Here is a 57435-nt window from a genome sequence, read left to right on the forward strand (position 1 = left end):
GACGCGCGACAGGATCGGGCGCGGATTGGCGGTCAGCATGGCCAGTTCGGGGATCGCGTAGGGCTTGCGCCGTCTCGCCGGCGCCGGCTCCGGGTCGCCCACGACCATGGGCGCGGCGGCCGGCTTGCGCAGGGCGGCGCGCACGAAGCTCTCGCTCTTGATCACATCGACGGTGACCTTGGCGCAGTACTTGGCCAGCTCGGCGATATCGGCCGGGCTTTCGATCAGGAATCCTTCCAGCATGTACGGCGTGCCCAGCCAGTCCCGGTCGAGCCGGCTGACGTACATCCCCGGGCGCAGCTCGCCCACCTGCAGCTCGCGTTCCTCGATCCACATCCGTTGATGCCCGCCCCTCGCAGTACTTGCAGCCGTCGCAGCCATCGCAGTCCCTGCCGTTCTCGCAGTCGCATCAGCGAACATGCTCCCCATCCCTTGCACGCATCATCCCTAGACCCCAGCCGGCTTTCAAGGAAAGACGGACTGAGCAGCGTAACGGCAGGACGGCGGCTTTCTTTAGCGACTAGCGCGTGTCCCCGACGAGCGGGTCGGCGGCCACGAATCCCCCCGTCTGCCGCTGCCACAAACGCGCATAGAGCCCCCCCTCGGCCAGCAGCTCGGCGTGGGTCCCCGTCTCCACGATCCGTCCCGCATCCATCACCACCAGCCGGTCCATCCGGGCGATCGTAGACAGCCGATGCGCAATGGCGATGACGGTCTTGCCGCGCATCAGCACGTCCAGGCTGTCCTGGATGGCCGCCTCGACCTCCGAATCCAGCGCCGAGGTGGCCTCGTCCAGCAGCAGGATCGGCGCATCCTTCAGCAGCACCCGGGCGATGGCGATGCGCTGGCGCTGTCCGCCGGAAAGCTTGACCCCGCGTTCGCCCACGTGGGCATCGAGTCCAGTGCGCCCCTCACCATCCACCAGCGTATTGATGAAGCCATCGGCACGCGCTTGGGCGATGGCCGCCGCGACCTGCTCGGGCGTCGCCTCGGGCCGGCCGTAACGCAGGTTATCGAGGATCGAGCGATGCAACAGCGAGGTGTCCTGGGTGACCACGCCGATCTGCCCGCGCAGGCTGGCCTGGGTGACGCCGGCGATGTCCTGGCCATCGATCAGGATGCGCCCGGCCTCCAGGTCGTAGAGCCGCAGCAGCACGTTGACCAGGGTCGACTTGCCGGCGCCGGACGGACCGACCAGGCCGATCCGCTCGCCGGCGGCGACGGTCAGGTTCAACCCGGCGATCACCCCGCCGCGCTGGCCGTAGTGGAAGTGGATGTCCTCGAAGCGCACCTGCCCGGCCGTGACCCGCAGCGGCGGCGCGCCGGGACGATCGGTGACGGTATGCGGCCGGGCGATGGTCTCCATGCCGTCCTGGACCGTGCCGATGTCCTCGAACAGGCCGTTGACCACCCACATGATCCAGCCGGACATGTTCTCGATGCGGATCACCAGCCCCGTGGACAGGGCGATGGCGCCGACGGTGATCGCCCCGCGCTGCCACAGCCACAGGCCCAGGCCGGCGGTGCCCACGATCATCAGGCCGTTGAGCACGGCGATGACCACGTCCATCGCGGTGGTCATGCGGGTCATGCGCTGCACGCTGCCCAGGTTCTCGCGCACCGCCTCGGCGACATAGTCGTCCTCGCGCCGCGGATGCGGGAACAGCTTGAGCGTGGCGATGTTGGTGTAACCATCCACCACCCGCCCCATCAGCCTGGACTTGGATTCCGACGCGCGCCAGGAGCGCTCCTTCACCCGCGGCACGAAATACGCCAGCGCCGCCACGTAGGCCAGCAGCCAGGCGATCAGCGGCAGCATCAGCCGCCAGTCCGACTGGGCGAACAGCACCAGCGCGCTGCCGGTGTACACCGCCACGTACCACAGCGCATCGATCAGCTGGGTGGCCGACTCGCGCAGCGAGGCGCCGGTCTGCATGATCCGGTTGGCGATGCGTCCGGCGTAGTCGTTCTGGAAGAAGGCCAGGCTCTGCCGCACCACGTGCCGATGCTGCTGCCAGCGCGTGCGCGCGGTCAGCGCCGGGGTCACCGACTGGTGCATCAGCAGGTCGCCCAGGGCCATCAGCAGCGGCCGCAGCACCAGCGCCACGCCCGCCATGCCCAGCAGCTGCGGGCCGTGGCGGTCGAAGAAGCCGGCCGCCGTCTCGTCCTTGGCCAGGTCCACCAGCTTGCCGAGGAAGTCGAACAGCGCCACTTCCACCAGCGCCACCGCGAAACCGACCACGAACATCGCCGCCAGCACCCAGCCGCCCGGCCGCAGATAGTGCAGATAGAAGCGCACCAGCCCGCGCGGCGGCGTCGCCTCGTCGGGACGGCCGAACACGTCGATCAGCGATTCGAACCAGCGGAAGATCATGGGAGCAGGCGAAGTCTAGAGGAGTCCGGCGTGAGCAGCGGCGAAGACAAGGATGGCGCCGTCCCTGCCCGCTCCTCAACACGCTTCGCCTGGGCCTGGTCTCAGGTCAGTGCTTGCTCGGCCACGATCACCCCGTTGGCATCGGCATACAGCCAATGCCCGGGCACGAAGGACACCCCGGCGAAGCGCACCGGCACATCGACCTCGCCCAGGCCGCGCTTTTCGGTCTTCATCGGCACGGCGGCCAGCGCCTTGATGCCCAGCGGCAGGTTGGCCAGCACTTCCACATCGCGCACGCAGCCGTGCACCAGCACGCCGGACCAGCCGTTGGCCACGGCCTTCTCGGCCAGCATGTCGCCCAGCATCGCGTGGCGCAGCGAGCCGCCGGCCTCGATCACCAGCACCTTGCCGGTGCCGGCCTGTTCGACCTGCTCGCGCACGCGCGAGTTGTCCTCCGGGCAGCGCAGGGTGACGATGGTGCCGCTGAAGGCCTGCGCGCCGCCGAAGTCGCGGAACAGCGGCTCGGCCACCTGCACCTCGGGATGGGCATCGCACAGGTCGGGCGTACTCCACTGGGGCATTGGCGTTCTCCGCGTGGGACGGGACTACAGCGCCCGGCTGATGGTGAAGCTGCCGAACACCGGCGGCTCGCTCTGGCCGTCGAACTCGCGGCTGGAATGGTAGCGCGCCACGGCGAACTTCCAGCGCCCCTTCATGACCGCCACGCCGTAGCCGATGTAGCCCACCACATTGCGCTTGTCCACGCTGTGGCTGTCCTTCCAGGTGTTGCCGTCCAGGGTGATGTCGCGCAGCACCCAGCGCACGTCGGTGGTCAGGAAGGCATGGAAGCGCCATTCGCCGCCCGGACGGGTCTGGCTGGCCGGGGCGGTGTTCTCGCCGGCCGGGCGCAGCGGCGTGCTGCCGAAGTCGTCGGGCAGATGGCGGCCGAAGCGCAGCTCGGCGCCGCCGTTGGCGAAGGTCTGGTAGTTGCCCAGCGCCGCGCCGTAATGGGTGATCGCGTCCCAGGTCCACAGCCCCGAGCCCCACGCGAAGCGATGCATGCGCTCATGGCGCAGCAGGAACAGCGGCTCGTCGCGCAGCTGGTTGTCCCAGCCGCGGAACTTCTTGTCGCTGAGCACCCGGTGCACCGCCTCCTGGATCTGCTTGCCGCGCGCCGACGGCCCGACCCAGCCCAGGCCGATCTGCGTGGTCTGCAGCGCATCGCCCTTGCGCGCGTTGTAGCCGAAGGTGGCCATCAGCACGCCGGCATAGGGTCGATCGTCCGGGATCAGGTCGCTGCGGGTGTTGTCCTTGGGCGTGTACAGGGCCTGGCCGAGGTTGAAGACCATGTTCTGCTCATCGAAGCCCTCCGGCTTGATCGCATTGAGGTAGCGATTGACCAGACGCGCCATCGGCGACAGACACGGATCGTCCTGGTAGTCCTTCAGGTTGGCCGAGACCCAACCCAGCTCCACACCGCTGGTATAGCCCTGGTCCTGGTGATCGCCGCCGAACAGGTCGTTGTCGACGCGGAGGCTGACGGCCTTGGGGATGTCGGTGCGGGTGGGACATTGCTCCGACGTGACCGCCTGCGCGCTGCCGCTCGCCGTGGCTGCAACCAGCAGCCAGCCTGCCTTGGACATGGGATTCCCGCGTGAAAGTTGAGTGCAGGGAATCATGAACGGCTCAGTACTGAAATTGGTGTGAAGGCATGACACGCAGCGTCGCGATGGCCGGTCTTGCCAGCCTGCCCGGCTATGCTCACCGGCCCTCGTCCTTGCCGGAGCACCGCGATGGCCAAACGCAGCGCCGCACCGCCCGACGCCGATCTGTTCCAGACGCCCGCCGCCGCGGAAGGCATCCGCGTGGGCATCGGCGGCTGGGTGTATGCGCCCTGGCGCGACAACTTCTACCCGGCCGGACTGGTACAGCGGCTGGAGCTGGAATACGCCAGCGCCCGCCTCACCGCGATCGAGATCAACGGCACCTACTACGGCACCCAGCAGCCGGCCACCTACGCCAAGTGGCGCGATGCCACGCCGGAGGGCTTCATGTTCTCGGCCAAGGCGCCCAAGCGCATCACCCAGTCGCGCAAGCTGACCGGCACGCGTGCGCAGGTGGAGGATTTCATCGGCGGCATCGGCGAGCTGGGCGACAAGCTCGGGCCGCTGGTGTGGCAGTTCGAGGCCGGGCGCAGGATCGATGCCGAGCAGTTCGAAGGCTTCCTCGACCTGCTGCCGAAGAAGGCCGGCAAGCGCACGCTGCGGCACGTGCTGGACGTGCGCGATCCGGACTTCATCACGCCCGACTTCCTGGCCCTGGTCCGCGCGCACGGCATGGGCACCGTGTTCTCCGAATCCACCGAATACCCCTCCTTCGCCGATATCACCGGCGACTTCGTCTATGCGCGCCTGATGGCCAGCCGCAGCGACGAGGCCACCGGCTATCCGGCGGCCGAACTGGATGCCTGGGCGCGCCGCGCACGCGCTTGGCGCGCCGGCGAGGACCCCGAGGAGCTGCCGCACGTGGGCCCGACGCCGGCGCCCAAGCGGCCGCGCGAGGTCTTCGTGTTCTTCATTTCCGCGGCCAAGGAACGCAACCCCGCCGCGGCCATGGCCTTGCTGGAACGCTTGCGCAAGTAATCGTTTCGCCACGGCGAGGCGGCGCGGCGATAATTGCGGCCATGCCCATGTCCGTCCTCCGCAAGGCCCACCTGCAAGTGCACCTGTGCGTGCTGTTGTGGGGATTCACCGCCATCCTCGGCAAGCTCATCACCCTGCCCGCGCTGCCCCTGGTGTGGTGGCGCATGCTGCTGGTGGTGCTCGCCCTGGCCCTGTTGCCGACAGTCTGGCGCGGCCTGCGCGCGATGCCGGTGCGGCGGCGCTGGGCCTATGCCGGCATCGGCGCGCTGGTGGCACTGCACTGGCTGACCTTCTACGGCGCGATCAAGCTGGCCAATGCCTCGGTCGCGGCGACCTGCATCGCGCTGGCGCCGGCGTTCACCGCGATGATCGAGCCATGGGTGACGCGCCGGCCGTTCGATGCGCGCGAGCTGTTCTTCGGCATCGCCACCCTGCCCGGCGTGGCGATGGTGGTCGGCGGCGTGCCGCACGAGATGCGCGCCGGCATCGCGGTCGGTGCGCTGTCGGCGCTGCTGGTGGCGGTGTTCGGCTCGCTCAACAAGCGCATGGTGGAAGGCGGCGAACCGCTGACCGTCACCGCCCTGGAGCTGGGCGCCGGCACCGTGCTGCTGACCGCGCTGGCGCCGCTGATGGCGCTGGTGCCCGGCTTCGGCGGCGCGCTACTGGTCCTGCCCAGCCTGCACGATGCGGCGCTGCTGGTGGTGCTGTCGCTGGTCTGCACGCTGCTGCCCTTCGCCCTGGCGCTGGTGGCCCTGCGCCAGGTCAGCGCCTACGGCATGCAACTGGCGACCAACCTGGAGCCGGTCTACGCGATCCTCCTGGCCATCGTGCTGCTGGGCGAGCAGCGCGAACTCACGCCGATGTTCTACGGCGGCGTGGCGATCATCCTGGTCGCGGTCTTCGCCCACCCGGTGGTGGCCCGGCGCAGCCCAGGCGCGCATCCCGAGCTGCTGGTCACCGCCGAAGCCAAGAGCGTGGCCGACTGAGGGCGGCGCGTCGGAGAAGCGCGATGGAACCCATCGTTTTTCCGCGCAGGCCGCAGACCCGGCGGCAGGATGCCATGCGCGAAAGTCGCTGGGTTCACGCCTTCGCGGGAACGACGAGTTGAGCGCGGCCGACGGCGTTGAGGCAACAGCGTGACTTGGTTGCGGCTATCACGCGGTTGCAGCTGCGGCGTGCCAGCACCTGGCCTGCCTGCCAAGCGCTTCGTCGCGGCCCCCTCAAGGGCCGCGGGTCACCACTGCGTCAGATCGGGCAGCAGGCCGCGCAGCTCGGCGTCGGTGAGATTGCGCCAGCGGCCCGGCTTGAGCGGGCCCAGCTTGACGTTGTCGATCCGCACCCGGCGCAGCTGGGTGACGCGATAGCCGAAGGCGGCGGCCATCAGCCGGATCTGCCGGTTCAGCCCCTGGGTGAGCACGATGCGGAAGCCGAACTTGGCGATGCGCCCGGTGCGGCACGGCAGCGTCATCTGGTCGTGGATGCGCACGCCCTTGGCCATGGCGCGCAGGAACTCCTCGGTCACCGGCTTGTTGACCTCGACCAGGTACTCCTTCTCGTGGCGATTCTCGGCGCGCAGGATCTGGTTGACGATGTCGCCGTTGCTGGTCATCAGGATCAGCCCTTCGGAGTCCTTGTCCAGCCGCCCGATCGGGAAGATGCGCTGCTCGTGGCCGACGAAGTCGACGATGTTGCCCTTGACGCTGGCCTCGGTGGTGCAGGTGATGCCGACCGGCTTGTTCAGCGCGATATAGACGTGGCGCCGCCCGCTCGACTTGGACACCGTCCGCGCGCGCAGGGGCTGGCCATCGACCAGGACCACGTCCTCCGGCCCCACCACCGCGCCCGCACCGGCCGGATGCCCGTTGACCGTCACCCGCCGCTCCCCGATCAGCCGATCGGCCTCGCGCCGCGAGCAGAAGCCGGTCTCGGCGATGTGCTTGTTGAGGCGGGTGGGGGTGGGGGGGAAGGTGTCGGTCATGGAGGCGGTTGGGGATTCGGGATTCGGGATTCGGGATTCGGGATTGGCGTTGGCGTTGGCGTTGGCGTTGGCAGCGTCGCGTCAGACCGCGTGATCCGCCCCCTCCCTTGCGCGTAGCGCAGGGGAGGGTTGGGGAGGGGTCAGCTGTTGCGGTTGCTCTTGCTGTTGCTTGAGCCCAAACATCGCGCGAGGGGCAAAAGCATCCCTCCCCCTCAATCGCTAGCCGCGATTTCGATCTCCCCAGCGCTGCGCGCAAGGGCGGGGCGAAGCTCAGTCCTTCGGCGGGCCCTTGCGGTGCGGCTTGGCCGCCGGCTTGAAGCCGGGCTTGCCGCCCGGGCGTGGCTTGCCGGCGCCGGGGCGGGCCGAGGCCGGGCGGAAGCCGCGCGGGGCCTCGTCGCCGGCGTCCTCACCGACCTTGTGGATTTTCAGCTGCTGGCCCGACACCCAGACCTTCTTCAGGTGGGTCAGGGTCTCGCGCGGCATGCCCTCGGGCAGATCCAGGATCGAATACTCGTCCTGGATGTCGATGCGGCCGATGTAGCGGCTCTCCAGCCCGGCCTCGTTGGCGATGGCGCCGACGATGTTGGCCGGCTTGACGCCATGGGCGTGGCCGACCTGGATGCGGTAACGCTCCATGCCGACCTCGGCCTCGCCGGCCGGCGCGCGCCGCGGGCGTTCGGCCGATGCCTCGTCGAAGGATGCAGGCGCCGGGCGCTCCGGGCGCGCGCGTTCGCTCCGCTCGCCCGGCTCGAAACGCGGCGGACGCTCGCCGCGTTCAGCGCGCTCGGGGCGCGGCGCACGCTCGTAGCGCTCGCTGCGCTCCGGACGCGCGGCGCGCTCGGGTCGCTCGCCGCGCGGCGCGCGGTCGGCCGACAGCAGCAGCGGCGTGTCGCCCTGCAGCAGCCGCGCCAGCGCCGCGGCGATGTCCACCGCCGGCACGTTGTGCTCGCGCTCGTAGGTCTCGATCAGCGCGCGGTACTCGCCCGCCTCGCCGGTAGCCAGCGTATCGGTGATGCGCGCCAGGAACCGCGCCACGCGGCGGTCGTTGACCGCCTCGACCGTGGGCAGCTGCATCTCGGTGATCGGCTGGCGCGTGGCGCGCTCGATCGCGCGCAGCATCGACTTCTCGCGCGGGGTCACGAACAGGATCGCCTCGCCGCTGCGCCCGGCGCGGCCGGTGCGGCCGATGCGATGGACGTAGCTCTCGGTGTCGTAGGGGATGTCGTAGTTCAGCACGTGGCTGATGCGCTCCACGTCCAGCCCGCGCGCGGCCACGTCGGTGGCCACCAGGATGTCCAGCTTGCCGTCCTTGAGCTGGGCGATGGTCTTTTCGCGCTGCGCCTGCTGCATGTCGCCGTTGATCGCGGCGGCGGCCAGGCCGCGGGCCTGCAGCTTCTCGGCCAGTTCCTCGGTGCCGGCCTTGGTGCGGGCGAAGATGATCATCGCATCGAAGGTCTCGGCCTCCAGGATGCGGGTCAGCGCGTCGAGCTTGTGCAGGCCCGAGACGAACCAGTAACGCTGGCTGATGTTGGCCGACGTAGTGGTCTTGGACGCGATGGTGACTTCGGCCGGATCGTTGAGATAGGTCTGGGCGATGCGGCGGATCTGCGCCGGCATGGTCGCCGAGAACAGCGCCACCTGGCGGGTGGGCGGCGTCTTCTGCAGCACGGTCTCGACATCGTCGATGAAGCCCATGCGCAGCATCTCGTCGGCCTCGTCCAGCACCAGCGTGGTCAGGCCGGACAGGTCCAGCGAGCCGCGCTCCAGGTGATCGATCACCCGGCCCGGCGTGCCCACCACCACGTGCACGCCGCGCTTGAGCGCCTGCAGCTGCGGGTAGTAGCTCTGCCCGCCGTAGATGGGCAAGACGTGGAAGCCGGGGATCTTGGCCGCGTACTTCTGGAACGCCTCGGCCACCTGGATGGCCAGCTCGCGCGTGGGCGCCAGCACCAGCACCTGCGGCTTGCCGGCCGACAGGTCCAGGTTGGACAGCACCGGCAGGGCGAACGCCGCGGTCTTGCCGGTGCCGGTCTGCGCGGTGCCCAGCACATCGCGCCCGGCCAGCATCGCCGGAATGGTGGCGGCCTGGATGGGCGAAGGCGACTCGTAGCCGACGGCGACCAGGGCGGCCTGGACCGGCGCGGACAGGCCAAGGGCGGAGAACGGCACCGCGGGTGCGGCAGTTTCGGAAGACATGATGCAGCTCGCTTGAAGACGCGTAACGGCCGCCTATTGTGCGCCCTGGCGGCCCGACGCGCTTTGAATGGCGCTTTCCGCCGGATTCGGGCCCTGACCCACCCGGCAGGGTCCGCGGCGCCGGACCGGCGAATTAGTGCTGCAAATGGTGCTGCAAGGCATGCCGGAAGGGCGGCACCGCCGCGGCCAGGCGCAGCGCGCCGCCGCGCAGCAGGCGCGCGCCCGGGCGCTCGTCCGCGTACAGCCGCGCCACCAGCTGGGTGGCCGCGTACAGCGGCCAGGTCGCGCGCCGGTGGGCGCGGGCGTAGGCATGCAGCGGCGCCGGATCGCCCGCATCCGCGTGGCCGTCCAGCGCATCGGCCAGGCGCCCCACCCCGCCCAGGCCGAAGTTGAAGCCGTGCGCGGTCACCGGGTGCATGCCCACCGCCGCATCGCCGGCCAGGGCGAAGCGGGCCCCGGCCAGGCGCCGGGCGTAGCTGGACACGAGTGGATAGACATGGCGCGTGCTGGCCAGGCGCATCGCGCCCAGGCGGCCTTCGCACAGGCGCGAGACCTCGGCCGAGAAGGCGGTCTCGTCCAGCTGCAGCATCGCCGCGGCGCGCTGCGGGCTCAGGGTCAGCACCAGCGAGGACACCGCGCCGGTCAGCGGCAGCAGCGCCACCGTCGCCCCGTAGGCGAACCACTCCAGCGCCACGCCGTGGTGCGGCTGCGCGTGGGCGACGTGGCAGACCAGCATGCTGCGGCCCAGCTCGTGCAGCTCGGCGCCGACGCCCAGCTGCCGGCGCAGCGCGGACAGGCGCCCGTCCGCGGCCACCAGCAGGTCGGCCTGCAGGACCAGACCGTCGTCCAGCGTGGCCTCGACCCGGTCGGGGTGGCGGCGCAGGCTGGCCACGCCGGCGCCGTCGAGCAGGGTCACGCCCGGGTGCGTCAGCGCGGCCTCGAATGCCGCCTGCCGCAGGCGGTGGTTGGCCACCAGCCAGCCCAGCGGCGCGCCCTGGCCTTCCCCGCCGCCGATGTCCAGGGCGAACGGCGACACGCCGTCCTGCACCCGCGCCTGGCGCAGCGGCGAGATCTTCTGCGCGTCCAACCGCGGCCAGACCGACAGCGCCTCCAGCAGCTGCCGCGAGGCATGGGTCAGGGCGATCTCGCGGCCGTCGAAGGCGGGCGCTTCCAGCGCCGCGCGCGGCTGGCGATCGACCACCGCGACGCGGCGCCCCTGCGCGGCCAGCGCGCGCGCCAGGCACAGCCCGACCGGGCCCGCGCCACCAATGACCACGTCGAACCGCATGTGCGCACCTGCCAAGATGAGAATGGCTCGCATCCTAGCGGGATCGGTGCGCGCCGCATTGATCTGGCGCAAGGCCGGCTGTGACAAGCGGCGCGTCGGCGCGAATCACCCTGGCATCGACGCACACTGCCCCCTTATTCCATGGACGACCTCGCCATGCCCTCGGCCACCGCGCCTGACCCCGCTGCCCAGACGCGCTTCCAGTCCCTGCTGGAGGCCCATCGCGGCATCGTGCTCAAGGTCGCGGCCAGCTATGCCTTCCACCCCGAGGACCGCGCCGAGCTGGCGCAGGAGATCGCCGCGCAGCTGTGGCGCGCGTTTCCACGCTACGACGGCGACCGCCCGTTCTCGACCTGGATGTACCGCATCGCGCTGAACGTGGCGATCTCGCAAGTGCGCGGCCACGCGCTGCGCCAGCGCCACGCCTTGCCGATGGACGAGGACCTGCACGACCTGGCCGATCCCAACGCGGCCGATCCCGAACGCGACCAGCAGCTGCGTTTGCTGCGCGACTTCATGGCCCGCCAGCCGCCGCTGGAGCGCGCCCTGCTGGTGCTGTACCTGGAAGACCGCCCCACGCGCGAGATCGCCGAGATCCTGGGCCTGACCCAGACCAATGTCACCACCAAGATCGCGCGGCTCAAGCAGCGCATCCGCGCCGAACTCTGACCACTGCCGCCCTCCCTACCCTGGACTTCTCACATGGACCACATCATGGAACCCGACGAACTCAAGGCCGCCTGGCAAACCCTGGGCCGCCGCATCGAACAGTCCGACACGCTGGCCCGGCAGCTGCTGCGCGAACGCGGGCTGGACCGGGTGCGCGGCAACATGCGCTGGATGTATGCGGGCAAGATCGCGCAGATCCTGTTCGGCGATGCGCTGATCTACTTCGGCATCACCACCGGCCTCAAGCACCTGGCCACGCCGCACCTGCTGGCCTGCAGCGTGCTCATGCTGGCCTATGGCGTGCTGACCCTGGTGCTGGCCGGCCTGACGCTGAGCCGGATCTCGAAGATCGACTACGCCGCGCCGGTGCTGGACATCCAGCGACGCGCCCTGGGCCTGATGCGGCTGCAGAGCCTGTCCAACCGGTGGCTGGGACTGCCGTGGTGGTTCCTGTGGATCGCCATCTTCGTCCTGGAGGTGAAGGCCAATCTGGGCGCGGACCTGTTCGTCACCGCGCCGGCCTTCGTCTGGGTCAACGCCGCCGTCGGCGCGATCGGCCTGATCGCGACCCTGGCGTATCTGCGCCGCCGCGACGCCCGCCTGGGCGAGGGGAACGACGCGCCGCGCAGCCTGCGCGACGCCCGGCGCACCCTGGACGAGCTGCACGCCTTCGAACGCGAATGAGCGCCGCGGCCCGGGGCGGGGCCTGTCATCCGTCCCCGCTCGGGCCCTAGACTGCGCGCATGCAGATCCTCGAATTCGATCTCGACGACGAATACGTCGAACTCCACATCCTGCTCAAGCTGTGCGGCCTGGTCGACAGCGGCGGCATGGGCAAGCAGGTGGTCGCCAGCGGCGTGGTCAGCGTCGATGGCGCTCAGGAGCTGCGCAAGACCGCCAAGATCCGCGCCGGCCAGGTCGTGCGGGTGGAGGATCAGGTCGAGATCCGGGTGATGGATCCGGCCTGAGCCCGACGGCGCGGGCCATCAGGCCTGGCGTTCGCTTCCCGGCGCGTGGCGGGCAAGGATGACGCGGATGCGGCCCTGCGCGTGTTCCGCATCCTCAGGCGCCGCCTGGGACACGATGTCCGCGCACAGCGCATCGAACTGCTTGCGGAAGATGCGCGGCTCGCGCAGATGCGTGACCCACTCGGCCACGTCGCGTTCCAGCCGATCCAGTGCGGCGTCCAGCGCCTGGCGTGTCAGGGTCATGACGAACCTCCCGGCAGATTGATCTGCACCTGGTGGACCGCGCCGTCGTCGTGCAGCGCGAAACGGTTGCCCGGCTGGCGCACGCCGTCCACCGACAACGACGGTGCGGCCGCCTCCCCGTAACGCACCGTGATGGCGTAGGTGGCCTGGCCAGCGGCGTATTGCAGGCTGAAGGCCTCCCAGCCGGCCGGCACGCGCGGTTCCAGCGTCAGCATCTGACCCTCGCGGCGCAGGCCCAGCAGCGATTCGAGCAGCAGCCGGTACATCCAGCCGGCCGAGCCGGTGTACCAGGTCCAGCCGCCGCTGCCGGCGTGGTCGCCCACGGCGTAGACGTCGGCGGCCATCACATAGGGTTCGACCCGGTAGCGCGCCACGCCTTGCGCATCGCGCGCATGGTGGATGGGGTTGATCATCTCCAGCAGCTGCCAGGCGCGTTCGACCTGACCCAGCTCGGCGAAGGCCATCACCGTCCACACCGCGGCATGGGTGTACTGGCCGCCGTTCTCGCGCACGCCAGGCACGTAGCCGCGGATATAGCCCGGGTCCGGGCCGTGGCGGTCGAACGGCGGATCCAGCAGCTGGATGATGCCCGCCTCAGGCTTGACCAGATGCGTGTCCAGCGCGGCCATCGCCTGCTGCACGCGCTGGGCCTGGCCGGCACCGGACAGCACCGCCCAGCTCTGCGAGATCGAATCGATCCGGCATTCCTGCGCCTGCGCCGAGCCCAGCGGCGTGCCGTCGTCGAACCACGCGCGCCGGTACCAGCCGCCATCCCAGGCGTGCTCCTCGATGCGCGCGGCCAGCGTGTCGGCCTGCGCCTGGCACCAGTCCGCGAACGCGCTCTCCCCGCGCCGCCGCGCCACCGGGACGAAGGCCTTGAGCACGTGGATCAGGAAGAAGCCCAGCCACACGCTCTCGCCGCGACCGTGCTCGCCGACCTTGTTCATGCCGTCGTTCCAGTCGCCGGTGCCCATCAGCGGCAGGCCACGCTCGCCGAGCAGGCGACAGCCGCGGCGCAGCGCCAGCACGCAGTGCTCGTACAGGCTGGCATCGCCGGCCGAGACCACCGGCAGGTCGTAGTAGGACTCCTCGTCGTCGTTGACCAGGCGGCCCTCGACGAAGCGCGCGCGCGCCTCCAGCACGCCCCAGTCCTGGGTGACGTCCAGATAGCGACAGGTCGCCAGCGGCAGCCACAGGTAGTCGTCCGAGCAGCGCGTGCGCACGCCGCGTCCGGTCGGCGGATGCCACCAGTGCATGGCATCGCCCTGCGGGAACTGCTGGGCGGCCGCGCGCAGCAGGTGTTCGCGCGCGACCTGCGGCAGGGCATGGACCATGGCCATGCAGTCCTGCAGCTGGTCGCGGAAGCCCCAGGCGCCGCCGGACTGGTAGAAGCCGCTGCGGCCGAAGTAGCGGCTGGCGATCACCTGATAGAGCAGCCAGCCGTTGACCAGCAGGTCGAAGGCCGGATCGGGCGTGTTGACCCGGATGCCACCCAGCACGCCGCGCCAGTGGATGCGCACGCGGTCCAGCGCATCGTGCGCCGCGCCGGCGCCGCGGGTGCGCCGGGCCAGTTCGAGCGTGGCGCCGACATCGGCCGCCATGCCCAGCCGGAAGGTGGTCTCGAAGCTGCCGCCGGCTTCCAACGCGATCGGCACCTGCAGCGCGGCGCAGGCGTCCAGCCCCGGGCCGAAACGGCCGGACAGCCCCTCGCGGCGCAGTCCGGCCGGCGCGGCCAGGCTGCCGTTGCGGCCCAGGAACTCGAGCCGGTCGGCGGTGAACTGGCGCAGCAGCGTGCCGTCTTCCGGATTGACCCCGGCATCGACATCGAAGAACGCGCAGCACCCCTCGAAATCGCCGTTGAACGGATTGCGCGCGGTGAGCACGCCGCTGGCGATGTCCACGTCGGTAATCAGATGCATCTGCGAGCGGCTGCGAAGGTCGGCCAGCACCCATTCGACATAGCCGGTGGCGCTGAGCCGGCGCGCGCGGCCGGACAGGTTGCGCAGCCTGAGCACGCTGTACTTCACCGCCAGCTCCGCATCCACGTACAGCCACAGCTCGCTGTGGATGCCGTCCTCGACGTGCTCGAACACGCTGTAGCCGAAGCCATGGCGCACCCGGTACGCGCCGCTGCCCGAGCACGGCAGCGGCGTGGGCGACCACAGCTGGCCGCTGTCCTCGTCGCGCAGGTAGAACGCCTCGCCGCTGCTGTCGCACACCGGGTCGTTGTCCCAGGGCGTGAGGCGGTATTCGTGGGCGTTCTCGCCCCAGCTATAGCCGGCGCCGGATTCGGTCACCACCGCGCCCAGCACCGGGTTGGCCAGCAGGTTGGACCACGGCGCCGGCGTCGGCCGGCCGGGCGCCACGGTGATCACGTACTCGCGGCCATCGGCGCTGAAGCCGCCGGTGCCGTTGTCGAACTGCAGCGGCCCGGCCTGCAGCGGCTCGAACGGCCAGGGATCCTCGTCGGCCGGATCGGTCTGCACCACAGGCGGCAGCCCGGCCACGGCGCCCTCGCCCGCCCGCCAGGCGGCCGGTCGCGGCGGCTGCGCCGGCAGCGGCGCGGGCGGCTCACGCTCCAGCACCGGCAGGCGATCGACCTGCTCGGCCAGGGTGCCGGCGCGGTCGGTCAGCACCACGCGTGCCACCGACAGCAGCAGCACGCGGTCTTCCTGGCCCAGCTGCTGCACGGCGCGCACGAAGATGCCGCCGCGCCGCTCCAGCACCTCGGCGCGCTGGTCGCGCGCCAGCAGCGCCAGGATCTGCTCCTGCAGCTGCTGGCGGTAGCCGGCCTGGCTCTCGTTCCAGATCACCAGGTCGGTCTCCAGGCCCTTCAGGCGCCAGTACTGGTGCGCCTGCACGACCTGTTCGACCAGCGGCAGGTGGTCCACGTCGGAGACCTGCAGCAGCACGATGGGCAGATCGCCGGAGATCGCCTGCGCCCACAGCGCCGGCTGGGCGCGGCGGTTCTGGCGCAGGGTGTCGGCGTCGGCGCGCAGCACCGGGTCGGGCTGCAGCACCAGCGCGGCCAGGCGCTCGTAGACCTGTACGTCGGCCTCGTGCGCGTTGATCTGGCGGTGCACGACCTGGCTGTGGGTCCAGGCCAGGTCGAACACGCGGTCGGCCAGGCGCCGGTCGCGGTACTTTTCGATCAGCGCATCGCAGGCGGCCTCGTCCTCGCCCACGCCGGTGACCAGGTCGAGCACGGCCTGCTGGCCGGGCTGCAGGGTGATGCGCACGCGGATGGCGACGATCGGGTCGAGCACCGAGCCTTCGCTGTTGTCCAGCGCCAGGCGCTCCATCGCCAGCGGCCGCGCCGCGCTGCGCCCGCGGCCGATGAAGCGGGCGCGGTCGGTCTCGTAGGAGATCTGTTCGATGTCGCAGTCGTGCGCGGCCACCAGATGCAGCAGCTGCGGCGGCCGCTCGCCGGCCTCGCGCGCGCGGCGCCGGCAGACGATGGCCTGCTTGGCGGCCAGGATGCGGGTCTGCACGAACAGATTGCCGAAGGCCGGGTGCGCCTCGTCGGCGCGCGGCGCCTGCAGCACGACCTCGGCATAGGTGGTGACCTCGACGGTGCGCGGATGGCGCGCGCGGTTCTTCAGCCGCAGGCGGCGCAGCTCGATGTCGTCCTCGGCCGACACGGCGATCTCCAGATGGCTGTCGATGCCGCGGTGGCGCACGCGGAACTCGGCCTTGGCCTGGGAGAAGATCGCCTCGAAGTGCTGGGTGCGCACGCAGGTGGGCTGATACGCGGCCGACCAGTACTCGCCCGATTCGGCATCGCGCAGATAGCAGAAGCTGCCGTAGGCATCGCGCGTGGGGTCCTCGCGCCAGCGCGTGAGCGCGGTGCCTTCCAGGCGCGTATAGCCGCCGCCGGCCACGGTGAGCATGGCGTGGTAGCGCCCGTTGGACAGCAGCTGCACCTCCGGGCGCGGGCCGTCGGGATCGCGCAGGATGCGCAGCTGCGGCCCGGCCGCGGCCGCTGCGCCGTCGGCGGGGCTGGGCGCCTCGGACTCGTGCGCCGGCACCACGCCGGCGGCGGGCATGCGCTCCTGCAGCAGCAGCAGGGCCGCGCGCAGTGCCGGGTCGGCGGCGAAGCGCTTCTGCATCGGCTGTTCGACCAGCAGGTGGTCCAGCGACAGCAGCGCCATGCCCTGGTGATGGGCCATGTAGGAGCGGATCACCACGTGGCGTTCGCCGCGCGGCAGGCGCTCGGCGGTGTAGTCCACCGCCTCGTACATGCCGAACGCGCCGGAGAAGCCCTGCGCGGCCATCGCCTGCAGGTTCTCCAGCGCCGCCGGCGGATGCACCATCAGCGCCATCACCGTGGCGTAGGGCGCGATCACCGCGTCCTGCGCCAGGCCGCGCTTGAGCCCCAGTCCCGGCACGCCGAAGGCGCGGTACTGGTAGTTCATGTTCACGTCCACGGCGTTGTAGCCGGACTCGGACACGCCCCAGGGGATCTGCCGCGCCTGGCCGTATTCGATCTGCGCCTGGACCACGCCGTGCGCGGTCTGGTCGAGCAGCGAGCCGGGGTAGCTGGGCATCACCAGCTGCGGCATCAGGTACTCGAACATCGAGCCGCTCCAGGACACCAGCACCGGCTCGCCGCCGCCCTCGGTCAGCAGCCGGCCCAGGGCGAACCAGCTCTCCTGCGGCAGCTGGCCCTGGGCGATGGCCACGAAGCAGCCCAGCCGCGCCTCGGAGGCCAGCAGGTCGTAGAAGCCCGCGTCCAGGCGGCTCTCATCGACGTTGTAGCCGATCGACAGCATCCGCTGCGCCGGGTCGTAGAGGAAGCGATAGTCCTGCTCGGCGTGCCGCGCGGCCAGTTCGGCCAGCGCTTCCAGCTCGTCCAGCTGGCGCGCCGCGAGGCCGCCGGGCTCGGCATCGGCCAGCGCGCGCAACGTGGCCGGCACGGCGTGCTCGCCGGCCGGCAGGGGGCCGGCCTGTTCCAGCATCGCCAGCGCGGACTGGCAGGCCTCCAGCAGACGCGCCGGCCAGTCGATGGGCGCACGCGGCAGGGCGGCCTGCGTGGCGGCGGCGTCCAGCGCCTGCGCGCGTTCGAGCAGCGTGCGGACCTGCGGCGCAGATGCGTGCTCATCGGTGCGCAGCGGCCGCAGCGTGTCGGCGAAGGCCTGCAGCGGGGCGGCCAGCGCCTCGCCCAGACCTGCGCGCTGGGCATCGTCTTCCAGCGCGCCCAGGGTGTCGGCCAGGCCGTCGAAGGTCTTGGGCGCCAGCAGCGGCGCATCGGCCAGCTGCAGCAAGCCCTGGCGCAGGGTCAGCAGATGGCCGGTGAGGTTGCCGCTGTCCACGGTGGACACGTAGCGCGGCGCCAGCGGACGCAGCGTGTCGGTGGTGTACCAGTTGTAGAGGTGGCCGCGATGGCGTTCCAGCCGGCCCAGCGTGTCCAGCGCGCCGCGCACGCGCGTCAGCACGCCGGGCAGCTGCAGATAGCCCATGTCCCAGGCCGAGAGGTTGGCCAGCAGCGACAGGCCGATGTTGGTGGGCGAGGTGCGCCGGGCCAGCACCTGCGCCGGATGTTCCTGCAGGTTGTCCGGCGGCAGCCAGTGCTCCTGTGGGCCGACCCAGGTCTCGAAGAACGCCCAGGTGCGCCGCGCCAGCTGGCCCAGGAAGCGGCGCTGCGCGCCGTCCAGATGGGTCGAGGCCGCCGGCGGGCGCCGGCCCAGCCAGCCCATCAGCCAGGGCGAGGCCGCCCACAGCGCCAGGCACGGCACGGCCGCCGGCAGCGCCCACGGCTGCAGCAGCGCCACGGCCGCCAGCACCACCACGGCGAACACCGTCACCGGCCACATCAGCGCCACTTCCGGCATCTGCCCGCGCACGCTGCGCTCGACATCGCGCGAGACGTTCCACTGCAGCAGGTGCCGGCGCGAAACCGCCAGGCGCCACAGCGTGCGCACGATCGCCAGCGCATTGCTGCCGGCCTGGTGCGGCAGGCAGGCGAAGGTCACTGCCGCCCGGCGCAGCTCGCGCAGGGTGCGCGTGCGCAGCAGCGACAGGTGCGCATCCAGCGGCAGCTCGCCCGGGCCGGCCAGCGCATCGCGCAGCGCCGCCAGCAGCGGCGGCAGCCACCACGGGCACAGCAGCCACAGCGTCCACACCAGCGGCGCGGGCACCGCGCACCAGCCGGCCACCAGCAGGGTCAGCGCGGCGATCGGCACCAGGCTGCGGCGCAGGTTGTCGGCCAGCTTGCCGCGCGAGAGCCAGGACAGCGGGCTGCGCTCCCAGCCGCGCGCGGTCGGCACGCGCGGCAGCAGCCACGGCAGCAGCTGCCAGTCGCCGCGCACCCAGCGCTGGCGGCGCTTGGCATCGGCGAAATAGCGCTCGGGATAGTCCTCGTACAGGCGCACCTGGCTGACCAGCCCGGCGCGCGCGTAGCAGCCTTCCAGCAGGTCGTGGCTGAGGATGGCGTTGTCGGGCATGCGCCCGGCCAGCACCTGTTCGAACGCCTCGACCTCGTAGATGCCCTTGCCGACGAACGAGCCCTCGGCGAACAGGTCCTGGTACACATCGGAAATGGTGCGCGTATACGGGTCGATGCCCGCCTCGCTGCCGAACATGCGCGCATAGCGCGAACGCAGCGCCATCGCGCTGCCCAGGCCCGGCTGCAGGATGCCGTAGCCGCGCACCACCGTGCGCGTGTCCGGATCGACCACCGGCCGGTTGAGCGGATGGGCCATGGTGCCCACCAGCGCGCGCGCCGATTCCAGCGGCAGCTGAGTGTCGGCATCCAGAGTGATGACATAGCGCACCCCGCGCAGCACCTCGGTGCGCCCGACGATGCAGCTGAACGGCGCGGCGTCGCCCTCGCACAGCAGCGCGTTGAGCGCGGCCAGCTTGCCGCGCTTGCGCTCCAGGCCCATCCAGCGGCCCTCGTGCGGATTCCACTGGCGCGGGCGGTGGAACAGGTAGAACAGCTCGCCTTCGGCCGCATCGCGGCCCTGTCCATGGCGGGCGTTGAGCGCGGCGATGCGCGCCTGGGCGTGGGCCAGCACGGCCGCATCCTGGGGCAGGTGTTCCTGCGCGGCATCGGCGAAGTCGGTCAGCAGGCCGAAGTGCAGATGCGGCCCGCGATTGGCCAGGAACCGCACCTCCAGCGCATCGACCAGTTCATCGACCGCCTCGGTGTCGGGGATCATCGAGGGCACGATCACCAGCGTGCGCGCCTGCGCCGGGATGCCGGCCTGGTAATCCAGGCTGGGCAGCGGATGCGGCGTCGCCAGGTTGCTCGCGGTCCAGTTGACCAGCGCCACGCCCAGCTCGCTGAAGGCCAGCAGCGCCAGCACCGCCGCGCCGGCCACCCAGCCCCAGGCCGGCACGGACGGGGCCAGGGTGCTGGCCAGCAGGCCGGCGGCGAACAGCGCGGCGAACACTGCGATCGGCCCGACATAGGCCAGCAGCGGCACCGGCCGCACATCGGGCAGCAGCCGGCGCCAGCCGCGGCCGGCCAGCGTGCGCGCGATCTCGCGCGCGCCGTCGCCCAGCAGCCACCAGCCGACGTGGCCGTGGCCCTCCGGCGCCGCGGCCGCGGCCGCGCGTGCGCGTTCCAGCACCATCGCCGCGATCTCGCCTTCCGGCCGCCCGGCGCGCCGGGCCACGGTCTCGACCACGCGCCGGTACTGGTCGCGGCTGGCGAAGTCCATGGCCGGATAGGTGCCGTCCGGGTCCTGGCGCAGCAGGTGTTCGATCACGCTGCAGCGCTCGACGAAGCCGCGCCAGTCCATGCTGGTGATGAAGCGCAGGCTGCCGATGCTGTTGCGGATCGAAGCCTGCGCCGCGGCCTGGCGAATGCTTTCGCGCTGGACCACGGCCTCCAGCGAGCGCCCGCTCTCGGCCACCCACTGCTCCACCCAGTCGATCGGCATGTGCGTGGCGAAGTTGCCGCCGCGCAGGTGGCGCAGCAGTTCGGACACGAAGGCCCCGCGCACCGGCGGCTGCGAGCGCAGCATGTCGGCCAGCACCAGCACCACGTCCTTGGGCGCGCGCTGGGCGGCTTCAGCCATGCGCTTGGCCCAGGCCTGGGCCAGGCGGTGATCGCCGACGTCGCGGGTGATGCGCGCGGCGATGCGGCGCAGGTTCTCGATCACCGCCAGGCGCAGCATGATCGGCACCGCCCACAGCTCGCCGATGCTCAGCGCCTGTTCCTGCTGGTAGCCCTTGACCAGGCGCTCCAGGGTCTCGGCATCGACCTGGCCATCGCCGTGGGACACCGCCTGCATGGCCAGGTCGTAGACCCGCGGCAGGCCGGCCGACGGCCCGCTGGCCAGCGCCGGCAGCGCCCGGCTGTAGCCGCTGGGCAGGTGGCGCCGCGCCAGCCGCACCTGCTCGTCGATCAGGTAGTAGTTGTCCAGCAGCCATTCGCCGGCCGGGACCATCGGCAGCTTGTCGCGGGCGAAGGCGTCCAGGGCCTGGACCGCGCCCTCGAGCACCGCGCCGTTCTCGGCCAGCCGCGCCAGCATCCGCTCCGGGCCCTGCCCGGCCTGCAGCGTGTGCTGCTGGGACAGGCGCCGGCCCAGCTGTTCCATCTGGGTGGCGTTGAACAGCTGGGCGCGCAGCGGCGGCTCGGGCGTGGCGGTGCGGACCGCGTCGCGGTGGCGCTGCCGCCAACGCGCCAGCAACCGCCTCAAGATCCTCCTGCCCCGCCGCCGCCACCCTGCACGCATCTGACATCCCGTTGATCAGTGGAAGGAAGGCGCGCACCTCTTGCCGGGCAACGATGCGCGACCGCTGCCTTGAAGAGACCAAGCACCTTCCGGAGATCCTTGATCCCCCGTCCACGCCCTGGGCAGGGAGCCAAAGACAAACAGGCCGAAGCGAATGCCTCGGCCTGTCAGCTGATACGCCAGCACGCGTGATCGCCCCGTGGCGGACGCGTCGGGCCTGCCCGCACTCAGTGCTTGGGGCGACGGGCCGCGTCTGCCGCCTTGCCCACGTCCTGCTGGACCTTGCCGGCGTTCTTCTCCAGCTTGCCGGCCGCTTCCTTGGTCTTGTTGCCGGTCAGCTTGCCGGCGGCTTCCTTCAGGCCGCCCTTGACCTGGTGCTTGGCACCTTCCACGCGATTCTTGTCCATCGTGCGTACTCGCTCGAGCTCACCACACATGTGGCGCAGACCGTGTAGACCCGCGCGCGCAATGCAGGAGTGAAAGAAGTGCACGGACGCCTTCACGCGCACCGATGGATCGGCGTGCGGCACCGGTCCGCCGTGCGCCGGTCATGGCTTTCTGCCAAGCTCGAAGGCCCTCATCGCCTGTGTCCCGCATGTTTTCGTCTGCTTTTCGGGCCGCGTGGCTGGCCGGCCTGTTGCTGCTGTCGGCCTGCGCCTCCGCGCCGACCCGGCCCGCGCCCCCCGACCCGGTCCTGCTGATCTCCATCGACGCCCTGCGCGCCAGTTACCTGGGCCGGGGCGACACGCCGCACCTGGACGCGCTGGCGCGCGACGGCGTGCGCGCGCAGTGGATGACACCCTCGTATCCGTCGCTGACCTTCCCCAACCACTACACCCTGGTCACCGGCCAGCGCCCGGACCACCACGGCGTGATCCACAACTCCATGCGCGAGGCAGGCCTGGGCGAATTCAAGGTCGCCGACACCCAGGCCACCGGGGATGCGCGCTGGTGGAGCGAGGCCACGCCGATCTGGGTCACCGCCGAACAGCACGGCCTGAAGACCGCGATCTGGGCCTGGCCCGGCAGCAGCGCGCCCATCGGCGGCGTGCGCCCCAACGAATACCGCCTGTTCGATACCGCCATCCCGGCCGCCACCCGCGCCGCCGATGTGGCCGGCTGGCTGACCGGACCGGTCCAGGCACGGCCGGCGCTGGCCGCGCTGTACATGGAGGACGTGGACGAGGAGGGCCACAACCACGGCCCCGATTCGCCGCAGGTGCGCGAGGCCCTGCGCCGTGTGGACGCCGCCGTGGGCGCGCTGCTGGACACGCTGAGGGCGCACGGCCAGCTGGAGCGCACCAACATCGTGATCGTCTCCGACCACGGCATGGCCACCGTCGCCCCCGAGCACGTGATCGCGGTGGAGGACATGGTCAGCAAGCAGGAGGCAGTGGTGGTGTCGGTCGGCCAGGTGGTCGGCGTGCAGCCCAACCCGGGCTTCGAGGCGGCGGTCGAAGCCCGCCTGCTCGGCCGCCACCCGCCGTACACCTGCTGGCGCAAGGGCGAACTGCCGGCGCGCTGGCACTACGGCAGCAACGCGCGCATCCCGCCGATCGTGTGCCAGATGGACGAGGGCTGGGACGCCCTGCCGGCCGAACAGGCCGCGCGCCGCCGCCTGCTCGGCCACGACCGCGGCTCGCATGGCTACGACCCGGCACTGGAATCGATGCGCGCCATCTTCATCGCCCACGGCCCGGCGTTCCGGCGCGGCGTGGTGCTTCCGGCGTTCGACAACGTCGATGTTTATCCGCTGCTGGCGCGCCTGCTGCAGGTGCCGCCCCAGCCCAACGACGGCACGCTGGCGCCGCTGCAGGCAGGACTGCAGCCGCCCGCGCATTGATGTCCGAAAACGGCCAGTAGGGCCGCATGGCCGGTGCTAGCCTGCCGGCCATGTCCTCGCCCCTGCCCGATGCCGCCCTGTGCGAACGCGCCCGCCTGAGCCGCGATGCGCGCTTCGACGGGCTGTTCTTCACCGCCGTGTCCAGCACCGGCATCTATTGCCGCCCGGTGTGCCCGGCGCCGGCGCCGCGGCGCGAGAACGTCAGCTACTTCCCCTCCGCCGCCGCGGCCGAGGCCGCCGGCTATCGCCCCTGCCTGCGCTGCCGCCCCGAGCTGTCGCCCGAGCACGGCGCCTGGCGCCGCGGCGACGACGCGGTGGCGCGCGCGCTCAAGCTGATCGACGCCGGCCTGCTGACCGATGCCCCACTGGCGGCGCTGGCGCAGCGCCTGGCCTTGAGCGAACGCCAGCTGCGGCGGCTGTTCGCCGATCGCCTGGGCACCTCGCCGCTGGGCGTGCACGCCACGCGCCGGCTGCTGTTCGCCAAGCAGCTGCTGACCGAGACCGCCCTGCCGATCACCGATGTTGCCATGGCCGCCGGCTTCGGCAGCCTGCGGCGCTTCAACACCGTGTTCAAGGAGGCCTATCGCATGGCCCCGCGCGAGCTGCGCAAGCGCGAGGTGCCGGCGGCGGCCAACGAGACCCTGGTGCTGCGCCTGGGCTATCGCCCGCCGTACGACTTCGGCGCGATGCTCGACTTCCTGCGCGGGCGCGCGCTGCCGGGCGTGGAGCATGTCGATGCGATCTCCTACGCGCGCGTGGTCGGCCCGATCGAATCCCCGGGCTGGCTGCGTATCAGCGCCTGGCCCCGCGGCGAACACGCACTGCGGCTGGAACTGCAGCGGATCGCGCCGGCGCGGATGCTGGGCGTGGTCGCGCGGCTGCGTCGCATGTTCGACCTGGACGCCGATCCGCAGGCGATCGCCGCGGCGCTGGGCCACGACCCGCGCCTGGCGCCGCTGCTCGAGCGAAGGCCCGGCCTGCGCATCCCCAGCGGCTGGGATGGCTTCGAGATCGCGGTGCGCGCGGTGATCGGCCAGCAGGTCAGCGTGGCCGCCGCGCGCACCTTCACCGCCCGGCTGGCGCAGGCCTTCGGCGCGCCGCTGCCCGAGCCGCTGCGCAGCGAGGCCCACACGCATCTGTTCCCCACCCCCGAGGCGCTGGCCGACGCCGATCTCACCGCGATCGGCCTGACCCAGGCGCGCGCGGCCACCGTGCGCACGGTGGCGCAGGCCGTGCTGGACGGGCGCGTGGACTTCCGCCCAGACGCGCCGCTGGACGACTTCGTCGCGCGCTGGGTCGCCCTGCCCGGCATCGGCCCGTGGACCGCGCACTACCTCGCGCTGCGCGGGCTCGGTCATCCCGACGCCTTCCCGGCCGAGGACCTGGTGCTGCAGCGGGCCCTGCCCAACGACGGCATGCGCCTGAGCGCGCGCGCACTGGCCGCGCATGCGCAGGCCTGGCGCCCCTGGCGCGGCTACGCCGTGCTGCACCTGTGGAAGGACGCCATGCCGGCCACGCCCCCCCGATCGCCCGAACGCCCTGCCAAGGACCTGCCATGACCATCTTCGAACGCCACTTCCCCAGCCCGGTCGGCCCGCTGCGCGTGGCCGCCAGCGATGCCGGCCTGCACGGCATCGAGTTCCCGGAGAACCGGCACCCGGTCAGGCGGCTGGAAGCCTGGGAACAGGGCGATCATCCGCTGCTGCGCGAGGCCCAGGCCCAGCTCGACGCCTATTTCGCCGGGCGCCTGCAGGCCTTCGACCTGCCGCTGGCGCCGCACGGCACCGCCTTCCAGCGCCAGGTCTGGCTGGCGCTGGCGCAGATCCCCTTCGGCGCCACCTGGAGCTACGCGCAGCTGGCCCAGCGCGTCGGTCGCCCCGGCGCCAGCCGCGCGGTCGGCGCGGCCAACGGCCGCAACCCGCTGCCGATCGTGCTGCCCTGCCATCGGGTGATCGGCGCCGACGGCGCGCTGACCGGCTTCGGCGGCGGCCTGCCGACCAAGCAGTTCCTGCTGCAGCTGGAGGGCGCGCTGCCGCCCGTGCCGCAGCGCGCCGGCCTGTTCAACTGACCAGGCGCGCCTGCCGGCGATGTCGCAGGCGGGCCATGGATCGCCACGCGCGGCGCGCTACCATGCGCCTGCCTGCGGACACCGCTCCGCTCCTGCGCGCACGCCAGCCCCCCGGGCACCGCCCCGCCCCTGGCCGCTGCGCGATCGAGCTGGAGTTCAATGCATGTCCCTGACCTCATCCCCGCACCCCTTCGCCTTCGGCCGGATCGCCCCGACGCTGCCGGTCGCCGACATCGCGCGGGCGCTGGCGTTCTACGTCGGCGTCCTGGGCTTCGCCAAGACCTTCGAGAACGGCAGCCCGGTGGGCTTCGTGATCCTCAAGAAGGACGCCGCGGAGCTGCATCTTTCGCTGGACCGGACGCACAAGCCGGACCGGCGCAATCTGGCGCATCTGCTGGTCGACGACGCGGCCGGGCTCTACGCGCATCTGCAGCAGGCCGACACGCGCATCATCAAGGCGCTGCGCGATGCGGACTATGGGCTGCGCGGCTTCGTCTTCGCCGACCCGGATGGCAACCGGATCGACGTCGGCCAGCGGCTTTAGCGGCTGAAGCAGGCAGGAAGGAAGCCGCTCTCGCGCATCAAGGGATCTTGGCGCGTGCGCGTGTTCTGACTTCGGAGGGGGCAGCGGTCCGGCGGGCAGTGGCCGCTTATCCCTCGATCAGGGCATCCTGCCCTGACTCGGGCGCTCGGCTCCTGCCTCGCTAGGCGCGGCCACTGCCCGGTAAAGCCTCATCGCCGCCTTAGCGGCTCCCACCTGTAGAGCGGAGCTTGCTCCGCTGCTCTTCGTTCGGTTCATGGGAAAAGCCCCAGCGGAGCAAGCTCCGCTCTACAACAAGGCGGCGGCTTGAACTGAGAGACAGTTGCTCCCACCGAAGCATGCGGCGCCGTCAGTCCTTTCCCATCCCGGTGTCGGTAGACCTAGCCGAGGAGGCACGCCCGACCGGATCGAGGCTGGCCGGCGAAGTCCGCTTCACCGACCTCGCACGCCAGCCGAAAACCCAAAAGAAAACGCGGCGCCCAAGGGGCGCCGCGCTTCTGTCTGCAGAGCGATGGAAGGCGGCGATCAGCCGGCCTTGGCCACCGTCTTCTTCGCCACGGCCTTCTTGGCCGGCGACTTGGCGACCGACTTGGCGGTCACCGGCGCGGCGACGGCGGCGCCGTGCTTGCGCGAATTGCCATAGCTGGCGTTGTAGCGCTTGCCCTTGGCGGTTTTGCGATCACCCTTGCCCATCTGCGTACTCCTCGTGTTGGTGGCCCGCCGGTTGCGGCGAGTGCGCGGCCGACGTGAAGGCCGGCGCGCAGGGCCGGAGAGGCTACCACAGCCCCGCGGGGCACCACAGACCGGCCAGGCCCTCAGTGCGCGCAGCGCGCGTCGTGGACGTGGCCGTGGTTCAGCCGCAGATTCACCAGATGCGCCACGCCCACCAGCGTGCCGCCGAAGGTCATGGCCACCGCATGCGGCACCAGACTGTGATGCAGCGGCGGGTACAGCACCGCGATCCACAGCACCCCCAGCCCGACCAGCAGCACGCCCAGCGCGCGCAGCACCCGATGCCGGCGATAGCCCGCGGCCAGACTGAACACCCCCAGCAACGAAGCGAACACCACGAAGATCCGCTCGAAGCCCTCGCCCAGCCAGGCCGACAGCCCCAGCGCCGGCAGCAGCGCGATCAACAGCGGCAATACCGCGCAGTGCACGGCGCAGACCAGGGAGCCGGTGGCGCCGATGCGGTCCAGCCAGGAACGGAAGGGAGAGCTCATGCGGGTGGAGTATGACTTTCGGGCCAGGCACCGAGTTGATGTCGATATATTATAACGTTAATGTTTCCTGATGACCTCCCTCCCCAGAAGTTGCCATTTATGACGCGATCTTCCTTCCGCAGCGCCGGTGTGTCCGCGCTGTCACGCGCCCCGCTCGCCGCCGCCCTCGGCCTGGCCCTGATCGGCTTCGGCGCCCATGCCCAGGAGGCGACCACCGCCCCGTCCAGCGACAGCCGCCACGGCCGCGCCGAGCATCTGCATGCCAAGGACCTGGACGCGATCAAGGTGACCGCCGACCCGTTCCGCAGCGCCGCCGACGACCTGAGCCAGCCGGTCAACGTGCTGGCCGGCGAGCGGCTCGACGAGGCGCGCGCCTCCAGCCTGGGCGAGACCCTGCAGGGCATCCCCGGCGTGCAGTCGTCCAACTTCGGCCCCGGCGTGGGCCGGCCGATCATGCGCGGCCTGGACGGCCCGCGCGTGGCGGTGATGTCCGACGGCATGATCACCCAGGACGTGTCCACCGTGAGCCAGGACCACTCCCCGGCGATCGAGCCCTTCCTGGCCGACCAGATCGAGGTGCTCAAGGGCCCGTCCACCCTGCTCTACGGCAACGGCGCCATCGGCGGCGCGGTGAACGTGGTCGACGGCCGCATCGCCGAGACGCCGGTGCAGGGCGTCACCGGCCGCGCCGAGACGCGCGTGGACTTCGGCGACAAGGACGGCCAGACCAGCATGGCGCGCATCGACGCCGGCAACGGCGGCCTGTCGATCCACGCCGACGGCGTCTACCGCAACGCCAAGGACTACGACACGCCCAAGGGGCCGCAGGCCAACACCTTCCAGGACACCAAGACCGGCTCGTTCGGCGCGTCGCTGTCGGGTGACTGGGGCTTCTTCGGCGCGTCGATCTCGCGCTTCAACGACAGCTACGGCAACCCCGGCGAACCGGGCGACCTGGCGCAGGGCGAGCGCGGCGTGCACCTGGAGCTGCACCAGGACCGTTTCGACGTGAAGGGCGGCCTCAACGATCCCTGGGGCGCCGGCAGCGGCCTGCGCTACAGCTTTTCGCACACCCGCTACGACCACACCGAGTTCGAGGGCGAGGAAGTCGGCACCAGCTTCTTCAAGCGCGCCAACGAGGGCCGCGTGGAAGCGACCTTCAGCGCCGACAGCGGCTGGCAGAGCGCGATCGGCCTGCAGGGCACCGACAGCACCTTCCGCGCCGTGGGCGAGGAATCCTTCGTGCCCAAGACCGACACCAAGTCGGTCGGCCTGTTCGCGGTGACCAAGAACACCTGGGGCCGCTTCTCCACCGAGCTGGGCGCGCGCATCGACCGGGTCAAGTACGAGACCGATACCGGCCTGTCGCCCGACTTCAAGCCGACCAGCTTCTCGGCCAGCTTCGGCTTCGGCCTGGCCGAAGGCTGGCGCCTGACCGCCAACCTGGACCACTCCGAGCGCGCGCCGGTGGAAGAGGAGCTGTTCGCCGACGGCCCGCACATCGCCACGCTGGCCTACGAGATCGGCGATGCGACCCTGGACAAGGAAAAGGCCAACCAGGCCGAGCTGGGCCTGCAGTACAGCAACGACTGGATGGATGCCAAGGTCTCGGCCTACTACAACCGCTACAACAACTTCATCTACGTGGCCGACACCGGCGGCCAGTGGTACCACGAGGAGGACGACGACTACCTGCCGATCCGCCAGTGGACCCAGGCCGATGCGACCTTCCACGGCTTCGAGGGCGAGGCCGACTTCCACCTGGCCAAGTCCGACACCGCCGGCGACTGGGATCTGCACGTCTTCGGCGACACCGTGCGCGCCCGTCTGAACGACGGGGGCAACGTGCCGCGCATCCCGCCGGGCCGTTTCGGTGCGCAGCTGCGCTGGCAGGCCACCAACTGGCGCGCCTCGCTGGGTGCCACGCGCTACATGAAGCAGGACAAGCTGGGCGCCAACGAGACGCAGACCGCCGGCTACACCATGGTCGATGCCCACCTGGCCTACCACATCGATACCGGCTCGACCGCGTGGGAAGTGTTCCTGGACGGCAACAACCTGCTCGACCAAGACGCGCGCGTGCACACCTCCTTCCTCAAGGACGATGTGATGCTGCCCGGGCGCAACGGCACCTTCGGCGTGCGCGTGTTCTTCTGATCCAAGACAGAGCGCGTCCCCTCCCACCGGAGGGGCGCGCGCTACAAGCGCACCCCGTGCGTGGCGCATCTGCTCTCTCCCCGCGCTGCCGCACGGGATTGCGGGCCGGAAGACGTTCCCCTGTCTTCCGGCCCGTTTTTTCTTGCGCGCATCACAAGCGGGACTGAGGTCGCTTGGGTAAAGGCCTGATCCGCCAGCGGCGCTGGCGCGACGTCGCCAGGCCCGCATGCGTATGGAATCCGGCGTTGCGGAAAGTCGGATTCCAGAATACGTGCATATGCATGCATCATGCGGACCGACACCCGCCGGAGCCCCGCCATGCCCCTGCCCCCGGACACCGCCTGCACCTGCTTCCGGCTGCGCCGCGCCGCGCGCCAGGCCTCGCAGCTCTATGACCGCGCCCTGGCGGCGATCGGCCTGAGCCTCAACGAATACTCCATCCTGCGCCGCGCGCAGAAGGGCACGCGCACGCTGGGCGAACTGGCCGAGGTCTGCGGCATGGACCGCAGCACGCTCACCCGCAACCTCAGGCCGCTGCTCGCCCGTGGCCTGCTGCGCGAGGCGCGCGGCGAAGACGCGCGCCAGCGCCTGATCCAGCTCACGCCCAAGGGCGAGCGCGCCATCGCCCAGGCGATCCCGCTGTGGCAGCAGGCCCAGGCGCAGATGACCGCGCTGTTCGGCGCCGGCCCGATGCGGCGCCTCAACGACGACCTGGATGCCCTGCATGCGGCGCTGCGTCCGCTGCGGGAGGCCGCATGAGCACGACCGCCCCGCGCACGCCGTGGCTGCTGCTGGCGGTGGCCTCGACGATGCTGCTGCTGACCATGGGCGTGCGCCAGACCACGGGCCTGTTCGTCAAACCCATCGCCGCCAGCACCGGGATCGGCATCGCCTCGATCAGCTTCGCGCTGGCCATCGGGCAGTTGGTGTGGGGCGCGGTGCAGCCGGTGTTCGGCGCGATCGCCGACCGCCACGGCCCGGCGCGCGTGCTGGTGTTCGGCGGCCTGCTGATGGCCGCCGGCTGCGCGCTGACCCCGTTCATGACCAGCCAGGCCGGCCTGATCCTCAGCCTGGGGCTGATGGCGGCGGCCGGCGCGGGGGCCGGCAGTTTCTCGATCCTGATCGGCGCCACCGCCCAGCACATCCCGGCGGCCCGGCGCTCCTTCGCCTCCGGCGTCATCAATGCCGGCGGCTCGCTGGGGCAGTTCCTCTTCGCACCGCTGGTGACGCTGGGCATCAGCGTGGCCAGCTGGTCGGCGGCCATGTTCGGCCTGGCCTTCGCCTCGCTGCTGACGCTGCCGCTGATCGCGCCGCTGCTGAAGCCACGCCGGGGCGACCCGGCCGCGGCGATCGCCCACGCCGCCGAGGCCGCCCACCTGACCCTGCGCGAACAGCTGCGCCTCGCCCTGCACGACCGCAGCTACTGGCTGCTGCATCTGGGCTTCTTCACCTGCGGCGTGCACATCGCCTTCCTGGTCACGCACCTACCGGGCGAAGTGGCGCTGTGCGGCCTCTCGCCCAGCGTTGCCGGCACCGCGATCGCCCTGATCGGCCTGTTCAACGTCGCCGGCAGCCTGACCGCCGGCGCGCTCGGCCAACGCATGCCGATGAAGTACGTGCTGGCCGCGATGTACGGCAGCCGCGCCCTGCTGATCGCGCTGTACCTGATCTCGCCGCCCACGCCGATGACCTTCTACCTCTTCGCCGCGGCGCTGGGCTTCACCTGGCTGGCGACCGTGCCGCCCACGGCCGGCATCATCGGCAAGCGCTTCGGACCGCGCTACCTGGGCACGCTGTTCGGCCTGACCCTGCTCTCGCACCAGATCGGCGGCTTCTTCGGCGCCTGGCTGGGCGGCGTGGCGCTGGAGCGCTCGGGGAGCTACACGTGGATGTGGTATGCGGACATGGCGCTGGCGCTCGTCGCGGCGGTGGCGAATCTGCCGATCCGGGAGCGGGCTTTGGAAGCACGACCAGCGCTGGCGTGAGGCTCAGACCACGCGCTTCTTGTTGTGAGTTCAAGCAAAAGCTTTCGTGCCGCTTCGCGGCCCGACCTACTTTCTTTGCTCGTGCAAAGAAAGGTAGGCAAAGAAACACGCCCCGAGGCGGCACGCCTGCGCTGCGCGCAGGTCCGCTGCGGGGCGAGGGATTTTCCAAGGGGACATCCTGTCCCCTCGGAAAACGCCGCACATCCCTGTGCGGCGCCCTGCGGGTCTTGTCCTCGCCCCTCCGCCGTGCCTCACGGGGGTCTGAAAGTCCAAAGCAGAAGCAACCGCAACAGCCGAAGCCGTAGTGCTTTGGTTTTTGCTTTGGTTCTTGCTTCTGCTGTTGCCTACCCCTCTCCCTTGAGGTCGGGCGGAGGACGACGGGTCAAACCCGAAGGGCGACGCGCAGGACGCGCGTCGTTTTTGGAAGGGACATGGATGTCCCTTCCAAAAATTCCCGGCGGCCGGAGCGGACCTTTCGCGCAGCGAAAAACCGACCGCCGGGGTGTGCTTGACCAGACATTCGTCTGTGGAAAAGCGCTTCTTTGGCCTACCTTTCTTTGCACAAGCAAAGAAAGGTAGGTCGGGCGGCGAAGCCGCACGAAAGCCCTTGCTCCAGAAGCTTAAGGCCGTTGCTTATAAAGAAAAGCCCGCGAACCGCGGCCCCCAGCACAAGTGAAGCGAACTACTGCGCCTCCGCGCACCGCGCACACAACCCATGCACTTCCAGCGTCTGCGCCTGCGGCTGAAATCCCAGCGCCTTGGCCCGTGCCTCCAGCTGATCCACCACCACCCGATCCTCCAGCTCCACCGCCGAATGGCAGCGGTCGCAGATCAGGAACGGCACCGAATGCGCGGCGCTGTTGGGGTGGTGGCAGGCGACGAAGGCGTTGACCGACTCGAGCTTGTGCACGAAGCCGTTGGCCATCAGGAAATCCAGCGCGCGGTACACCGTGGGCGGCGCGTCGGCGCCCACGCCCTTGGAAGCGCGCACCAGGTCGAGCAGCTCGTAGGCCTTGATCGGCTTGCCGGCCTCGGCGATCAGGCGCAGCACGCGCGCGCGGATCGGCGTCAGGCGCAGGCCGCGCTCGCCGCAGGCGTGCTCGACCGCATGCACGAAGCCTTCGGCGTTGTGCACATGATGATGGGGCGCGATGCAGGCGGGCTTGGCGGCGGCCATGGGGCTCGTTCCTTACGGGATCAGTCGGCTTGCGCGGTCTTGATAAGCGCCGCGTCGATGCGTTTCAAGGCCTGCTCGCGGCCGGCCAGGTACACGGTATGGGAAATGTCCGGGCTGACCTGGGTGCCGGTAATGGCCACGCGCAGCGGCTGGGCGACCTTGCCCATGCCCAGCTCCAGGGCGGCGGCGGCCTCGTGCAGCGCGGCCGAGACCGACTCGACCTGCCACTCGCGCAGCGCCACCAGCAGCTCACGCGCCTTGGCCAGCGGCGCGGCGGCGGCGGGCTTGAGGTGCTTGGCCACGGCGGCCTCATCGTACTCGGTCAGCGGCTGGTACCAGACCACGGCCTTCTCGGCCATTTCCTTCAGGGTCTGGACGCGCTCGCGCAGGGCGATCACCACGTCCACCGGCGCCGGGCCGGCGGCCAGGTCCACGCCCAGCTTCTCCAGCTGGTAGACCAGCTGCGGGGCGATGGTCTCCGGCGCGTCGGTCTTGAGGTAGTGCTGGTTGACCCAGCCCAGCTTGGCCATGTCCAGGCGCGCGGCCTTGGAGTTGACGTCCTTGACGTCGAACAGCTCGATCAACTCCTGGCGCGAGAACAGCTCCTGATCGCCGTGCGACCAGCCCAGTCGCGCCAGGTAGTTGATCAGCGCGTGCGGCAGGTAGCCGGCGTCCTTGTACTGCATCACGTCGGCCGCGCCGGTGCGCTTGGACAGCTTGGCGCCCTGCTCATCCAGGATCATCGGCATGTGCGCGAACTTCGGCACCGGCGCGCCCAGCGCCTGGTAGATGTTGATCTGGCGCGGGGTGTTGTTGATGTGGTCGTCGCCGCGGATGACCTCGGTGATGCCCATGTCCCAGTCGTCCACCACCACGGCGAAGTTGTAGGTCGGGTAGCCGTCCGGGCGGAAGATCACCATGTCGTCCAGCTCGGCATTGGCGATCTCGATGCGGCCCTTGATCAGGTCGTCGAACACCACGCTGCCATCGAGCGGGTTCTTGAAGCGGATCACGCGGTTGGGATCGTCGCGGTACGGCAGGTTCAGCTCGCGCGCGGCGCCGTTGTAGCGCGGCTTCTCCTGCCTGGCCATGGCGGCCTCGCGCATGGCGTCGAGCTCCTCGCGCGTCTCGTAGGCGTAGTAGGCCTTGCCCTGCGCCAGCAGCTGCTCGGCCACCTCCTGGTAGCGCGCGATGCGCTGGGTCTGGTAGACCGGGCCCTCGTCGTAGTCCAGGCCCAGCCAGTCCATCGCCTCCAGGATCGCGTCGATGGCCGCCTGCGTGCTGCGCTCGCGGTCGGTGTCTTCGATGCGCAGGACGAACTGCCCACCGCGGTGGCGCGCCTCCAGCCAGCAGTACAGCGCGGTGCGCGCGCCGCCGATGTGCAGGTAGCCGGTGGGACTGGGGGCGAAGCGGGTACGGCAGGTCATGAAGAGCCCAAGGGAACGTGCGAACGGGGAATGGCCGCCATTTTACCCGGCGCCACGCGGCCGGGCCGGTATCATGCGCCGATGACCACGCTGTTCATCTCCGACCTGCACCTGGACGCCAGCCGTCCGGCCATCACCGACCTGTTCCTGCGGTTCCTGCGCCAGGAGGCGCTGCAGGCCGAGGCGCTGTACATCCTGGGCGACCTGTTCGAGGCCTGGGTGGGCGACGACGACCCGTCCGAGCTGGCTACCCAGGTCGCCCAGGGGCTGCGCGCAGTCAGCGAGGCGGGCGTGGCAGTGTTCTTCATCCACGGCAACCGCGACTTCCTGCTCGGCCAGGACTACGCCGAACGCTGCGGCATGCGTCTGCTGCCCGACCCGGCCGTAGTCGAACTCTACGGCGAGCCGGTGATGCTGCTGCACGGCGATCTGCTGTGCACCTCGGACGTGGCCTACCAGCAGGTGCGCGCGCAGACCCGCAATCCGGCCTGGCAGGCGCATATGCTGGCCCAGCCGCTGGCCGCGCGCATCGCCTTCGCCGCGCAGGCCCGTGCGGCCAGCGCCGCGCATCAGGGCGGCATGAAGAACGACAGCGCCAAGTTCGAGACGCTGACCGACGTCACCCCGGCCGAGGTCGAGACCAGCTTCGTGCGCTACGGCCTGACGCGCATGATCCATGGCCACACCCATCGCCCGGCCGTGCACGAACTCACCGTCGACGGGAAGGCCTGCACGCGCATCGTGCTGGGCGACTGGTACGAGCAGGGCTCGGTGCTGCGGGTGACGCCGCAGGGCTATGACCTGCAGTCGCTGCCGGTGCAATAGCGGCGAAGCCTGGCGGGGAGCAACTGTCTCCACAACTCCCGCGGCCTGCCTGTAGAGCGGAGCTTGCTCCGCTGCTCTTCGTTCGGTTCGTGGGGGAGGCTCCAGCGGAGCGAGCTCCGCTGCTCTTCGTTCGGTTCGTGAGGAAAGCTCCAGCGGAGCAAGCTCCGCTCTACAGGTGGGGCCTCACTCCATCGCATTTTCCCAACGCGCTCGGGCTCAGGGCGCTTCCAGCGCCGCCAGCTCGTCCTCGTCGAAGCCGGCCTGCAGGCGGGCCTCCAGATTGAACGGGCCGCGCAGGTAGCCGCCGGCGTACTGGCGCAGCAGCTCGCGGAAGCGCGCGCGCGGCTCGACGCCCTCGCGGGCGCAGTACCAGCGGTACCAGCGCGAGCCGGCCGCCACGTGCGCCACTTCCTCGCGCAGGATCAGCTCCAGGATCGCGACGGTATCGGTGTCGCCCAGCGCGCGCAGCTTGCCGATCATGCCCGGGGTGACGTCCAGCCCACGCGCCTCCAGCACGCGCGGCACCAGGGCCATGCGCGCCAGGCCGTCGTGGGCGGTCTTCTCGCACATCTCCCACAGGCCGTGATGCGCATCGAAGTCGCCGTAGTCGTAGCCCAGCGCCTGCAGCCGCGTGCGCAGCAGCATGAAGTGGCGCGACTCGTCGTGCGCCACGCCCACCCAGTCGGCGTAGAACGCAGCCGGCAGGCCGCGGAAGCGGTAGACCGCGTCCCAGCCCAGGTCGATGGCATTGAGTTCGATATGGGCGATGGCATGGACGAAGGCCGCGCGCCCCTCCACGCTGCCCAGGCCGCGCTTGGGCACTTCGCGCGGATGCACCAGCCGCGGTCGCAGCGGGCGGCCGGGCATGCGGATCGGATCGGGCGGCGGCGCGTCCTCGGGCAGCGGCAGCTCGCCGCGCGCGAAGGCCGCCGCATAGCGCTGGGTCAGGGCGACCTTCTCGGCCGGATCGGCCGCGTCCAGGCACTGGCGCGCCGCGGCGAACAGCTCGCGCGCGGGGCTCGCGACCGCCGCGCTCATTCGAGCGCGTGGGAGAGATCGTCGACGGTCACGCCCGGCGGCAATGAGGCGACCTGCGCGTGCAGCTGTCCGGTCAGCGACAGGTAGGCCTTCAGGTCGGTCGGCTCCAGCGCCTCGCTGCTGCGCGCGCCGCCCAGCACCGGCGGCAGGCGGAAGGCCCAGACCTGGCCCGCGGCGAGCGCCTCGCCGGCGCGCAGCCGCGGCGCGACCAGGTCGAAGCGGAAGCAGTGCGCGACGAACTCGGCATCGCCCAGCCGCTGCAGGAACTCAGGCAGATCGTCGGCGACCTTCTCCAGCACGCCGTCGACGCAGTCCAGGAAATACACGGCCTGTTCCTGCCGTGCCTGCACGAAGGCATCGCCGGCCACGCTGAGCATCAGCGGCTGCATGCCGCCGCCGGTCAGCCAATCCCAGTCGGTCAGCAGCGTGGCGCGGTCGATGTCCTCGCCCAGCGCCACGCACAGGTCTTCCAGGGTGATCGCCATCGACGCGAGGCAGCCTCAGACTGCGCGGCGCTTGCGCTTGGCCTCGTCCGAGCGCAGCTGCTGGATGCGCTCGAAGTAGCCCGGCTCGATGCCGGTCACGTAGTCGCCGTCGAAGCACGAGGAATCGAAGCGCTTGAGCTGCGGATTGCCCTCGCGCACGGCCGTTTCCAGATCGTCCAGGTCCTGGTAGATCAGCCAGTCGCAGCCCAGGAATTCCTCGATCTCCTGCTCGGTGCGGCCGTGGGCGACCAGCTCCTCGGCGGCCGGCATGTCGATGCCGTAGATGTTGGGATGGCGCACCGGCGGCGCGGCGCTGGCCAGGTAGACCTTGCGCGCGCCGGCGTCGCGCGCCATCTGCACGATCTGGCGGCTGGTGGTGCCGCGCACGATCGAGTCGTCGACCAGCAGCACCACGCGGTTGCGGAACTCCAGATGGATCGGGTTGAGCTTGCGGCGCACGGACTTGTTGCGCTCGCCCTGCCCCGGCATGATGAAGGTGCGGCCGACGTAGCGGTTCTTGACGAAGCCCTCGCGGTATTTCACCCCCAGCACGTTGGAGATCTCCAGCGCCGCATCGCGTGAGGTGTCGGGGATCGGGATGATGGTGTCGATGTCGTGGTCGGGCCGCAGGCGCAGGATCTTCTCGCCCAGCTTCATGCCCATGCGCATGCGCGCCTTGTGCACCGAGACGTTGTCGATCATCGAATCGGGCCGGGCGAAGTACACGTACTCGAAGATGCACGGCGCGTGCTCGGTGCTGGTCGCGCAGATCTCGGAGAACAGCTCGCCGCGCGCGGTGACCACCAGCGCCTCGCCCGGGCGCACGTCGCGCACGCGCGCGAAGCCCAGGATGTCCAGCACCGCCGATTCGGAGGCCACGATGTATTCGTCGCCCTCCACGCTCTCGCGCTTGCCCAGCACCAGCGGGCGGATGCCGTGCGGGTCGCGGAAGGCCACCAGGCCCAGGCCCAGCACCACGCTGACCACCGCGTAGCCGCCGCGGCAGCGCCGGTGCACGCCGGCCACCGCGCGGATCGCCGCCTCGGGGGTGAGCATGCGCTGGGCGTCCAGCTCGTGGGCGAACACGTTCAGCAGCACCTCGCTGTCCGAGTCGGTGTTGATGTTGCGGCGATCGGCCTCGAACACCTGCTGGCGCAGCGCCTCGGTGTTGGTCAGGTTGCCGTTGTGCGCCAGGGCGATGCCGTAGGGCGAGTTGACGTAGAACGGCTGCGCCTCGTCCATGCCCTCCGAACCGGCGGTCGGATAGCGGCAGTGGGCGATGCCCACGCGGCCTTCCAGCACGGCCATGCGCTTTTCGTCGAACACGTCGCGTACCAGGCCGTTGGCCTTCTGCACGCGCAGGCGGGTGCCGTTGGCCGTGGCGATGCCGGCGGCATCCTGGCCGCGGTGCTGCAGCACTGTCAGGCCGTCATAGAGCTGGCCAGCGACGTTCTGGGTACCGACGATTCCGACGATGCCGCACATGGGTGTTCTCCGCTCGGGTTTACTGCGAGGTGACGTGACGAAACTAGCGCGACCGTTCCTGGCCCTTGGGCGTTGGCACGACCCGCGCCGGGTCGCCTTCGTTGGGATGCACCTGGGCCGGATCGCCCGGTGCGGGGTCTTCAAGGGGCTGGGGCCAGCGGCCGGCACTGCGTCCGCCGTCGCCCTTCAGAGCCTCGGACACCGTCTGCCCGAGTTGCGGCAGCTGCGCGGCCGCCTGCTGGAACTTGTCGTTGAGGGCGCCATTATCGCCTGACAAGGCCGGATTGTTGAGATCCAGGTTGCGTAACCGGTCCACGTTCATGTCCCGCAGATCGGGCATCGCCGGCATTTGCGGCACGGATAGTTCCGGCAGCTGGGCGCGCATCCAGGCCGCGCCGGGCGCGATCAGGGGCATCAGATGCGACTGGCGCCAGGCCGCCTCGTGCGGCAGCGGGGTGAAGGACAGCAGCAGCACCAGCACACAGGCGAAGAACCCGCCGCGCACCAGCCCCAGCCCGCCGCCGGCCAGGCGGTCCACGCCCGAGAGGCTGGTGTTGCGCACCGAGGCCTTGATCACCATGCCGATCAGCGCCACCACGATCATCACCCCGACGAAGGTCAGCGCGTAGCCGCCCAGGTAGTCGGTCATGCCCGGCGTCCCGCCGTCGGCGAACTGGCGCGCGGCGCGGTCGCCGAACAGGAAGGCCGCCAGGCCCGCCAGCACCCAGGACAGGGTGCCGACCACGATCCCGACGAAGCCGCGCAGCAGCCCCAGCAGGGTGGACACCACGATCACCGTGCCCAGGACCAGATCGATCACGGGCTACTCCCGGCGCCGTGAAGAGATGGACGGATTGGCGCGCTTCGAAGTCATCGGTCTTCCTCCCTGGACCAACCGGCGTCCTTCAAGGCCTCTAAGGGTGCGGGCGGACGATGCCGGTCAGGCCGTTGCGCGCGGCGACCTGCGCCTTGAGCTGGTCGGCCTCGGCGCGGGTGGACACCGGCCCGACCCGCACCCGGAACAGCCGGCCGCTGTCGGTGGACACCGGCTCGACGAAGGCGCTGAAGCCGTTGCCGCGCAGCTTGTCGCGCAGGCTGTTGGCATCGGCTTCCTTGCCGAACGCGCCGACCTGCACGGCGAAGCCCACGCCGGTGGCGGCCGGCTTGGGCACGGCGGCGACCGGGGGCTTGGATTCGACCGGCGCGGCCGGCTTGGCCGGCGTCGGCGCCGGCTTGGCGGCCGGTTCAGGCTTGGCCGCGGGCGCGGGCTTAGCCGCCGGCGGCGCCTCGGAGGCCAGCTGGGCCGCGTCGGGATTGGACGTGGCCGGCGTGGCCGCAGGCGGCGTGGAGGCCGCGGGCGCGGTGGCCGGCGCGTCGCCGCCAGCGTCCAGCGCGATCACCTCGGCCTTCACGTCGCTGCGCACCTTGACCGCGGCCAGGCGCGCGATCTCGGCCTGCGCGCGGTCGGCATACGGCCCCACGCGCACGCGCCAGGCCGGCTTGCCGCCGATGGTGGCCTCCTGGCGGAAGGCCTCGAGCCCGGACTGGCGCAGGCGGTCGATGACCACATCGGCATCGGCCTGGCTGGCGTAGGCGCCGAAGGTCACCGCGTAGTCGCCGCCGGCGGTGGCCAGTGGCAGGCCCTGGGCGTTGGTGGCCGGCTTGGGCGCGTCGGCGGGGGTCAGCGTCTCGGTGGCCGGCTTGGGCTGGGCAGGCATGCCGGTGGCGCCGTTGGCGCCGGGCTGGCCGGGGGTCACCAGCGGCAGGTCGCGGGTCTCGAACTGGCCCTCCGGCGCCTTGGGCACATCGGTGGAGACATCCGAGACGCCGCTGTCGCTGGCGGGGCCCTTGATCAGCATGGGCAGGAAGATGACGGCCAGGGCGACCAGGACGATGGCGCCGATGATGCGGTTTCTCAAAGCGGTATCCATCGTCTTGGGCGACGGCTTTGGTGATGAAGTGGCGAATTATAAGCGCGCGCGCCGCGGCGCTTTCCTCATGCGCCTGAATCCAGCACCGCCAGCGCCTCGGCCACGGTGTGGAAGGAGCCGAACACCAGCACGCGCTCGCCCGGCGCGGCGGCCTTGAGCGCGGCGTGCAGCGCCTCGGCGATGCCGGCAAAACGTTCACCCGCCGCGGCCGGCGTGCCGGCCAGGCGCGCGGCGAGCGCGTCGGCGTCCTGCCCGCGCGGCGCGCCGGGCTCCAGCCCGGCCAGGAACCAGCGCGCCACGCGCTCCGCCAGCGCGGTGGCCACGCCGGCGGCGTCCTTGTCCGACAGCGCGGCGTAGACCGCCAGCGTGCGCGCCGGGTGCCGGTCCAGGAACGCGGCCAGTTCGCGCGCGGCCTGGGGGTTGTGGCCCACGTCCAGGCGGATCTCGATGCCCGCGCGCTGCAGCCGCTGCAGGCGCCCGGGCACGCGCGCCTGGGCGATGCCGGCGGCGAAGGCGCTGGCCGGCAGCTCCTCGGGCAGCGCGCGCAGCGCGGCGATCGCGGTGGCGGCGTTGGCGCGCTGGGCCGGCGCGTCCAGCGGCAGCGCCGGCAGCAGCAGCTCGGTGCCGACCTCGCGCCAGCGCCACTGGCCATCCTCGGGCGCTTCATGGAAGAAGTCGTTGCCCAGCTGGATCACCGCCGCGCCGATGGCGTAGGCGTGGCCGAGCACGCTGGAGGGCGCGGTGACCTCGCCCAGCACCAGCGGCGTCCACGGCCGGGCGATGCCGGCCTTCTCCTTGCCGATGGCCTCGCGGTCGGCGCCAAGCCAGTCGGTGTGGTCGATGTCCACGGTGGTGATTACCGCCACGTCCGGGTCGATCACGTTGACCGCGTCCAGCCGGCCGCCCAGGCCGACTTCCAGCACGGCCAGGTCCAGCCCGGCGCGCTGGAACAGCCACAGCGCGGCCAGCGTGCCGTATTCGAAATAGGTCAGCGGCGTATGGCCGCGCGCGGCCTCGACCGCCTCGAACCCCTCCACCAGCGCCGCGTCGTCGGCCTCCACGCCGTCGATGCGCACCCGCTCGTTGTAGCGCCGCAGGTGCGGCGAGGTGTAGGCGCCGACCTTCCAGCCGCCGGCGCGGGCGATGGCCTCGAGGAAGGCCACGGTCGAGCCCTTGCCGTTGGTGCCGCCGACCGTGACGACCTGGCGCGCCGGCTTGCCCAGGCCCATCGCCTCGGCCACCGCGCGCACGCGCTCCAGGCCCAGTTCGATGGCGCTGGGATGCTGGGCCTGGATGTAGCTGAGCCAATCGGCCAGGGAGCGGGAGGTGGAGACGGACATCGGGCGGTAAGGAGCGTTGGGGGGCGCCATTGTGACCGCACCCCGCCCGCGCCGCGAAGCGCGCCGGCCACGTTCAGCTCATCCGCCCGATCGCCGGGTCGCTGCGGCTGGGGCGGCCGGTTTCCAGGTGCCCGGCCAGGCGGCGGCGGAAGGCGCCGCCCGGCTGGGTGAGCTCCAGGTCGTACCAGTGGTCGGCCTGGGCCACCTCGATGCGCACGGTCTGCCGCTCGCCCGGGCTCAAGCTGATCCTGCGCGGCGCCGGGTCGGCGTAGTCCAGCGCGCGCAGCTGCAGCGCGACCGCCGTGCGCGTGGGATTGGACAGCTGCAGCACCAGCGTCTCGCCGTCCTGGATGGCCTCGACCACCGGCGCGGCATGGCCCTCGCCGGCGAACTCGCGCAGGAAGCCGTTCGGCCCGTGCACCGCCAGCGCGTAGGCGCCGGCCGGCAGCGCATGCGGCGCGTCCTCCAGCGTGCGGCCCGGCAGCACCGTGTAATACCAGGGCCCGGCCGCGCCGCCGTCGGCGTAGACGTTGAACACCGCCGCCGCCGGCCCGTCGTTGACGAAGACCAGGCGCAGCCCGTCCTCGCCGTGGCGCGCATGCACCTGCAGCGCGTACGGCAGGGCGCGCGCCGGGCGCTGGCCGGGCTCCTGCTTTGGCTGCGCGCCCGGCACCGGCACCACCGGCGCGGGCTGGCGCGCGGCGGCCTGCATGCGCTGCAGATAGTCGGCGGTGGACGGCAGGGCCGAGAGCGCCGAGTCGTCGGGCGTGGCGAAGTCGAACACGCTGGTCAGATCGCCGGCTACCGCGCGCCGCCACGGGCTGATGTTCGGCTCGGCCACGCCGAAGCGCGCCTCCAGCAGCCGCAGCACCGAGGTGTGGTCGAACACCTGCGAATCGACCCAGCCCCCGCGCGTCCACGGCGAGACCACCGTCATCGGCACGCGCACGCCCAGGCCGACCGGCGTGCCCTTGTAGCTTTCGCCGCGCACCTCGACCTGGCTGGCGCCCATGCGCGCATCCAGCGCGGGCAGCGGCGCGGGCACATGGTCGAAGAAGCCGTCGTTCTCGTCGTAGTTGATGATCAGGCAGGTCCGCGCCCAGACCTCGGGCACGGCGGTGAGCGCATCGAGGATGCGCGAGGCCAGCGACTCGCCATGGGCCGGCGTGGCCTCGGGATGCTCGCTGTACGGATACGGCGCGACGATCCACGACACCTGCGGCAGCTTTCCGTCACGCACGTCGGCGGCGAAGGCATCGACCAGGTGCTGGGCGGTGCTGTGCTGCGCATTTTCGGCGTCGGAACCGGGCACGATCCCGCGCCCTCGCCGGTACAGCGGGTCGCGCACGTCCATGGCGCGGAAGCGCGCGAACGAGGACAGCGGGTTGTCGCCGTAGTTGTCGTACTCCTGGTAGACGCGCCAGTCGATGCCGGCCTCCTGCAGGCGTTCGGCATAGGTGGTCCAGCGCAGGCCGACAAAGTCGGCCCGGTCGCGCTTCATGTCCGCGGTCCAGTTGCCGTCGTCCACGTTGTCCACCGCCTGATCGCCGTCGTTGCCCACGCTCAGCCCGCTGCTGCCGGTGAACAGATACATGCGGTTGGGATTGGTCGGCCCGTGCAGCGAGCAGAAGTAGCCATCGCACACGGTGAAGGCATCGGCCAGCGCGTGATAGAACGGGATGTCCGCGCGCTGCAGATGCCCCATGCTCAGCGCGCCCTTGTACGGCACCCAGCAGTCGTACTGCTGCCAGCGCGCGGCGTCCTGGCCGCGCGCGCCTTTCCAGTTGTGGTCCAGGCTCTTCATCACCGCCGCGCTGGTGGCGCGCGTGTCCAGGTGGAAGGGCAGCACGGGCGCGCCGCCGTCCTGGCGCTGCTGCCACACCGGCGCGCCATCGCGCAGCCGCAGCGGGCGCGGGTCGTCGAAGCCGCGCACCCCGCGCAACGTGCCGAAGTAATGATCGAAGGCGCGGTTCTCCTGCATCAGGATCACCACATGCTCCATGTCCGCCAGCGTGCCGCTGCGCACCTGCGCCGGCAGCGCCAGCGCGCGGCCGATGGAGGCAGGCAGCAGGCCGGCGGCGGTCAGCGCCGAGAGGCGCTGCAGGAAATCGCGACGCGAAAGTTTGTGCATACCGACATCTCGGAAACGAAAGAAAGCCCGGCGCAGCGCCGGCCGCCCAGCGGTATACGCCAGATGTTTGTCAGGCGCACGACATCGGTTGCGTCATCGCCCCGTCATCGCAACTTCATGAATCGGTGACACCGTTCCGCCGCCTCCTCCCTCACGGCTTTCACCGATGTCACTTTCGATTCCCACGCCGCGCCGCAGCGCCCTGGCGCTCGCCCTGCTCTGTTCCATCTCCGGCCTGGCCCAGGCCGCCGACCCGCCGGCCGACGCGGCCGAGGCGGCACCGGCCGATGCCAAGCAGCTCGATGCGGTCTCGGTGGTCGCGCGCGGCGCGACCCGCCAGGTGCAGCGCGTCAACCAGCAGGACATCGAACGCCTGCCCGCCGGCAGCAGCGCACTGAAGGCGATCGACAAGCTGCCCGGCGTGCAGTTCCAGTCGGCCGACGCCACCGGCGCCTACGAATGGTCCACCGCGATCTACCTGCACGGCTTCGACCAGAGCCGACTGGGCTTCACCCTGGACGGCGTGCCGCTGGGCAACATGAGCTACGGCGTCACCAACGGCCTGTCCATCACCCGCGCCATCCTCTCCGAGAACATCGCCTCGGTGGAGCTGGCGCAGGGCGCCGGCGCGCTGGGCACGGCCTCCAACAGCAACCTGGGCGGCACGCTGCAGTTCTATTCGGCCGATCCGGAGACCGAGTTCGGCGGGCGCTTCTCGCAGACCGTCGGCGACCGCAACGCCAGCCGCACCTATGCGCGCCTGGACACCGGCGAGCACAACGGGCTGTCGGCCTACGTGGCCTATGCCGATTCGGACATGGACAAGTGGAAGGGCGACGGCAGCCAGCGCTACGAGCAGTTCAACGCCAAGGCGCTGTACGCCTGGGGCGAGGGCAACCGCGTGAGCCTGTTCGTGGACAAGTCGCGGCGCAAGGAACAGGACTACATGGACCTGTCGCTGACCAGCCAGAAGGTGCTGGGCTGGGACTACGACTACCTGGTGCCGGACTGGGCCACCGCCGCGCAGATGGCGCGCGCCTACCAGCGCACCGGCACCTATGCCGGCGTGGCCAACGGCTATCCGGCCTCGCTGGCCGGCCTGCCGGCCGACTACGACTGGCTCGACGCCACCTACTACTGGGGCGCCGGCCTGCGCGACGACACCCTGGTCGCGCTGGCCGGCAGCTTCGTCTTCAGTCCCGCCGTCTCGCTGGACGTGACCGGCTACTACCACGGCGACCGTGGCGAGGGGCAATGGGTCACGCCCTACGTGCCGACCTCGGCCAGCGTGCCGCTGTCCATGCGCACCACCGACTACGGCCTGGACCGCTTCGGCGGCACCGCCGCGCTGAAGTTCAACATCGGCATCAACGAGATCGAGCTGGGCGGCTGGGCCGAGAACGCGCAGAACACCCAGGAGCGTAATTACTTCCAGCTGGGTGGGCCGTTCACCTCCATGTTCAACTTCTACGAGGCCGGCGACCCGTTCTACCGCCAGTTCCTGCAGAAGTACCAGATCCGCACGCGCATGGCCTATGCGCAGGACACGCTGCGCCTGCTCGACGACCGGCTGAGCCTCAACTTCGGCGCCAAGGCGGTGAGCACGCAGATCCAGGCGCGCTCGCTGGTGCCCAGCAGCAGCTATGCGCAGGGCACGATCAAGGCCGACGACCACTTCCTGCCGCAGGTCGGCGTCAGCTACAAGCTCGACGAGGCGCAGGACGTCTACGCCTCCTACAGCAAGAACATCGCCGCCTTCGGCTACAGCCCCTTCGCCACCAACCAGGCCACGTTCAACCAGCTCAAGAACACCCTGGACCCGGAGCAGTCGCAGACCGTGCAGGCCGGCTGGCGCACCCACGGCGAGCGCTACGAGGCCTCGGTCGGCGCGTACTACACGCGCTTCTCCAACCGCCTGCTGACCATCTCCCCGTGCAGCGCCATCCAGACCTGCTCGGCGATCCTGAGCAACGTCGGCGAGGTGGACAGCAGCGGCGCCGACCTGGCCCTGGTGTGGAAGCCGATCGACGGGCTGAGCTGGCTCAACACCCTGTCCTGGAACCGCTCCAAGTACCAGGACGACTACCTCAACAACGGCGTGGTGGCGACCAAGGGCAAGCAGGTCGTCGGCCTGCCGGAATGGATGTTCTCCTCCAGCCTGTCCTGGCGGCAGGACGGCTGGCACGCCTCGATCGACGGCAAGTACACCGACAAGCGCTACCTCACCTACCTCAACGACTCCAGCGTGCCCAGCTACTGGCTGTTCAACGCCGGCGGCGGCTACGACTTCGGCCGGGTCGGCGCGCTCTCCAGCCTGGACGTCTCGGTCAACGTGACCAACCTGGCCGACAAGCGCTACTTCGCCACCACTGGCACCAATGGCTACGTCGCCTCCGATCCGGACGGCTACAACCAGACCCTGATGGCCGGCGCCCCGCGCCAGGTGTTCTTCACGGTCGACGCGCGCTTCTGATCGCGCAAGCGGGGACAGCGGCCCGGCGTGGATGAAAGGTCCACGCCGGGCCGCGGCTTATAATTGGTCTCCTCTTTGTCTTCGGTTGCAACGCACCATGGCGGACACGATGAAAGCGCTGGTCAAGCGCGAGGCGGGCAAGGGCATCTGGATGGAACAGGTCGCCAAGCCCGTGCCCGGCCCCAACGAGGTGCTGGTCAAGCTGGAGAAGACCGCCATCTGCGGCACCGACCTGCACATCTACCTGTGGGACGAGTGGAGCCAGCGCACCATCAAGCCGGGCCTGACCATCGGCCATGAGTTCGTCGGCCGCATCGCGCAGCTGGGCTCGGCGGTGACCGGCTACCAGGTCGGCCAGCGCGTCTCGGCCGAGGGCCACATCGTCTGCGGGCATTGCCGCAACTGCCGCGGCGGACGTCCGCACCTGTGCCCCAACACGGTCGGCATCGGCGTCAACGTCAACGGCGCCTTCGCCGAGTACATGGTGATGCCGGCCTCCAACCTGTGGCCGATCCCCGACCAGATCCCCTCCGAGCTGGCGGCGTTCTTCGACCCCTACGGCAACGCGGCGCACTGCGCGCTGGAGTTCGGCGTGATCGGCGAGGACGTGCTGATCACCGGCGCCGGCCCGATCGGCATCATCGCCGCCGGCATCTGCAAGCACATCGGCGCGCGCAACGTGGTGGTCACCGACGTCAACGACTTCCGCCTGAAGCTGGCCGCCGACATGGGCGCCACGCGCGTGGTCAACGTCGCCAACACCTCGCTCAAGGACGTGATGGCCGACCTGCACATGGAAGGCTTCGACGTCGGCCTGGAGATGAGCGGCAACCCGCGCGCGTTTAACGACATGCTCGACTGCATGTACCACGGCGGCAAGATCGCCATGCTCGGCATCATGCCGCGCGGCGCCGGCGCGGACTGGGACAAGATCATCTTCAAGGGTCTGACCGTGCAGGGCATCTACGGCCGCAAGATGTACGAGACCTGGTACAAGATGACCCAGCTGGTGCTGAGCGGCTTCCCGCTGGGCAAGGTGCTGACTCATCAGCTGCCGATCGACGACTTCCAGAAGGGCTTCGACCTGATGGAGGAAGGCAAGGCCGGCAAGGTCGTGCTGAGCTGGAACTGAGGTCCGTCTCGGGTCATCACGCGAAAGGCGCCGCAAGGCGCCTTTTTCGTTTCATGTCCGTTCGGTGAGGACGCACAGAGTTGGCGATCCGCTGGCCAGACAGCAGCGCTCCCTCATCCGCACGCTGCCGGCGCACCGGCAAGCCAGGCTAGCGCTCGGCGAAGGCGCCCCAGCGCGCCGGGACCAGGCCGACGCGCTCGCCCACCTGCACGCTTTCGGTCGCGGCCGGCAGCTCCAGCTCGAGCGGCGTGCCATCGTCGAGACGCGCATGGATGCGCTGGCGCGGCCCGCTGCGCTGCACGCTTTCCACCTGCGCCTGCCAACCGCCCTGCCCCGGCGCGACCGGCTGCAGATCCTGGGGACGCACGAACAGCGCCACCGCACCGTCGGCCAGCGCATCGCCTTGTGGCGCAGCCAGCTCCAGACCGCCGACGCGCAGCACCTCGCCGGCCTTGTGGCCGGATAGGCGGTTGGCCTCGCCGACGAAGCCGTAGACGAAGGCCGACGCGGGCTGGTCGTAGACCTGCGCCGGCGTGCCGATTTGTTCGATGCGTCCCTTGTTGAGGATGGCCACGCGGTCGGCCAGCTCCAGCGCCTCTTCCTGGTCGTGGGTGACGAACACGGTGGTCACCCCGGTCGCCTCGTGCACCTGGCGCAGCCAGCGGCGCAGGTCGCGGCGCACCTTGGCATCGAGCGCGCCGAAGGGCTCGTCCAGCAGCAGCATCTTCGGCTCGATCGCAAGCGCACGCGCCAATGCCACGCGCTGGCGCTGACCGCCGGAGAGCTGGGTGGGATAGCGCGCGCCCAGGCCCTCGAGCTGCACCAGCGAGAGCAGCTCGCGCACGCGCTCGGCGATCCGGGCCTTCGGCCAGCGCGCGCGGCCACGGCGGACCTTGAGGCCGAAGGCGATGTTCTCCTCCACCCGCATGTGCTTGAACAGCGCGTAGTGCTGAAACACCACGCCCACCTGGCGCTGCTGCACCGGCAGCACCGAGGCATCCTGGCCGTCGAACAGCACGCGCCCCTCGTCGGCATGCTCCAGCCCGGCGATCACCCGCAGCAGCGTGGTCTTGCCTGACCCGGACGGGCCCAGCAGCGCCAGCAGCTCGCCCGGACGGATGTCCAGATCGATCGCGTCCAGCGCGGCGAAGGCGCCGAAGCGCTTGGAGAGGTGTTCGACCGTGATGCCCATGGGTTGTTGCGGACCTTGAATCAGTGTCGGTGTCTGGCCGCCAGCGCCTCGCCGTGGCGCCACTCCAGCCAGGACTTGAGCGCCAGGGTGACCAGCGCGCTCAGCGCCAGCAGGGAGGCGGCGGCGAAGGCCGCGCTGTAGGCGTACTCGTTGTAGAGGATTTCCACGTGCAGCGGCAAGGTGTTGGTGCGCCCGCGGATGTGCCCGGACACCACCGAGACCGCGCCGAACTCGCCCATCGACCTGGCCGCGCAAAGCAGCACGCCGTACAGCAGCGCCCAACGGATGTTGGGCAGCGTCACGCGCCAGAAGGTCTGCCAGCCGCTGGCCCCCAGGCTGAGCGCGGCCAGCTCCTCGTCGCTGCCCTGCTGCTCCATCAGCGGCATCAGCTCGCGGGCGATGAAGGGGAAGGTGACGAAGGTCGTGGCCAGCACGATGCCCGGCAGCGCGAACACGATCTTCGGCAGCTGGATCAGCGTGTCCCCCAACAGCGGCAGATGCACGCGCCAGCCCTCGTCGATCAGCGGCCAGGCCCAACCCTGGCGGCCGAAGATCAGCATGAAGACCAGGCCGGCCACCACCGGCGAGACGGCGAACGGCAGGTCGATCAGGCTGACCAGGATGCGCTTGCCGGGGAAGCGGTGCTTGCTCACCGCCCAGGCCGCGGCGATGCCGAAGATCAGGTTCAGCGGCACCACGATCGCGGTCACCACCAGGGTCAGCCTGATCGCCGCCAGCGCGTCGCGGTCGGTGATCGCCTTGAGGAAGGTCGGCAGGCCGCTGCGCAGCGCCTCGGTGAACACCAGCACCAGCGGCAACAGCAGGAAGGACAGCAGGAACAGCAGCGCCAGCCCCACCAGCGTCCATTTCATCCACGCAGGCTCGGTCGTCGGCGCGCGCAGCGCGCGCCGTGGCACGGGCACGGACACGGCGGCCATCAGGCGGGCACCTTCAGGCCGCGCCGCGCCAGCCGCGCCTGCAGCGTGTTGATCACCAGCAGCAGGACGAAGGACAGCAGCAGCATCGCCGCGGCGATCGCGGTAGCGCCGGCGTAATCGAACTCCTCCAGCTTGATGGTGATCAGCAGCGGCGCGATCTCGGACACGCCCGGCAGGTTGCCGGCGATGAAGATCACCGAGCCGTATTCGCCCACCCCGCGCGCGAATGCCAGCGCGAAGCCCGACAGCACCGCCGGCCACACCGTGGGCAGCACCACCTGGGCGACCGTGCGCAGGCGCCCGGCGCCGAGGCTGGCGGCGGCCTCCTCCAGTTCGGATTCCACCTCGGCCAGGACCGGCTCGACCACGCGCACCACGAACGGCAGGCCGATGAACACCAGCGCCACCGTGATGCCCAGCGGGGTGTAGGCGACCTTGAGTCCGCCGGCCTCCAGCCAGCGGCCGAGCCAGCCGGTCGGGCCATAGAGCTGGGTCAGCGCGATGCCGGCCACCGCCGTGGGCAGCGCGAACGGCAGATCCACCACCGCATCGAACAGACGCTTGCCCGGAAAGTCGTAGCGCACGAACACCCACGCCACCAGCGTGCCGGCCACCGCGTTGAATGCCGCCGCCGCCAGCGCGGTGGAAAAGCTCACCCGCAGCGCGGCCAGCACGCGCGGGTCGGTCCAGACCGCCCACAGTCCGTGCCAGCCCAGGCCGGCCGACTTGATGAACACCCCCGCCAGCGGCAGCAGCACGATCAGCCCGAGCCACAGCAAGGTGGTGCCCAGGCTGAGGCCGAAGCCGGGAATCACCCGCCTTCGGCGCGCGCGCCCTGCTGCAGGAATCGCAACGCTCAAGGCCGCTTCTTTCCCGCCAGCATCTTGTCGAACTCACCGCCGTCGGCGAAGTGCTTGGCCTGCGCCTTGGCCCAGCCACCGAACACCTGGTCCACCGTCACCAGCTGCACCTTGGGGAAGCGCGCGATGTCGGCCGCGTCGGCGAACTCGGGATGGCGCGGGCGGTAGAAGTTGTGCGCGATGATCTTCTGCGCTTGCGGCGTGTACAGGAACTCCAGGAAGCCCTGCGCCTCGGCGCGCGTGCCGTGCTTGTCCACGTTCTTGTCCACCAGCGCCACCGGCGGCTCGGCCAGGATCGACAGCTTGGGCACGACGATGTCGAACTTGTCCTTGCCCAGTTCTTCCTGCGACAGGAAGGCCTCGTTCTCCCAGGCCAGCAGCACATCGCCGATGCCGCGCTGGACGAAGGTGGTGGTCGCCCCGCGCGCGCCGGTGTCCAGCACCGGCACGTTGTTGTACAGCGCGGTCACCATGCGCCGGGTCTTGGCCTCGTCGCCCTTGAAGATGTGCAGGCCATAGGCCCAGGCGGCCAGATAGTTCCAGCGCGCGCCGCCGGAGGTCTTGGGATTGGGCGTGATCACCTGCACGCCAGGCTTGAGCAGGTCGGGCCAGTCCTTGATCTGCTTCGGATTGCCCTTGCGCACCAAGAAGACGATGGTCGAGGTGTAGGGCGCGCTGTTGTCCGGCAGGCGCTTCTGCCAGTCGGTCGGCAGCAGCTTGGCCTGGCTGGCGATCGAGTCGATGTCGTAGGCCAGCGCCAGGGTGACCACGTCGGCCTCCAGGCCATCGATCACCGCACGCGCCTGCTTGCCCGAGCCGCCGTGCGAGCTTTCAACGCTGACCGATTCGCCGTGCTTGGCCTTCCAGTCCTGGCTGAAGGCGTCGGACAGGGCGCGGTAGAGCTCGCGCGTGGGGTCGTAGGACACGTTGAGCAGCTGCTTCTGCTGGGCCATGGCCGCTGCGGCCACGGTCAGCAGGCACGAGGCCATGACCAGCGCGAACAGGCGAGTCAGGCGGCGGGTGCGGGCGAGGGTCATGGCGGATTTCCTTGCGTAATGGACAGCGAGCGGGGCTGCATTCAGGAATGCTTATGCTGCCCAGGCATGAATGTGCCACGAAATAATGAAAGCGCGCGTGCTTATCGCCAACGGGAATCAGGCTGAACCCGCGAACCGGCCTCTGCGGGGCGGCGCGTAAAATGCGCCCTTCCGTTCCCGTTCCCAGGCCCGCTGCGATGACCGATGCCCTCCCCGCCCTGACCCACCGCTACGCCGAGGAGCTGGACGGCATCCGCGAGGCCGGGCTGTTCAAGTCCGAGCGCATCATCACCGGCCCGCAGTCGGCGCAGATCACTCTGGCCGACGGGCGCCAGGTGCTGAACTTCTGCGCCAACAACTACCTGGGCCTGGCCGACCACCCGGACATCATCGCCGCGGCCAAGCAGGCGCTGGACACGCACGGCTTCGGCATGGCCTCGGTGCGCTTCATCTGCGGCACCCAGGATCTGCACAAGCAGCTCGAGCAGACCATCGCGCGCTTCTTCGGCAAGCAGGACACCATCCTGTACGCGGCCTGCTTCGACGCCAACGGCGGCCTGTTCGAACCGCTGCTGGGCGAGGACGACGCGATCATCTCCGACGCGCTCAATCACGCCTCGATCATCGACGGCGTGCGCCTGTGCAAGGCCAAGCGCTTCCGCTACGCCAACTGCGACATGGCCGACCTGGAGGCGCAGCTGCAGGCGGCCGACGCCGCCGGCTGCCGGACCAAGCTGATCACCACCGATGGCGTGTTCTCGATGGACGGCTTCATCGCCCCGCTCGACGAGATCACCGCCCTGGCCGCCAAGTACGGCGCGCTGGTCCATATCGACGAATGCCACGCCACCGGCTTCCTGGGCCAGACCGGGCGCGGCTCGGCCGAGGTCAAGGGCGTGCTGGACAGGATCGACATCATCACCGGCACGCTGGGTAAGGCGATGGGCGGCGCGCTGGGCGGCTTCACCACCGCCAGCGCCGAGGTGGTCGAACTGCTGCGCCAGCGCTCGCGTCCCTACCTGTTCTCCAATTCGCTGCCGCCGCACGTGGTGGCCGCCGGGATCAAGGCCTTCGACATGCTCGACGCCGCCGGCGACCTGCGCACGCAACTGCGCGACAACACCGCCTATTTCCGCGAGCGGATGACCGCCGCCGGCTTCGACCTCAAGCCCGGCGTGCACCCGATCAGCCCGGTGATGCTCTACGACGCGCCGCTGGCGCAGCGTTTCGCCGAGCGCCTGCTGGAAGAAGGCATCTACGCGATCGGCTTCTTCTTCCCGGTGGTGCCCAAGGGCCAGGCCCGCATCCGCACCCAGATCAGCGCGGCGCACACCCGCGCGCACCTGGACCAGGCCATCGACGCCTTCATCCGCATCGGCCACGAGCTGGGCGTGCTGAAGGGCTGATTCGTTTACCGCTGGCCGGGGCCAAACGGCCTTGGCCCGGGCCATTGGTTGAAGGTTCCATCGGCGCAGAGGTAAAGCGCCGGGCGCGGATGGCGGCCACAAGCGCCGCCCGCGCTGGAATCCATCTAAGCCCGGATCAGGTCAGGGCGCGACCTTCTTTCCGGGCGGGGCCACGTCGGAAGGCGGCGCCAGCGCGCTCACCTCCTGCGGCGTCAGTTCACGCCACGCGCCCTTGGCTAATGCGCCTAGCGGCAGCTCGCCAATCGCCACACGCACAAGGCGCAGCGTGGACAGGCCGAACGCCTCGAGCAGCCGCCGGATCTGGCGGTTGCGCCCCTCGTCCAGCGTGATCTCCAGCCAGGCATTGCGCCCGCCGCTGCGCAGCAGCTGCGCGCGGGCGGCACGCAGGTGTTCGCCCTCGACCGACGCGCCCTGCTCCAGCCGCGCCAGCAGCGCGGTATCTGGAATCGCATCGATCTGCACGTGATAGGTCTTGCTCGGCCCCGTCGACGGGTCGGTGATCGCCGCCGCCCACACAGGATCGTTGCTCAGCAGCAGCAGGCCTTCGCTGGCCTTGTCCAGCCGTCCCACCGGCGCCAGCCATGGCAGACCGGCGCCGTCCAGGCAGCGATAGACCGTGTCGCGCCCCTGTTCGTCGCGCGCCGTGGTGACCAGGCCGCGCGGCTTGTTGAGCATCAGATAGCGGCGTTCGGCGCTCGCTTCCGCGTCCGCCTGGCCATCGATCTCGATCCGCGAACGGCCGGCGACGGTGGGGAACTCCGGATCGCGCACCACGCGGCCGTCCACCCGCACCCGTCCCGCCGCGATCCAGCGCGTCGCCTCGGTGCGCGAGCACAGGCCCAGCTTGGACAGCGCGCGCGCCAACCCGTGCCGCGGCGCATCGTCGCGAACCGGCTTGTGCGTCGCCATCGGAATGCGCCCCTGTATGCCGTCGCCGCGTGGGCCGACGGCGCGGACTTACTGCTTGTCGGCGGCCGGCACTGCCGCGGCGGGCGCGGCGGCCGGGGTCGCGACCACTTCGCCCGGCGGTACGGCGACCGCAGCGGCCGGCTTGGCCTTGACCACGCGCACGCCGCGCGACTTCATCCAGGCATCGAACTCGTCGGCCGTCATGCGCTTGCCGTTCTGGTTCATGTCGAAGCGCCAGGGCGTGTTGTCGTACTGGGTCTTGGGCTGGTAGGCGGCCGGATCGTTGGCCTTCACCGCCGGCGTGGCCATGGCCAGCTCGCGGCAGCCGTCGACCTTCATCCGCAGCAGCACGCGATCGACCGACTGCGCATCGTTGTAGGACTGCGCCAGCACGCCGCTGGGCGCGCCCAGGCTGGTGGTGTTGGCGAACAGCTCCACGGCCACCGGCGAGAGCACGGTCGTGCGCTGCGGCAGCGGTTGCGGCACCACGCCGTTACAGTCCTGCGCCGCTTCGGCGTGTGCGAACGGAGCAACGGCGAGCAGGGAAACGACCGCAACGAGGGATGCGCGCATAGGGAGTTCGCAAGGAGAAAAAGAGGGTTGCGGGAGTTTAGGCAGGCGGCGCGCAGACAATCAACCGTTACACGATGTTTTCCATGCAAATCACTGAAAGAAAAGACTGAATACGGTGCACGGAGCTCCGCGCGCGACAGAGGATTCTTCGCCGAAGCTTAGAACCGCCAATCCGTCGGTGAAGCGCGTGCGGGCCAGTGAGCTCATCTCGTCCGGCAGCCCCGCCACGGCCAGGCGCGGCTCCACGGCTGGGCGACTCCTCCATGGCCAATGTCCGGCTGGGAAAGGCCTGATCGCGCCGCATGCTTCGGTAGGAGCAACTGTCTCCTCAAATCTCGCAGCAACCTGCCTGTAGAGCGGAGCTTGTGGCAATCCCCTCTTGGGGACTCCGCTGCGTTCCGTTCGGTTCGTGGGGAAGGCCCCAGCGGAGCAAGCTCCGCTCTACAAGTGGAGCCGCCATGGCGGCGATGAGGCTTTACCGGGAACCCCTCGTCGCCGCCATGGCGGCTCCCACCGAGATCGGGTCGAGGCCCGGACAACTGTGCGCAATCGGCCACCCTGTGCACTCAGGCCACACAGCCCGGACCGCGGCACTTACGAAGCTGCGACCTCGACCGCTGCGAAACCCCGACATCGAAAGCCGCACGCTCAATCGCGGCGAGGCCTCGATTTCGGCAGAAGCACAAAGAAAAAGCCCGGCGCAAGGCCGGGCTTTTCTTAATGCTGAAGGCGGCTGCGGTATCCCGCAGCCAACCCCTGAGCGGCCAGATTAGTTCTGGACGTTCAGCTCCGTACGACGGTTCTTCTCGCTCTTACAGGCCGGGAACGTGTTCGGGGTCTGCTCCAGCGGACGGCTCTCGCCGTAGCCGATCGGTCCAACCAGACGCGACGAGGACACACCATTGTTGGTGAGGAAGTCGTACACGGTCTTCGCACGACGCTCGGACAGCTTCTGGTTGTAGGTCTCGGTGCCGCACAGGTCGGTGTGACCGGCGACTTCGACGCGCAGGTCGGGGTAGCGCTTGAGGATCTCGACGGCCTCATTCAGGATCGCCACCGCGTCAGGACGCAGGGTCGCCTTGTTGAAGTCGAAGTTCACGCCCTTCAGGTCGATGGTGACCGGAGCCGGGCAGCCGTCCGGACCGATGGTCTGGCCAGCCTGCGAACCGGGGCACTTGTCGTCGCAGTTGTTGACGCCGTCACCGTCGTCATCCAGGTCGGCGCAGGTCTGAGCCGGCGGCGGCGGCGGCGGCGGGGCAACCGGAACGGCCTTGGTGCCCAGCGGGATCACGACGCCGACCGAAGCCAGCACGTCACCGAACCACGACTCGTCCGGAGCGCGGTGGCTCTGGTCGTTGAAGTCGCCACGGTAGGCCACTTCGGCGCGCACGGCGACGCGGCTGTCGAAGGTGGTCTGCAGACCGACGCCGACCTTGGCGGCGAAGTTGCCGTCCTTGTTCTTGGCCGGGGAATCCGGGTTCGGGAAGTTGTCGTACTCTTCCTCCGAGCGCTGGTAGCCCAGGCCCATCAGGACGTACGGGTTCCAGCCGCGGCCTTCCTGGATAAAGTGGCGACGCAGGTCGAACGAGATGCCGTACTGCGACCAGTTCAGGTTGTCTTCCGGATCCAGGCTCGGGTTCTGATAGTTCAGCTCACCGTCCAGCGACCAGTTCGGGCTGATGAACTTGCCCAGGCCCAGGGTGGCGAACGGAGCGTCGTCGGTCTTGCGGTCGTTGTCCTGCTTGTTCCAGCCGACCGAGCCGGTCAGATACCAGCGGTCATCAAACTCCTGAGCCGAAGCGGCCTGCGCCACGCTCAGTCCGGCCAGCATCGCGGCGCAGAGAAGTTTCTTGTTCATTTGCGACTCCTTGAGAGTTCAGGGTTTTGAAAACCGACTGCGTGGGCGTGGGGTCATCCCGAGCCTTACGGCATTCAGTCCAATGTTTGAACGGCGAGGGTGCCGTCAACACCGGCGCAGATTATGCAGGGGCTCGTGAAGATCGTGTTAACAGCAGCCTAACAAGTCGACTCGCGCCCCTGCCTGGCGCGGGCCACGTTATACGGGCGCCAAAGCGCACGTGGTGTGAAAACCGTGCGCCAATTGTGTGTCCGAATCGTTCATTGCCTTCGGTTCAGGTGAAGTCAGCGTTGCCTTTGCGTCAGCGCCTCTTGTCCGGCGCAGCGCCTTGCGGCAAGGTGCGCGCACTCTTCCATACGCAAGCGTATTGACATGCCCAGCCAGACGCCGAGCCAGGCCAACCTGAACGAAGCCGCCATCCCTTACCCGCATCTGCTGGCGCCGCTGGACCTGGGCTTCACGCGGCTGCGCAACCGGGTGCTGATGGGCTCGATGCACACCGGCCTGGAAGACCGCGCCGCCGACTTCCCCAAGCTGGCGGCCTACGTGGCCGAGCGCGCGCAGGGCGAAGTCGGGCTGATCGTGACCGGCGGCTTCGCGCCCAACCTGGTCGGCTGGCTCAAGCCGTTCGGCGGCAAGCTGTCCTGGCCGTGGGAGGCACGCCCGCATCGCCAGGTCACCCAGGCCGCGCATGCGCACGGGGCGAAGATCTGCCTGCAGCTGCTGCATGCCGGGCGCTATGCCTATCACCCGCTGTCGGTCGCGCCCTCGCGCCTCAAGGCGCCGATCAATCCCTTCACGCCCCGGGCGCTGAGCGCGCGCGGCGTCGAACGCCAGATCGATGCCTACGCCCATGCCGCGCGCCTGGCCCGTCAGGCCGGCTACGACGGCGTGGAAGTGATGGGATCGGAGGGTTATCTGATCAACCAGTTCACCGCCGCGCGCACCAATCAGCGCGACGACGCCTGGGGCGGCGATGCCGCGCGCCGGATGCGCTTCGCGGTGGAGATCGTGCGACGCGTGCGCGAGGCCTGCGGGCCGGACTTCATCATCATCTACCGCCTGTCGCTGGTGGACCTGGTCGAAGGCGGCAACGCCTGGCCGGACATCGTCGCGCAGGCCCGCACGGTGCAGGCCGCCGGCGCGACCCTGATCAACTCCGGCATCGGCTGGCACGAGGCGCGCGTGCCGACCATCGTCACCTCGGTGCCGCGCGCGGCCTTCGCCAATGTCACCGCCAAGCTCAGGGGCGAGGTGTCGGTGCCGGTGATCGCCACCAACCGCATCAACATGCCGCAGGTGGCCGAGGACCTCCTGGCGGCCGGCAAGGCCGACATGGTGTCGCTGGCGCGACCGCTGCTGGCCGATCCGCACTGGGTGCGCAAGGCGCGCACCGGCGATGCGGCGCGGATCAACACCTGCATCGCCTGCAACCAGGCCTGCCTGGACCACGTCTTCCAGAACAAGCGCGCCAGCTGCCTGGTCAACCCGCGCGCCTGCGCCGAGACCGAGCTGGTCTATCGCAGGACCGAGCGCCCGCGTCGCATCGCCGTGGTCGGCGCGGGTCCTGCCGGCCTGGCCTGCGCCACGGTCGCGGCCGAACGCGGACACCGGGTGAGCCTGTTCGAAGGCGGCAGCGAGATCGGCGGCCAGTTCAACTACGCCAAGCGCATCCCCGGCAAGGAGGAATTCCACGAGACGCTGCGCTACTTCCGCCAGCGCCTGGACGACACCGGCGTGGAGTTGCACCTGGACACGCTGGCCGATGTGGACACGCTCAAGGGCTTTGATGCGGTGGTGCTGGCCACGGGCATCACGCCGCGCACGGTGCAGATGCCAGGCGCGGATCATCCCAAGGTGATCAGCTATGTGGATGTGCTCTCCGGGCGCGTGCAGGTCGGCGCGCGTGCGGCGTTGATCGGCGCCGGCGGCATCGGCTTCGACGTGGCCGAGTATCTGGTCGAACACGGTGCGTCGCCGAGCACCGATCCCAAGCGCTGGATGGCGCAGTGGGGCGTGGACGCAAGCTTCGAAGCACCGGGCAGTCTGATCGCGCCGAAGCCCGAACCGCCGGCACGCGAGGTGTGGCTGCTGCAGCGCACGCCGGGTCGGCCCGGTGCGCGTTTGGGCAAGACGTCGGGCTGGGTGCATCGCGCCACGCTGAAGGCCAAGCAGGTGCGCATGCTCGGTGGCGTGGAGTATCTGGGTGTGGACGATGAAGGCCTGCATCTCCGCGTGGATGGATCCGAGCAGACGCTGCCGGTCGACCATGTGGTGATCTGCGCAGGCCAGGAACCGCGACGCGAGCTGTTCGATCTGCTGCAGGCGCAAGGCATCA

Annotated in this window: 45 protein-coding genes (2 of these 45 cut by a window edge); 17 read left to right on the forward strand and 28 right to left on the reverse strand. The window is 70.3% G+C overall.

The window, feature by feature from the left end:
- The 4 genes from EAT51_RS00285 to EAT51_RS00300 form a co-directional block, all read right to left on the reverse strand.
- Nucleotides 1-336: the start of an HD-GYP domain-containing protein gene (locus EAT51_RS00285; RefSeq protein WP_165422670.1), read on the reverse strand. It extends 939 nt beyond the left edge of the window; only the first 336 of its 1275 coding nucleotides appear in the window; it begins with the start codon at nucleotides 334-336; the stop codon falls past the left edge of the window.
- A gap of 184 nt (nucleotides 337-520) precedes the next feature.
- Nucleotides 521-2371, reverse strand: coding sequence for an ABC transporter ATP-binding protein (locus tag EAT51_RS00290; protein ID WP_130561298.1), 1851 nt, complete (start codon nucleotides 2369-2371; stop codon nucleotides 521-523).
- A gap of 104 nt (nucleotides 2372-2475) precedes the next feature.
- On the reverse strand, nucleotides 2476-2955 hold the full coding sequence (gene rraA, locus EAT51_RS00295; protein WP_130561136.1) for a ribonuclease E activity regulator RraA: 480 nt from the start codon (nucleotides 2953-2955) through the stop codon (nucleotides 2476-2478).
- A gap of 24 nt (nucleotides 2956-2979) precedes the next feature.
- Nucleotides 2980-4017, reverse strand: a complete 1038-nt coding sequence (locus EAT51_RS00300) for a lipid A deacylase LpxR family protein (RefSeq protein ID WP_130553901.1) — start codon at nucleotides 4015-4017, stop codon at nucleotides 2980-2982.
- Between the two features lie 150 nt (nucleotides 4018-4167).
- Between EAT51_RS00300 and EAT51_RS00305 the strand changes: the two genes are divergently transcribed.
- Both EAT51_RS00305 and EAT51_RS00310 read left to right on the forward strand, forming a co-directional pair.
- Nucleotides 4168-5016: a DUF72 domain-containing protein gene (locus EAT51_RS00305; RefSeq protein WP_130519833.1), complete on the forward strand. Its 849-nt coding sequence runs from the start codon at nucleotides 4168-4170 to the stop codon at nucleotides 5014-5016.
- Nucleotides 5017-5057: 41 nt separating this feature from the next.
- Entirely contained in the window at nucleotides 5058-6002 is a 945-nt protein-coding gene (locus tag EAT51_RS00310; protein ID WP_130519831.1) for a DMT family transporter, read from the forward strand.
- A gap of 248 nt (nucleotides 6003-6250) precedes the next feature.
- Here the strand turns inward: EAT51_RS00310 and EAT51_RS00315 are convergent, their stop codons facing one another.
- The 3 genes from EAT51_RS00315 to ubiM all read right to left on the reverse strand — a co-directional run bounded on the left by EAT51_RS00315 (nucleotide 6251) and on the right by ubiM (nucleotide 10478).
- Entirely contained in the window at nucleotides 6251-6994 is a 744-nt protein-coding gene (locus tag EAT51_RS00315; protein WP_130561137.1) for a pseudouridine synthase, read from the reverse strand.
- Between the two features lie 270 nt (nucleotides 6995-7264).
- Nucleotides 7265-9190, reverse strand: a complete 1926-nt coding sequence (locus EAT51_RS00325; RefSeq protein WP_130561138.1) for a DEAD/DEAH box helicase — start codon at nucleotides 9188-9190, stop codon at nucleotides 7265-7267.
- A gap of 133 nt (nucleotides 9191-9323) precedes the next feature.
- The gene (ubiM, locus tag EAT51_RS00330; protein WP_130553904.1) at nucleotides 9324-10478 is read right to left on the reverse strand and encodes a 5-demethoxyubiquinol-8 5-hydroxylase UbiM; all 1155 of its coding nucleotides are present in this window, start codon (nucleotides 10476-10478) and stop codon (nucleotides 9324-9326) included.
- 141 nt (nucleotides 10479-10619) lie between these two features.
- Here ubiM and EAT51_RS00335 point away from each other — a divergent pair, with 141 nt between their 5' ends.
- The 3 genes from EAT51_RS00335 to EAT51_RS00345 are packed head-to-tail and all read left to right on the forward strand — an operon-like array spanning nucleotide 10620 to nucleotide 12115.
- Nucleotides 10620-11147, forward strand: coding sequence for an RNA polymerase sigma factor (locus EAT51_RS00335; RefSeq protein WP_130553905.1), 528 nt, complete (start codon nucleotides 10620-10622; stop codon nucleotides 11145-11147).
- 45 nt (nucleotides 11148-11192) lie between these two features.
- Nucleotides 11193-11831 (forward strand): hypothetical protein, encoded by a 639-nt coding sequence (locus EAT51_RS00340; protein ID WP_130561139.1) that lies wholly within the window; start codon nucleotides 11193-11195, stop codon nucleotides 11829-11831.
- Nucleotides 11832-11890: 59 nt separating this feature from the next.
- Complete coding sequence (locus tag EAT51_RS00345; RefSeq protein ID WP_130561140.1) at nucleotides 11891-12115, forward strand: RNA-binding S4 domain-containing protein; 225 nt, start codon at nucleotides 11891-11893, stop codon at nucleotides 12113-12115.
- An 18-nt stretch (nucleotides 12116-12133) separates the two neighbouring features.
- Here EAT51_RS00345 and EAT51_RS00350 read toward each other — a convergent pair whose 3' ends face one another.
- From EAT51_RS00350 to EAT51_RS00360, 3 genes are all read right to left on the reverse strand, one after another.
- A complete protein-coding gene (locus EAT51_RS00350) occupies nucleotides 12134-12358 on the reverse strand; it encodes a hypothetical protein (RefSeq protein WP_130553908.1) in 225 nt (74 codons plus the stop codon).
- Entirely contained in the window at nucleotides 12355-21006 is an 8652-nt protein-coding gene (locus EAT51_RS00355; protein ID WP_323052875.1) for a glycoside hydrolase family 94 protein, read from the reverse strand. The genes EAT51_RS00350 and EAT51_RS00355 overlap by 4 nt, the downstream gene beginning before the upstream one ends.
- Before the next feature lie 263 nt (nucleotides 21007-21269).
- Nucleotides 21270-21449, reverse strand: coding sequence for a CsbD family protein (locus EAT51_RS00360; protein WP_130519816.1), 180 nt, complete (start codon nucleotides 21447-21449; stop codon nucleotides 21270-21272).
- 188 nt (nucleotides 21450-21637) lie between these two features.
- On the opposite strand from EAT51_RS00360, the gene EAT51_RS00365 reads away from it, so the two are divergent.
- The 4 genes from EAT51_RS00365 (at nucleotide 21638) to EAT51_RS00380 (ending at nucleotide 25497) form a co-directional block, all read left to right on the forward strand.
- Nucleotides 21638-22885, forward strand: coding sequence for an alkaline phosphatase family protein (locus EAT51_RS00365; protein WP_130561142.1), 1248 nt, complete (start codon nucleotides 21638-21640; stop codon nucleotides 22883-22885).
- A gap of 50 nt (nucleotides 22886-22935) precedes the next feature.
- Nucleotides 22936-24444 (forward strand): DNA-3-methyladenine glycosylase 2 family protein, encoded by a 1509-nt coding sequence (locus EAT51_RS00370; protein WP_130561299.1) that lies wholly within the window; start codon nucleotides 22936-22938, stop codon nucleotides 24442-24444.
- Nucleotides 24441-24953: a methylated-DNA--[protein]-cysteine S-methyltransferase gene (locus tag EAT51_RS00375; protein ID WP_130561143.1), complete on the forward strand. Its 513-nt coding sequence runs from the start codon at nucleotides 24441-24443 to the stop codon at nucleotides 24951-24953. Before EAT51_RS00370 ends, EAT51_RS00375 begins: the two co-directional genes overlap by 4 nt.
- A 163-nt stretch (nucleotides 24954-25116) precedes the next feature.
- The gene (locus tag EAT51_RS00380; protein WP_130561144.1) at nucleotides 25117-25497 is read left to right on the forward strand and encodes a VOC family protein; all 381 of its coding nucleotides are present in this window, start codon (nucleotides 25117-25119) and stop codon (nucleotides 25495-25497) included.
- Nucleotides 25498-26019: 522 nt separating this feature from the next.
- On the opposite strand, the gene EAT51_RS00385 is transcribed toward EAT51_RS00380, so the two are convergent.
- Complete coding sequence (locus EAT51_RS00385) at nucleotides 26020-26187, reverse strand: 30S ribosomal protein THX (RefSeq protein ID WP_130516098.1); 168 nt, start codon at nucleotides 26185-26187, stop codon at nucleotides 26020-26022.
- 122 nt (nucleotides 26188-26309) lie between these two features.
- The gene (locus EAT51_RS00390; RefSeq protein ID WP_130561145.1) at nucleotides 26310-26717 is read right to left on the reverse strand and encodes a MerC domain-containing protein; all 408 of its coding nucleotides are present in this window, start codon (nucleotides 26715-26717) and stop codon (nucleotides 26310-26312) included.
- Nucleotides 26718-26816: 99 nt separating this feature from the next.
- Here EAT51_RS00390 and EAT51_RS00395 point away from each other — a divergent pair, with 99 nt between their 5' ends.
- The 3 genes from EAT51_RS00395 (at nucleotide 26817) to EAT51_RS00405 (ending at nucleotide 30859) form a co-directional block, all read left to right on the forward strand.
- Nucleotides 26817-28874: a TonB-dependent receptor gene (locus EAT51_RS00395; RefSeq protein ID WP_130561146.1), complete on the forward strand. Its 2058-nt coding sequence runs from the start codon at nucleotides 26817-26819 to the stop codon at nucleotides 28872-28874.
- Between the two features lie 318 nt (nucleotides 28875-29192).
- Nucleotides 29193-29633 (forward strand): MarR family winged helix-turn-helix transcriptional regulator, encoded by a 441-nt coding sequence (locus EAT51_RS00400; RefSeq protein ID WP_228257773.1) that lies wholly within the window; start codon nucleotides 29193-29195, stop codon nucleotides 29631-29633.
- Nucleotides 29630-30859 (forward strand): MFS transporter, encoded by a 1230-nt coding sequence (locus EAT51_RS00405; RefSeq protein ID WP_130561147.1) that lies wholly within the window; start codon nucleotides 29630-29632, stop codon nucleotides 30857-30859. The genes EAT51_RS00400 and EAT51_RS00405 overlap by 4 nt, the downstream gene beginning before the upstream one ends.
- A 682-nt stretch (nucleotides 30860-31541) precedes the next feature.
- Here the strand turns inward: EAT51_RS00405 and EAT51_RS00410 are convergent.
- A complete protein-coding gene (locus EAT51_RS00410; RefSeq protein ID WP_130516090.1) occupies nucleotides 31542-32036 on the reverse strand; it encodes a transcriptional repressor in 495 nt (164 codons plus the stop codon).
- A 20-nt stretch (nucleotides 32037-32056) separates the two neighbouring features.
- On the reverse strand, nucleotides 32057-33463 hold the full coding sequence (gltX, locus tag EAT51_RS00415) for a glutamate--tRNA ligase (protein ID WP_130516088.1): 1407 nt from the start codon (nucleotides 33461-33463) through the stop codon (nucleotides 32057-32059).
- 81 nt (nucleotides 33464-33544) lie between these two features.
- Here gltX and lpxH point away from each other — a divergent pair, with 81 nt between their 5' ends.
- A complete protein-coding gene (gene lpxH / locus EAT51_RS00420) occupies nucleotides 33545-34288 on the forward strand; it encodes a UDP-2,3-diacylglucosamine diphosphatase (protein ID WP_130516086.1) in 744 nt (247 codons plus the stop codon).
- 216 nt (nucleotides 34289-34504) lie between these two features.
- Here the strand turns inward: lpxH and EAT51_RS00425 are convergent, their stop codons facing one another.
- From EAT51_RS00425 to EAT51_RS00455, 7 genes are all read right to left on the reverse strand, one after another.
- Nucleotides 34505-35326: a ferritin-like domain-containing protein gene (locus tag EAT51_RS00425; protein WP_130516084.1), complete on the reverse strand. Its 822-nt coding sequence runs from the start codon at nucleotides 35324-35326 to the stop codon at nucleotides 34505-34507.
- On the reverse strand, nucleotides 35323-35811 hold the full coding sequence (locus tag EAT51_RS00430) for a T6SS immunity protein Tdi1 domain-containing protein (RefSeq protein ID WP_130516083.1): 489 nt from the start codon (nucleotides 35809-35811) through the stop codon (nucleotides 35323-35325). The genes EAT51_RS00425 and EAT51_RS00430 overlap by 4 nt, the downstream gene beginning before the upstream one ends.
- Before the next feature lie 15 nt (nucleotides 35812-35826).
- Nucleotides 35827-37296 carry an amidophosphoribosyltransferase gene (purF, locus tag EAT51_RS00435; protein ID WP_130516081.1) on the reverse strand — a complete coding sequence of 490 codons (1470 nt, stop codon included), beginning with the start codon at nucleotides 37294-37296 and terminating at the stop codon, nucleotides 35827-35829.
- Between the two features lie 43 nt (nucleotides 37297-37339).
- On the reverse strand, nucleotides 37340-38116 hold the full coding sequence (locus tag EAT51_RS00440; RefSeq protein ID WP_130516079.1) for a CvpA family protein: 777 nt from the start codon (nucleotides 38114-38116) through the stop codon (nucleotides 37340-37342).
- A gap of 94 nt (nucleotides 38117-38210) precedes the next feature.
- Nucleotides 38211-39227 (reverse strand): SPOR domain-containing protein, encoded by a 1017-nt coding sequence (locus tag EAT51_RS00445; protein WP_130516077.1) that lies wholly within the window; start codon nucleotides 39225-39227, stop codon nucleotides 38211-38213.
- A 65-nt stretch (nucleotides 39228-39292) separates the two neighbouring features.
- The gene (gene folC / locus EAT51_RS00450; protein WP_130516075.1) at nucleotides 39293-40567 is read right to left on the reverse strand and encodes a bifunctional tetrahydrofolate synthase/dihydrofolate synthase; all 1275 of its coding nucleotides are present in this window, start codon (nucleotides 40565-40567) and stop codon (nucleotides 39293-39295) included.
- 73 nt (nucleotides 40568-40640) lie between these two features.
- Nucleotides 40641-42698 (reverse strand): phosphocholine-specific phospholipase C, encoded by a 2058-nt coding sequence (locus EAT51_RS00455; protein WP_130561148.1) that lies wholly within the window; start codon nucleotides 42696-42698, stop codon nucleotides 40641-40643.
- 166 nt (nucleotides 42699-42864) lie between these two features.
- On the opposite strand from EAT51_RS00455, the gene EAT51_RS00460 reads away from it, so the two are divergent.
- Both EAT51_RS00460 and tdh read left to right on the forward strand, forming a co-directional pair.
- The gene (locus tag EAT51_RS00460) at nucleotides 42865-45171 is read left to right on the forward strand and encodes a TonB-dependent receptor family protein (RefSeq protein ID WP_130516071.1); all 2307 of its coding nucleotides are present in this window, start codon (nucleotides 42865-42867) and stop codon (nucleotides 45169-45171) included.
- A gap of 97 nt (nucleotides 45172-45268) precedes the next feature.
- Nucleotides 45269-46303, forward strand: a complete 1035-nt coding sequence (gene tdh, locus EAT51_RS00465; protein WP_165421874.1) for an L-threonine 3-dehydrogenase — start codon at nucleotides 45269-45271, stop codon at nucleotides 46301-46303.
- 148 nt (nucleotides 46304-46451) lie between these two features.
- Here the strand turns inward: tdh and EAT51_RS00470 are convergent, their stop codons facing one another.
- From EAT51_RS00470 to EAT51_RS00485, 4 genes are all read right to left on the reverse strand, one after another.
- Nucleotides 46452-47495, reverse strand: a complete 1044-nt coding sequence (locus EAT51_RS00470; RefSeq protein ID WP_130516067.1) for a sulfate/molybdate ABC transporter ATP-binding protein — start codon at nucleotides 47493-47495, stop codon at nucleotides 46452-46454.
- Between the two features lie 20 nt (nucleotides 47496-47515).
- The gene (gene cysW / locus EAT51_RS00475; RefSeq protein ID WP_379655765.1) at nucleotides 47516-48367 is read right to left on the reverse strand and encodes a sulfate ABC transporter permease subunit CysW; all 852 of its coding nucleotides are present in this window, start codon (nucleotides 48365-48367) and stop codon (nucleotides 47516-47518) included.
- A 65-nt stretch (nucleotides 48368-48432) separates the two neighbouring features.
- Nucleotides 48433-49293, reverse strand: a complete 861-nt coding sequence (cysT, locus tag EAT51_RS00480; RefSeq protein WP_130516063.1) for a sulfate ABC transporter permease subunit CysT — start codon at nucleotides 49291-49293, stop codon at nucleotides 48433-48435.
- Nucleotides 49290-50330, reverse strand: coding sequence for a sulfate ABC transporter substrate-binding protein (locus tag EAT51_RS00485; RefSeq protein WP_130516061.1), 1041 nt, complete (start codon nucleotides 50328-50330; stop codon nucleotides 49290-49292). Before EAT51_RS00485 ends, cysT begins: the two co-directional genes overlap by 4 nt.
- A gap of 197 nt (nucleotides 50331-50527) precedes the next feature.
- On the opposite strand from EAT51_RS00485, the gene kbl reads away from it, so the two are divergent.
- A complete protein-coding gene (kbl, locus tag EAT51_RS00490; protein WP_130516059.1) occupies nucleotides 50528-51736 on the forward strand; it encodes a glycine C-acetyltransferase in 1209 nt (402 codons plus the stop codon).
- Between the two features lie 141 nt (nucleotides 51737-51877).
- On the opposite strand, the gene EAT51_RS00495 is transcribed toward kbl, so the two are convergent.
- The 3 genes from EAT51_RS00495 to EAT51_RS00505 form a co-directional block, all read right to left on the reverse strand.
- Nucleotides 51878-52666 (reverse strand): pseudouridine synthase, encoded by a 789-nt coding sequence (locus EAT51_RS00495; RefSeq protein WP_130516056.1) that lies wholly within the window; start codon nucleotides 52664-52666, stop codon nucleotides 51878-51880.
- 48 nt (nucleotides 52667-52714) lie between these two features.
- Nucleotides 52715-53239 carry a hypothetical protein gene (locus EAT51_RS00500; protein WP_130516054.1) on the reverse strand — a complete coding sequence of 175 codons (525 nt, stop codon included), beginning with the start codon at nucleotides 53237-53239 and terminating at the stop codon, nucleotides 52715-52717.
- Nucleotides 53240-54008: 769 nt separating this feature from the next.
- Nucleotides 54009-55097, reverse strand: a complete 1089-nt coding sequence (locus tag EAT51_RS00505; RefSeq protein WP_130516052.1) for an OmpA family protein — start codon at nucleotides 55095-55097, stop codon at nucleotides 54009-54011.
- 372 nt (nucleotides 55098-55469) lie between these two features.
- Here EAT51_RS00505 and EAT51_RS00510 point away from each other — a divergent pair, with 372 nt between their 5' ends.
- Nucleotides 55470-57435, forward strand: the 5' portion of a protein-coding gene (locus EAT51_RS00510) for an NADPH-dependent 2,4-dienoyl-CoA reductase (RefSeq protein ID WP_130516050.1). 92 nt of this gene lie beyond the right edge of the window; 1966 of the gene's 2058 nt are visible here — the first part of the coding sequence; it begins with the start codon at nucleotides 55470-55472; its stop codon lies off the right edge, out of view.

The organism is Pseudoxanthomonas winnipegensis (assembly GCF_004283755.1).
Lineage (GTDB): Bacteria > Pseudomonadota > Gammaproteobacteria > Xanthomonadales > Xanthomonadaceae > Pseudoxanthomonas_A > Pseudoxanthomonas_A winnipegensis.

Bases quoted from the DNA above. Each gene is read 5' to 3' on its own strand.
- EAT51_RS00350 (WP_130553908.1), bottom strand. From the start codon at position 12,358: ATGACCCTGACACGCCAGGCGCTGGACGCCGCACTGGATCGGCTGGAA.
- EAT51_RS00425 (WP_130516084.1), bottom strand. From the start codon at position 35,326: ATGAGCGCGGCGGTCGCGAGCCCCGCGCGCGAGCTGTTCGCCGCGGCG.
- EAT51_RS00315 (WP_130561137.1), bottom strand. From the start codon at position 6,994: ATGACCGACACCTTCCCCCCCACCCCCACCCGCCTCAACAAGCACATC.
- EAT51_RS00410 (WP_130516090.1), bottom strand. From the start codon at position 32,036: ATGGCCGCCGCCAAGCCCGCCTGCATCGCGCCCCATCATCATGTGCAC.
- EAT51_RS00505 (WP_130516052.1), bottom strand. From the start codon at position 55,097: ATGAACAAGAAACTTCTCTGCGCCGCGATGCTGGCCGGACTGAGCGTG.
- EAT51_RS00340 (WP_130561139.1), top strand. From the start codon at position 11,193: ATGGAACCCGACGAACTCAAGGCCGCCTGGCAAACCCTGGGCCGCCGC.
- EAT51_RS00305 (WP_130519833.1), top strand. From the start codon at position 4,168: ATGGCCAAACGCAGCGCCGCACCGCCCGACGCCGATCTGTTCCAGACG.
- EAT51_RS00455 (WP_130561148.1), bottom strand. From the start codon at position 42,698: ATGCACAAACTTTCGCGTCGCGATTTCCTGCAGCGCCTCTCGGCGCTG.
- EAT51_RS00370 (WP_130561299.1), top strand. From the start codon at position 22,936: ATGTCCTCGCCCCTGCCCGATGCCGCCCTGTGCGAACGCGCCCGCCTG.
- EAT51_RS00400 (WP_228257773.1), top strand. From the start codon at position 29,193: ATGCCCCTGCCCCCGGACACCGCCTGCACCTGCTTCCGGCTGCGCCGC.
- EAT51_RS00470 (WP_130516067.1), bottom strand. From the start codon at position 47,495: ATGGGCATCACGGTCGAACACCTCTCCAAGCGCTTCGGCGCCTTCGCC.
- gltX (WP_130516088.1), bottom strand. From the start codon at position 33,463: ATGACCTGCCGTACCCGCTTCGCCCCCAGTCCCACCGGCTACCTGCAC.
- kbl (WP_130516059.1), top strand. From the start codon at position 50,528: ATGACCGATGCCCTCCCCGCCCTGACCCACCGCTACGCCGAGGAGCTG.
- EAT51_RS00390 (WP_130561145.1), bottom strand. From the start codon at position 26,717: ATGAGCTCTCCCTTCCGTTCCTGGCTGGACCGCATCGGCGCCACCGGC.
- EAT51_RS00485 (WP_130516061.1), bottom strand. From the start codon at position 50,330: ATGACCCTCGCCCGCACCCGCCGCCTGACTCGCCTGTTCGCGCTGGTC.
- EAT51_RS00300 (WP_130553901.1), bottom strand. From the start codon at position 4,017: ATGTCCAAGGCAGGCTGGCTGCTGGTTGCAGCCACGGCGAGCGGCAGC.
- EAT51_RS00500 (WP_130516054.1), bottom strand. From the start codon at position 53,239: ATGCGCGCATCCCTCGTTGCGGTCGTTTCCCTGCTCGCCGTTGCTCCG.
- lpxH (WP_130516086.1), top strand. From the start codon at position 33,545: ATGACCACGCTGTTCATCTCCGACCTGCACCTGGACGCCAGCCGTCCG.
- EAT51_RS00385 (WP_130516098.1), bottom strand. From the start codon at position 26,187: ATGGGCAAGGGTGATCGCAAAACCGCCAAGGGCAAGCGCTACAACGCC.
- EAT51_RS00430 (WP_130516083.1), bottom strand. From the start codon at position 35,811: ATGGCGATCACCCTGGAAGACCTGTGCGTGGCGCTGGGCGAGGACATC.
- EAT51_RS00460 (WP_130516071.1), top strand. From the start codon at position 42,865: ATGTCACTTTCGATTCCCACGCCGCGCCGCAGCGCCCTGGCGCTCGCC.
- folC (WP_130516075.1), bottom strand. From the start codon at position 40,567: ATGTCCGTCTCCACCTCCCGCTCCCTGGCCGATTGGCTCAGCTACATC.
- EAT51_RS00365 (WP_130561142.1), top strand. From the start codon at position 21,638: ATGTTTTCGTCTGCTTTTCGGGCCGCGTGGCTGGCCGGCCTGTTGCTG.
- rraA (WP_130561136.1), bottom strand. From the start codon at position 2,955: ATGCCCCAGTGGAGTACGCCCGACCTGTGCGATGCCCATCCCGAGGTG.
- tdh (WP_165421874.1), top strand. From the start codon at position 45,269: ATGGCGGACACGATGAAAGCGCTGGTCAAGCGCGAGGCGGGCAAGGGC.
- EAT51_RS00495 (WP_130516056.1), bottom strand. From the start codon at position 52,666: ATGGCGACGCACAAGCCGGTTCGCGACGATGCGCCGCGGCACGGGTTG.
- EAT51_RS00325 (WP_130561138.1), bottom strand. From the start codon at position 9,190: ATGTCTTCCGAAACTGCCGCACCCGCGGTGCCGTTCTCCGCCCTTGGC.
- cysW (WP_379655765.1), bottom strand. From the start codon at position 48,367: ATGAAATGGACGCTGGTGGGGCTGGCGCTGCTGTTCCTGCTGTCCTTC.
- EAT51_RS00345 (WP_130561140.1), top strand. From the start codon at position 11,891: ATGCAGATCCTCGAATTCGATCTCGACGACGAATACGTCGAACTCCAC.
- EAT51_RS00395 (WP_130561146.1), top strand. From the start codon at position 26,817: ATGACGCGATCTTCCTTCCGCAGCGCCGGTGTGTCCGCGCTGTCACGC.
- EAT51_RS00405 (WP_130561147.1), top strand. From the start codon at position 29,630: ATGAGCACGACCGCCCCGCGCACGCCGTGGCTGCTGCTGGCGGTGGCC.
- EAT51_RS00445 (WP_130516077.1), bottom strand. From the start codon at position 39,227: ATGGATACCGCTTTGAGAAACCGCATCATCGGCGCCATCGTCCTGGTC.
- ubiM (WP_130553904.1), bottom strand. From the start codon at position 10,478: ATGCGGTTCGACGTGGTCATTGGTGGCGCGGGCCCGGTCGGGCTGTGC.
- EAT51_RS00375 (WP_130561143.1), top strand. From the start codon at position 24,441: ATGACCATCTTCGAACGCCACTTCCCCAGCCCGGTCGGCCCGCTGCGC.
- EAT51_RS00380 (WP_130561144.1), top strand. From the start codon at position 25,117: ATGTCCCTGACCTCATCCCCGCACCCCTTCGCCTTCGGCCGGATCGCC.
- purF (WP_130516081.1), bottom strand. From the start codon at position 37,296: ATGTGCGGCATCGTCGGAATCGTCGGTACCCAGAACGTCGCTGGCCAG.
- EAT51_RS00335 (WP_130553905.1), top strand. From the start codon at position 10,620: ATGGACGACCTCGCCATGCCCTCGGCCACCGCGCCTGACCCCGCTGCC.
- EAT51_RS00360 (WP_130519816.1), bottom strand. From the start codon at position 21,449: ATGGACAAGAATCGCGTGGAAGGTGCCAAGCACCAGGTCAAGGGCGGC.
- EAT51_RS00310 (WP_130519831.1), top strand. From the start codon at position 5,058: ATGCCCATGTCCGTCCTCCGCAAGGCCCACCTGCAAGTGCACCTGTGC.